This window comes from Camelimonas sp. FR25, assembly GCF_059740505.1.
This window is the reverse complement of sequence record NZ_JCAWFG010000073.1, coordinates 1-57,671: the sequence shown is the minus strand read 5'-3', so window position 1 is coordinate 57,671 and position 57,671 is coordinate 1. Positions and strand designations below refer to the sequence as shown.

At 66.1% G+C, this 57,671-nt stretch carries 42 protein-coding genes, 1 tRNA gene and 1 pseudogene (1 of these 44 running past the window's edge); 23 read left to right on the top strand and 21 right to left on the bottom strand.

Annotated elements, in window-relative coordinates:
- From AC6A67_RS08500 to pth, 3 genes are all read left to right on the top strand, one after another.
- Positions 1–799 carry the 3' portion of an enoyl-CoA hydratase-related protein gene (locus AC6A67_RS08500; protein ID WP_498036117.1) on the top strand. It extends 95 nt beyond the left edge of the window, so the window shows 799 of its 894 coding nt (coding positions 96–894); the start codon falls outside the window, past its left edge; it ends in the stop codon at positions 797–799.
- A 215-nt stretch (positions 800–1,014) separates the two neighbouring features.
- Positions 1,015–1,623 carry a 50S ribosomal protein L25/general stress protein Ctc gene (locus tag AC6A67_RS08495; protein ID WP_498036116.1) on the top strand — a complete coding sequence of 203 codons (609 nt, stop codon included), beginning with the start codon at positions 1,015–1,017 and terminating at the stop codon, positions 1,621–1,623.
- Between the two features lie 217 nt (positions 1,624–1,840).
- The gene (gene pth, locus AC6A67_RS08490; protein WP_498036115.1) at positions 1,841–2,416 is read left to right on the top strand and encodes an aminoacyl-tRNA hydrolase; all 576 of its coding nucleotides are present in this window, start codon (positions 1,841–1,843) and stop codon (positions 2,414–2,416) included.
- Positions 2,417–2,622: 206 nt separating this feature from the next.
- Here the strand turns inward: pth and AC6A67_RS08485 are convergent, their stop codons facing one another.
- From AC6A67_RS08485 to AC6A67_RS08445, 9 genes are all read right to left on the bottom strand, one after another.
- Complete coding sequence (locus tag AC6A67_RS08485; protein ID WP_498036114.1) at positions 2,623–3,861, bottom strand: ABC transporter substrate-binding protein; 1,239 nt, start codon at positions 3,859–3,861, stop codon at positions 2,623–2,625.
- Between the two features lie 378 nt (positions 3,862–4,239).
- A complete protein-coding gene (locus AC6A67_RS08480) occupies positions 4,240–5,532 on the bottom strand; it encodes an ABC transporter substrate-binding protein (protein ID WP_498036113.1) in 1,293 nt (430 codons plus the stop codon).
- A 381-nt stretch (positions 5,533–5,913) separates the two neighbouring features.
- A complete protein-coding gene (locus AC6A67_RS08475) occupies positions 5,914–7,176 on the bottom strand; it encodes an ABC transporter substrate-binding protein (protein WP_498036112.1) in 1,263 nt (420 codons plus the stop codon).
- 192 nt (positions 7,177–7,368) lie between these two features.
- Positions 7,369–8,388, bottom strand: coding sequence for a branched-chain amino acid ABC transporter permease (locus AC6A67_RS08470; protein ID WP_498036111.1), 1,020 nt, complete (start codon positions 8,386–8,388; stop codon positions 7,369–7,371).
- 2 nt (positions 8,389–8,390) lie between these two features.
- Positions 8,391–9,269: a branched-chain amino acid ABC transporter permease gene (locus AC6A67_RS08465; protein WP_498036110.1), complete on the bottom strand. Its 879-nt coding sequence runs from the start codon at positions 9,267–9,269 to the stop codon at positions 8,391–8,393.
- Between the two features lie 11 nt (positions 9,270–9,280).
- On the bottom strand, positions 9,281–9,994 hold the full coding sequence (locus AC6A67_RS08460; protein ID WP_498036109.1) for an ABC transporter ATP-binding protein: 714 nt from the start codon (positions 9,992–9,994) through the stop codon (positions 9,281–9,283).
- Positions 9,991–10,761 carry an ABC transporter ATP-binding protein gene (locus tag AC6A67_RS08455; protein ID WP_498036108.1) on the bottom strand — a complete coding sequence of 257 codons (771 nt, stop codon included), beginning with the start codon at positions 10,759–10,761 and terminating at the stop codon, positions 9,991–9,993. The genes AC6A67_RS08460 and AC6A67_RS08455 overlap by 4 nt, the downstream gene beginning before the upstream one ends.
- Before the next feature lie 558 nt (positions 10,762–11,319).
- On the bottom strand, positions 11,320–11,724 hold the full coding sequence (locus AC6A67_RS08450) for a response regulator (RefSeq protein ID WP_498036107.1): 405 nt from the start codon (positions 11,722–11,724) through the stop codon (positions 11,320–11,322).
- A gap of 244 nt (positions 11,725–11,968) precedes the next feature.
- Positions 11,969–14,038 (bottom strand): 3-hydroxyacyl-CoA dehydrogenase NAD-binding domain-containing protein, encoded by a 2,070-nt coding sequence (locus tag AC6A67_RS08445; RefSeq protein WP_498036158.1) that lies wholly within the window; start codon positions 14,036–14,038, stop codon positions 11,969–11,971.
- A 614-nt stretch (positions 14,039–14,652) separates the two neighbouring features.
- On the opposite strand from AC6A67_RS08445, the gene AC6A67_RS08440 reads away from it, so the two are divergent.
- On the top strand, positions 14,653–15,306 hold the full coding sequence (locus AC6A67_RS08440; protein WP_498036106.1) for a cold-shock protein: 654 nt from the start codon (positions 14,653–14,655) through the stop codon (positions 15,304–15,306).
- Positions 15,307–16,775: 1,469 nt separating this feature from the next.
- Here the strand turns inward: AC6A67_RS08440 and AC6A67_RS08435 are convergent.
- The 5 genes from AC6A67_RS08435 to AC6A67_RS08415 form a co-directional block, all read right to left on the bottom strand.
- Positions 16,776–17,582, bottom strand: a complete 807-nt coding sequence (locus AC6A67_RS08435; protein ID WP_498036105.1) for a hypothetical protein — start codon at positions 17,580–17,582, stop codon at positions 16,776–16,778.
- A gap of 1,364 nt (positions 17,583–18,946) precedes the next feature.
- A complete protein-coding gene (locus AC6A67_RS08430) occupies positions 18,947–21,064 on the bottom strand; it encodes a hypothetical protein (protein WP_498036104.1) in 2,118 nt (705 codons plus the stop codon).
- A gap of 25 nt (positions 21,065–21,089) precedes the next feature.
- Entirely contained in the window at positions 21,090–24,347 is a 3,258-nt protein-coding gene (locus AC6A67_RS08425) for a DUF4159 domain-containing protein (protein ID WP_498036103.1), read from the bottom strand.
- Positions 24,344–25,354, bottom strand: coding sequence for a DUF58 domain-containing protein (locus AC6A67_RS08420; RefSeq protein WP_498036102.1), 1,011 nt, complete (start codon positions 25,352–25,354; stop codon positions 24,344–24,346). Before AC6A67_RS08420 ends, AC6A67_RS08425 begins: the two co-directional genes overlap by 4 nt.
- 7 nt (positions 25,355–25,361) lie before the next feature.
- The gene (locus tag AC6A67_RS08415; protein WP_498036101.1) at positions 25,362–26,426 is read right to left on the bottom strand and encodes an AAA family ATPase; all 1,065 of its coding nucleotides are present in this window, start codon (positions 26,424–26,426) and stop codon (positions 25,362–25,364) included.
- A gap of 481 nt (positions 26,427–26,907) precedes the next feature.
- Here AC6A67_RS08415 and AC6A67_RS08410 point away from each other — a divergent pair, with 481 nt between their 5' ends.
- The 4 genes from AC6A67_RS08410 to AC6A67_RS08395 are packed head-to-tail and all read left to right on the top strand — an operon-like array spanning position 26,908 to position 29,800.
- Positions 26,908–27,522: a DUF1285 domain-containing protein gene (locus AC6A67_RS08410; RefSeq protein ID WP_498036100.1), complete on the top strand. Its 615-nt coding sequence runs from the start codon at positions 26,908–26,910 to the stop codon at positions 27,520–27,522.
- An 8-nt stretch (positions 27,523–27,530) separates the two neighbouring features.
- Positions 27,531–28,235 carry a CoA pyrophosphatase gene (locus tag AC6A67_RS08405; protein WP_498036157.1) on the top strand — a complete coding sequence of 235 codons (705 nt, stop codon included), beginning with the start codon at positions 27,531–27,533 and terminating at the stop codon, positions 28,233–28,235.
- Positions 28,232–28,489, top strand: coding sequence for a DUF6111 family protein (locus AC6A67_RS08400; protein WP_498036099.1), 258 nt, complete (start codon positions 28,232–28,234; stop codon positions 28,487–28,489). Before AC6A67_RS08405 ends, AC6A67_RS08400 begins: the two co-directional genes overlap by 4 nt.
- Positions 28,490–28,492: 3 nt before the next feature.
- Positions 28,493–29,800, top strand: coding sequence for a CCA tRNA nucleotidyltransferase (locus AC6A67_RS08395; protein WP_498036098.1), 1,308 nt, complete (start codon positions 28,493–28,495; stop codon positions 29,798–29,800).
- Positions 29,801–30,029: 229 nt separating this feature from the next.
- Here AC6A67_RS08395 and bioB read toward each other — a convergent pair whose 3' ends face one another.
- Complete coding sequence (gene bioB, locus AC6A67_RS08390; RefSeq protein WP_498036097.1) at positions 30,030–31,229, bottom strand: biotin synthase BioB; 1,200 nt, start codon at positions 31,227–31,229, stop codon at positions 30,030–30,032.
- 581 nt (positions 31,230–31,810) lie between these two features.
- Here bioB and AC6A67_RS08385 point away from each other — a divergent pair.
- Positions 31,811–32,239, top strand: a complete 429-nt coding sequence (locus AC6A67_RS08385) for a hypothetical protein (RefSeq protein WP_498036096.1) — start codon at positions 31,811–31,813, stop codon at positions 32,237–32,239.
- 27 nt (positions 32,240–32,266) lie between these two features.
- Here the strand turns inward: AC6A67_RS08385 and AC6A67_RS08380 are convergent, their stop codons facing one another.
- Both AC6A67_RS08380 and ychF read right to left on the bottom strand, forming a co-directional pair.
- Complete coding sequence (locus tag AC6A67_RS08380) at positions 32,267–32,974, bottom strand: endonuclease V (protein ID WP_498036095.1); 708 nt, start codon at positions 32,972–32,974, stop codon at positions 32,267–32,269.
- Between the two features lie 299 nt (positions 32,975–33,273).
- The gene (gene ychF / locus AC6A67_RS08375; RefSeq protein WP_498036094.1) at positions 33,274–34,371 is read right to left on the bottom strand and encodes a redox-regulated ATPase YchF; all 1,098 of its coding nucleotides are present in this window, start codon (positions 34,369–34,371) and stop codon (positions 33,274–33,276) included.
- A gap of 310 nt (positions 34,372–34,681) precedes the next feature.
- Between ychF and AC6A67_RS08370 the strand changes: the two genes are divergently transcribed.
- The 4 genes from AC6A67_RS08370 to AC6A67_RS08355 all read left to right on the top strand — a co-directional run bounded on the left by AC6A67_RS08370 (position 34,682) and on the right by AC6A67_RS08355 (position 37,988).
- Positions 34,682–35,353 carry an MBL fold metallo-hydrolase gene (locus AC6A67_RS08370; RefSeq protein ID WP_498036093.1) on the top strand — a complete coding sequence of 224 codons (672 nt, stop codon included), beginning with the start codon at positions 34,682–34,684 and terminating at the stop codon, positions 35,351–35,353.
- A gap of 252 nt (positions 35,354–35,605) precedes the next feature.
- Positions 35,606–35,863, top strand: coding sequence for a DUF3297 family protein (locus AC6A67_RS08365; protein WP_498036092.1), 258 nt, complete (start codon positions 35,606–35,608; stop codon positions 35,861–35,863).
- Positions 35,864–36,107: 244 nt separating this feature from the next.
- Positions 36,108–37,343 (top strand): YbfB/YjiJ family MFS transporter, encoded by a 1,236-nt coding sequence (locus tag AC6A67_RS08360; protein WP_498036091.1) that lies wholly within the window; start codon positions 36,108–36,110, stop codon positions 37,341–37,343.
- 111 nt (positions 37,344–37,454) lie between these two features.
- Positions 37,455–37,988, top strand: coding sequence for a hypothetical protein (locus AC6A67_RS08355; RefSeq protein ID WP_498036090.1), 534 nt, complete (start codon positions 37,455–37,457; stop codon positions 37,986–37,988).
- Positions 37,989–38,005: 17 nt separating this feature from the next.
- Here AC6A67_RS08355 and mutS read toward each other — a convergent pair whose 3' ends face one another.
- On the bottom strand, positions 38,006–40,804 hold the full coding sequence (gene mutS / locus AC6A67_RS08350) for a DNA mismatch repair protein MutS (protein ID WP_498036089.1): 2,799 nt from the start codon (positions 40,802–40,804) through the stop codon (positions 38,006–38,008).
- A 390-nt stretch (positions 40,805–41,194) separates the two neighbouring features.
- Between mutS and AC6A67_RS08345 the strand changes: the two genes are divergently transcribed.
- Together AC6A67_RS08345 and AC6A67_RS08340 are read left to right on the top strand one after the other, a co-directional pair.
- Positions 41,195–43,483 (top strand): NADP-dependent malic enzyme, encoded by a 2,289-nt coding sequence (locus AC6A67_RS08345; RefSeq protein WP_498036088.1) that lies wholly within the window; start codon positions 41,195–41,197, stop codon positions 43,481–43,483.
- 504 nt (positions 43,484–43,987) lie between these two features.
- Positions 43,988–44,845, top strand: a complete 858-nt coding sequence (locus tag AC6A67_RS08340) for a hypothetical protein (RefSeq protein ID WP_498036087.1) — start codon at positions 43,988–43,990, stop codon at positions 44,843–44,845.
- 220 nt (positions 44,846–45,065) lie between these two features.
- Here AC6A67_RS08340 and AC6A67_RS08335 read toward each other — a convergent pair whose 3' ends face one another.
- The gene (locus AC6A67_RS08335; protein WP_498036086.1) at positions 45,066–46,379 is read right to left on the bottom strand and encodes an MFS transporter; all 1,314 of its coding nucleotides are present in this window, start codon (positions 46,377–46,379) and stop codon (positions 45,066–45,068) included.
- A gap of 356 nt (positions 46,380–46,735) precedes the next feature.
- Between AC6A67_RS08335 and AC6A67_RS08330 the strand changes: the two genes are divergently transcribed.
- On the top strand, positions 46,736–47,512 hold the full coding sequence (locus AC6A67_RS08330; RefSeq protein ID WP_498036156.1) for a TetR/AcrR family transcriptional regulator: 777 nt from the start codon (positions 46,736–46,738) through the stop codon (positions 47,510–47,512).
- A gap of 188 nt (positions 47,513–47,700) precedes the next feature.
- On the opposite strand, the gene AC6A67_RS08325 is transcribed toward AC6A67_RS08330, so the two are convergent.
- Complete coding sequence (locus tag AC6A67_RS08325; protein ID WP_498036085.1) at positions 47,701–49,698, bottom strand: mechanosensitive ion channel domain-containing protein; 1,998 nt, start codon at positions 49,696–49,698, stop codon at positions 47,701–47,703.
- Between the two features lie 540 nt (positions 49,699–50,238).
- On the opposite strand from AC6A67_RS08325, the gene AC6A67_RS08320 reads away from it, so the two are divergent.
- The gene (locus AC6A67_RS08320) at positions 50,239–51,489 is read left to right on the top strand and encodes a mechanosensitive ion channel family protein (protein WP_498036084.1); all 1,251 of its coding nucleotides are present in this window, start codon (positions 50,239–50,241) and stop codon (positions 51,487–51,489) included.
- Here AC6A67_RS08320 and AC6A67_RS08315 read toward each other — a convergent pair whose 3' ends face one another.
- On the bottom strand, positions 51,490–51,804 hold the full coding sequence (locus AC6A67_RS08315; protein ID WP_498036083.1) for a hypothetical protein: 315 nt from the start codon (positions 51,802–51,804) through the stop codon (positions 51,490–51,492).
- A 277-nt stretch (positions 51,805–52,081) separates the two neighbouring features.
- On the opposite strand from AC6A67_RS08315, the gene AC6A67_RS08310 reads away from it, so the two are divergent.
- The 6 genes and pseudogenes from AC6A67_RS08310 to AC6A67_RS08285 form a co-directional block, all read left to right on the top strand.
- Positions 52,082–53,173, top strand: coding sequence for an ATP-dependent DNA helicase (locus AC6A67_RS08310; RefSeq protein ID WP_498036082.1), 1,092 nt, complete (start codon positions 52,082–52,084; stop codon positions 53,171–53,173).
- 684 nt (positions 53,174–53,857) lie between these two features.
- A tRNA-Ser gene (locus AC6A67_RS08305) sits at positions 53,858–53,947 on the top strand.
- Positions 53,948–54,103: 156 nt separating this feature from the next.
- The gene (locus AC6A67_RS08300; RefSeq protein WP_498036081.1) at positions 54,104–55,345 is read left to right on the top strand and encodes a tyrosine-type recombinase/integrase; all 1,242 of its coding nucleotides are present in this window, start codon (positions 54,104–54,106) and stop codon (positions 55,343–55,345) included.
- 32 nt (positions 55,346–55,377) lie between these two features.
- Positions 55,378–56,103, top strand: coding sequence for a hypothetical protein (locus AC6A67_RS08295; protein ID WP_498036080.1), 726 nt, complete (start codon positions 55,378–55,380; stop codon positions 56,101–56,103).
- Between the two features lie 132 nt (positions 56,104–56,235).
- Positions 56,236–56,436, top strand: coding sequence for a helix-turn-helix domain-containing protein (locus AC6A67_RS08290; protein ID WP_498036079.1), 201 nt, complete (start codon positions 56,236–56,238; stop codon positions 56,434–56,436).
- Positions 56,426–57,671 (top strand): annotated as a pseudogene (locus tag AC6A67_RS08285) (hypothetical protein); the annotation flags it as partial. The gene AC6A67_RS08290 and the pseudogene AC6A67_RS08285, both read left to right, overlap by 11 nt.

The window sequence follows — 57,671 nt, the reverse complement described above, 5'->3', positions numbered from 1 at the left end:
GACGCTGAACCGGCCGCACAAGCGCAACGCGCTGAGCAATGCGCTGCGCGCCGCCATCCTCGCAGCGCTGGAGGCGGCGGATCGCGACCCTGACGTTCATGTCAGCATTATCCAGGGCGCGGGCTCCTGCTTCAGCTCCGGCTACGATCTGTCCGGCGACAGCAGCCAGGGCCAGCCCTATCATTCGGCGTCGGGCCCGGGCCAATGGGCCCGCCACGTGGTCGATGGCTGGACGCGGATCTGGGACCTGCAGAAGCCGGTGATCGCCCAGGTGCATGGCTATTGCCTCGCTGGCGGCAGTGAGCTGGCCGCCTGCTGCGACCTGGTCTATGTGGCCGAGGACGCGCAGATCGGTTATCCGCCCACCCGGCTGATGAGCCCGCCTGACAACCAGTTTCACCCCTGGCTTGTGGGCATGCGCCGGGCCATGGAGATGTATCTGACTGGTGACTCCATCTCTGGCCTTGAGGCGGTCCAGGATGGCTTCGCCAATCGGGCTTTCCCGGCGGAGCAACTGGAGGCCCAGGTGCTGGCCATGGCGCAGCGGGTGGCGCTGACCCCGCCGGAGTTGCAGCAGATCAACAAGCGCGCCGTGCACCGCGCCATGGAGATCATGGGGCTGCGGGCTGGCATAAGGGCCGGCACGGAGTTGCAGGCGCTGGCCCTGTCGACGGAGGCGAGCAAGGCCTATTTCAGCCAGTTCCGCCGCGATGGCGCCAGCGTCTCGAAGCTGTTGAGCGAGCGTGACGCCGCCTTTGGCGATTATCGCACCCAGCAGAAGCCATCAGCCGGCGGCTGAGCGGCTGCGCGCCTGACCTCTGCGCACGCCTGTGACGTTGCAGACACGTCAGGGAGGCTGGCGTCAGTGAACCTCGCGCTGGCGGATCGATTGCCCGCAAGCGTGTTGCCTCAACGGCTTGAGGCGGTTATAAGCCCCCTGCCCGTCTGACACCCTTGGAGGCGCGGGCAGAGGCCGCCGCATGGCGGCTGTTTGCATTACAAAAGGAATTCACCATGACCGCCGTCAAGCAGATCATTGCCGAGGCGCGCACCCGGGTCGGCAAGGGGGCCGCTCGTGAACTGCGTCGTCAGGGCCGTTCGCCCGCAGTAATTTATGGCGCTGGCAAAGAGCCGCTGCCGATCTCCGTGGAATACGCTCCGCTGCGCCAGGCGATTTACGCCGGCGGCTTCATGACCACGATCTTCGAGATCAAGGTCGGCGACAGCGTTGAGCGCGTGATTCCGCGCGACTACCAGCTTGACCCGGTCCGTGACACCCCGCTGCACGTCGACTTCCTGCGCGTCACCCGCAACGCCACCATCGACGTGGACGTTCCGGTGCACTTCATCAACCAGGACGCTGCGCCTGGCCTGAAGGACGGCGGCACGCTGAACGTGGTGCGTCACACCGTGAACCTCACCGTGTCGGCCAACGCCATTCCGGACGCCATCGAGATCGACGTGGCTGGCCTGAACATCGGCGACACCATCCACATCTCGGCTGTCAAGCTGCCGGCCGGCGCTGAGCCGAGCATCACCGACCGCGACTTCACCATCGCCAGCATCGTCGCTCCGACCGTTGCGCCGGAAGCCGCCGAGGGCGAGGCTGCTCCGGAAGCGTGATATCCGGCATACCAGCAGCCGATGAGCATGACTCATCGGACGCTGGTCAGGCCTGTGCAGCGACTGGGCATGTCAGGTCGCGGATGCGTCAGCATCCTCGGGCCTTACGCCAGTGGGGCGCAGGACGAGCGTTTTGGCGGGAGCGGCGACGCCCCCGCCTTTTTCTTGAGCTGTGCACGGCGCAGGGCCATGCCGTTCATCGAGGAAGGGGCGCGACATGCTGCTGTTCGTTGGCCTTGGCAATCCAGGCGCCAAATACGCCGGCAACCGCCACAACATCGGGTTTATGGCGATCGACGAGATGGCGCGACGCCATCGCGCGACGCCGTTCCGCAGCAAGTTTCAGGCCCAGACCTCGGAAGCGACCATCGGCGACGACAAGGTCGTGCTGTTGAAGCCGCAGACCTATATGAACGAATCCGGCCGCTCGGTGGCCGAGGCCATGCGCTTCTACAAGATCGCGCTGAAGGACGTGGTGGTGTTCCACGATGAGCTCGATCTGGCCCCTGGCAAATTGCGGGTGAAGAGCGGCGGCGGCAACGCCGGCCATAATGGCCTGCGCTCAATCACCGGCCTGTGCGGCAATGACTATCGCCGGGTGCGGCTGGGCATTGGCCATCCGGGCCACAAGGACCGGGTGCACGCCTGGGTGCTCAATGATTTCGCCAAATCGGAGCGCGAATGGGTGTCGCAGCTGTGCGACGCCGTGGCCGAGGCCGCGCCGCTGCTGGTTACGGGCGATGACGCCAGCTTCGCCAGCAAGGTGCATCTGAGCTGCCAAAGCGCCGCCTGAAGACATCCATGCCTGGCGGCATACGATGCTAGCGGCATGCGACCCTGAGACCCCGGGGGCCCGAGAGCGCGATCGCCTCAGGCGCCGCCTCGCCTGCGCCCAAAAGCAGGCAAGGCGCACGGCTCCCCGCGCGCCCCGCCGGATCCAGCGGCGAACCTGGGCCGCCTTACGCGGCCCCTGGCGCCAGCTCATGACGCCATAGCAGCCTATTTCATCGCGCCGCTGATCACCGGGCCGAAGTTCACCCAGCGATCGCCTTCGAAGCGCATCATCCGCTCCTGCTCGATCGGATAATAATCGGTGGGGCTGGTGTTGATGGTGATGCCGTTCTGCAGCATGCCTGGATCGAAGTTCTTCAGATTGGCGGCCTCTTTCATGATGTTCTCACGCGTGAGGTTATCGCCGGCCTGCTTCAGCACCTGCACCAGGGTGCGGGCGACATTGTAGCCATAGACGTAGTTGGACTGGGTCTTGTCGACGCCTGGCATGTATTTGTCGATGAAGGCGTGCCACTCCTTGACCCCCGGGTCGTTTTGCAGGCCTGGATCAGTCGGGTCTTTCACATAATTGACGCTCATGATGCCCTGGCCATTCTCAAAGCCAGCCGGCTTCATCACCGCGCCCACCGATACCGAGACATTGACCAGCAGGTGCACCGGCTTCCAGCCCACCTCAGAGACCTTGCGGATGGTCTGGGCGGCGAATTTCGGCGTGGTGATATTGACGAAGACATCCGCCCCGCTTGAGCGCAGCTTGAGCAATTGGGCGTCAGCGGTCGGCGACGACAGCTCGTATGATTCCTCGGCGATGATCATCGATTTCGCCTTGTCGCCAAGGCCATCCTTGAGCCCCTGCAGATAGTCCTTGCCGAAGTCGTCATGCTGGTAGAGCACGGCGATCTTGCCCTTGGAGTGGTGGTCGAGGATGTATTTGGCGTAGATGCGCCCCTCACCCTGATAGGTTGGCTGCCAGCCCATGGTCCAGGGGTTATTCTTGTAATCCCCCCATTTGGTCGCGCCGGTGGCCAGGAACAGGTGCGGCACGCCCTTCTGGTTCAGATAGCGCTGCACGGCGGTGTTGGATGGGGTGCCGAGCGGGTTGAACACCACCAGCACATTGTCGTTCTCCACCAGCTTGCGCACCTGCTCCACCGCCTTGGGCGGGCTGTAGCTGTCGTCATAGGAGATGAAGGTGATCTTGCGGCCATTGATGCCGCCCTCTTCATTGACCTTGCGGAAATAGGCGGCCTCGGTGGTGCCAATGCTGCCATAGGCGGACGCGGGCCCGCTGTAAGGCATGACATTGCCGATGCGGATCTCTGTATCGCTGGCGCCGGGACCGTATTTTTTCTCGGCCATAGCGGCGGTGGACAGAACGCTGACCGCGGCCCACGCCGCCGTCGCCATCATCGCCGTCCGTGCGCCCGAACTCCCCAGTTTCATCATGGCTTGCCCCTTCAGATTGAAGATGGCGCGCTATCGTTGAGCCCTGCGCGCTTGCCTTCCATCTTGTTTCAGATGCAACCAATTGCAATGCGCAATCACGCCTGAGCGGCTTAACACATTGGCGATAATACTTTCTTCCAGGTTAGCCGAACGACGGTTGAATATACTGCGGCGTGCGCGCGGTTGCGGCGGGCGGCTTGGGGCTGGCAAGGAGGCGCCGGGCGCGGCGGGACGATGGCCTGAGCGTTCGGCCGACGGGTCGCGCAGACGGCCGCATCAGGCCTGGCCTGCCGGCGACGGACTGGACGCAATTCCCATACGCCCGCACAGGACGCGCCAGCCGGCCATGGAGCGCCGGCGCACGCCCTCCCCGCGCCCTTACATCCTGATGTCGCCGGCGATCACCGCCCCGAGCGGCCGCCAGCGGGCGCCGTCAAATTGCAACGGCTGCAGCTGCTTGAACGGGAAATAATCGTCGGAGCCTGTATTGATGGCGATGCCCGGCAACAGCATGTCGAGCCTGAGATCACGGATGCTGGACGCCTGTCGCAGCACATTGGCGCGGGTGAGATCATCGCCACAGGCGCGCAGCACATGGGTGAGCAATTGCGCCAGCACGTAACCATAGACATTGAGGATGTTGTCGCGATCCACATCCGGCAGATAACGGTCGAGAAAGGCGTTCATCGCCTTCATGCCGGCGTCGTCCGCCCAGGCCGGGTCGGCCGGATCCTTGAGGTAATAGGATGAGATCACGCCCTTGCCGTTCTCCAGCCCGGCGGGACGCATGGTCCCGGCCACGGTCTGCGACACGCTGACCAGATAGCGCTCCGGCGTCCAGCCCATTTCCGCCATGCGCCGGATAGCCTGGGCGGCGAATTTGGTGGTGGCGGCGATGAACACCACCGTCGCCCCGGCGGCGCGCAGGCGCACCAATTGGGCGTCCATGGTGGCGTCTGACAGCTCATAGGGCTCTGCGGCGACCAGCATGGCCTGGGCGCGATCGCCAAGCCCATCACGCAGCCCCTTGAGGTAATCCTTGCCGAAATCATCATTCTGGTAGAGCACGCCGATCCTGGCGTCGGGGGTGCGGTCCAGCATCATCCGGGCATAGACCAGGGCCTCGGCCTGATAGGGCGGCTGGCCGCTGATGGTCCATGGAAAACTGCGCCAGTCACCCCATTTGGTGGTGCCGGTGGCGACGAACAGCTGCGGGATCTTGCGCTCATTGAGATAACGCTGAATGGCGGTGTTGGAGGGATTGCCGAGCGGATTGAAGATCGCCAGCACCTCATCGCCTTCCACCAGCCGGCGCACCTGCTCCACGGCCTTGGCCGGGTTATAGGCGTCGTCATTGCTCAGGAAGGTGATCTTGCGGCCATTGACGCCGCCCTCGTCATTGACCTTGCGAAACCACGCGGCCTGCACCTTGCCGATCACGCCATAGGCCGAAGCCGGGCCGCTGTAGGGAAAGATCGAGCCGATGCGGATTTCCGTATCGGACGCGCCGGGGTCATAGCGCTTGCCGTCTTGGACCTGGGCCTGGGCCTGGACCTGTGCCTGGGCTTGCGGCTGCTGCGCCGCGGCGCGCGAGCCGAGGCTGGCATGGAACCAGGGCAACGCCGCCGCCAGCACCACGGACCGACGGGTCAGTGAGATGTTCTGCGCCATCCGCGCCCCCTCAATTATCTATTCTTCGCGATCGCATCTCCCTTGTGGTAGCGACGCCTCGCGTGGCTGCCAAGCCCCTCCGCGCGTGGCGTGAAAAAGCCATAGCCAGAAAGGGGTTTGCGGCACATCGGGACAGCCTCCGGGGTGGCGGCGCGTATTCCAGGCGGCTTTGCGGAAGCCAAGCCTAACGACGTCGGTGATTTTTATAGATTGTCCATCATGCGGCGCTATCAGCGCCTTTATCGGAGCGGTGCAGGCAGCACGACCTCGCCCGGCGGCGACGGCGACGCCGCTCATGGGACAGGGCTGCGAGATTTGCCGCTCACCCAGTTGAGGCCAGCGCCCAGTGGGCGGGCGCTGGCCAGGGCTCGCAGGCCGGCCTCAGTTCTTGACGTTGGAGGCGTCGATGAGGTCGCCGAAGGTCACCCAGCGCTTGCCGTCGAAGCGCGCCATGCGCATCTGCTCGATCACCAGATAATCATCCGGGCTGGTGTTCACTGTCATGCCAGGCAGCAGCAGGTCGAGCGGCACATTCTTCAGCCCGGCCGCCTGCTTCATAATGTTCTCGCGGGTGAGGTCATTGCCCGCCGCCCTGAGCACATGCTCCATCAGTTGCGCCGCGGTGTAAGCGTAGAGATAGGCAGCGTTGTCCTTGTCGGCGCCGGGCATATATTTGTCCATATACGCCGACCATTTCTTCATGCCGGCGTCATCCTGCCACTCCGGGTCCTTCCAGTCCTTGAGATAGCCGATGCTCAGGATGCCCGTGGCGTTCTCGACGCCCGCCGGGATCAGCACCTGGGTGATGGACACCGAGTTTACGGTCAGCAGATGTACCGGCTTCCACTGCAGCTCCGCCGCCTTGCGGATGGACTGGGCGGCGAACTTCGGCGTCGTGAGGTTGAGGAACACGGTCGCGCCGGAGTTCTTCAGCTTCACCATCTGCGAGTCGATGGTCGGATCGGTGACCTCGTAGGACACCTCAGAGACGATCTGCTTGCTGCCCTTCTCGCCCAGCCCCTGCTTGAAGCCAACAACCACTTCGCGGCCGAAATCATCGTTCTGGTAGAGGATGGCGATTTTGGCGTCCGGCTGATTGGCCAGCACATAGCGGCCATAGATCCGGCCCTCGGTGAGATAGGTCGGATTGAACCCCATGGTCCACGGGAACTCCTTCGGCTCCGAGAAGCGCGAGGCGCCAGTGGAGACGAACAGCTGCGGGACCTTCTTCTGGTTCATGTATTTCTGCACGGCGGCGTTGGATGGCGTGCCGAGCGTCTGGAAGGTGAACAGCACATTGTCCTGCTCGACCAGCTTGCGGATCTGCTCCACCGCCTTGGGCGGGCTGTAGCCATCGTCATAGCTGAGCATGCGCAACTTGCGGCCGTTGATGCCGCCGTTGTCGTTGACCATGCGGAAATAGGCTTCTTCCGCCTTGCCGATCACCCCATAGGCGGAGGCCGGCCCGCTATAGGGCATGGTCTGGCCGAACAATATTTCAGTGTCGGTGACGCCCGGACCATGTTTCTTGTCTGTGGCGCTGGCTGAGGCGCCCAGCGCCGTCAGCAAACCGAGCCCTGCGGCGGCCAGTTTCGCCATACGCCAGGCTGGCGCCGGGCGAAGCCGCTTACGATCAAAACGCATCGTTTACTCCCCATGATCGGGGCCCCGATTGCTGTTTCAATGCGGCGGGCCGTGAACCCGCGAGCTTATCCGCCGGGGTCCCCACACAACAAAAACGCGGCGGCCCAGAGGGCCGCCGCGCACACATACGCACTTGCGTATTCCTTTATCCCCCGCCCGGCGAACCGATTGTCAGGGGGGCCGTCCATGTCCTCACCTACCCAGCTTGGAGCGGATGAGGGCGAGGAAGCCAGCCACGCCAGATGGCATGACGAACACCAGGAACATCAGGATCAGGCCGTAGAAGGCGCCCGACAGACCCTTGGAGATGTGCTCGGCGATGTTCGGGACGAACAGGACGAACAGACCGCCGAAGAACGCGCCAGGAACCCAGCCCACGCCGCCAACCACGAGGCCGACGAGCAGGGCGATCGACAGCACCACGGTGAAGCTGTCCGGGGCCACGAACTGCACCACGATGGCGCCGAGAGCGCCGGCGATGCCGGTGAAGGTGGCGCTGATGCCGAAGGTGGTGGCCTTGTACAGCGAGTTGTTGACGCCCATCGACCGCGAGGCGATCGGGTTGTCACGGATAGCCATCATGGCGCGACCGGTGCGGCTGCGCAGCAGGTTGCGGGCCAGCCAGAACATCAGGGCGGTCACGGCGAGCGTGAAGAAGTACAGCCACTGGTCCTGATTGAGCGGCAAGCCAAACGGCGCGTCCGGCTTCATGATGACGATGCCCTGCACGCCGCCAGTCCAATGCTCAAGCGGCGACAGCTTGAGGATCTGGGGGGTGGCGACTGACAGCGCGAAGGTGGCGAGGGCGAGGTAAATACCCTCAAGACGCAGCGCTGGCAGACCGAACAGGAAGCCAAACACGAAGCAGATGATGCCCGCGACCGGAAGCGTCCAGAAATAGGCGATTTCGGCCTTGTCCATCAGGATCGCCGCCGTGTAGGCGCCGATCGCGTAGAAGGCGGCGTGGCCCAGCGAGAACTGGCCGTTGAAGCCAGTCAGCAGGTTCAGGCCGAGGATCGCGATGGCGTAAATCAGCACCATCGTGATCTGGAACACGAAGAAGCTCTTCGTGACGAAAGGCAGGGCCAGGAGGGCGATCAGCAGCGCGATGTTGAAGACAATGCGCAGGGTGCGGTCACGGCCCAGCGGATTGGTTTCGATCGCCGCTTCGACCGGCGGATGCGAGGCCGCTTCATCAATATTGACAGACATGATTACACCCGCTGGATCGCAACGCGGCCGAAGAGGCCACCTGGCTTCAGGACGAGCACCAGAACGATGATGCACAGGGCGATGGTCAGCTTCAGTTCGCCGCCGATGACGGGAATGAAGGTGCCGGCGAGGTTCTCAATAACGCCAACCAGGAAGCCGCCGAGCACGGCGCCGCCAGGGCTGGTGAGACCGCCAAGCACAGCGCCGGCGAAGCCATACACGAGGATGCCCAGCATCATGTTCGGCTCAAGGAACACCACCGGAGCGACCATCATGCCGGCGACAGCGCCGATGGCTGCCGCGAGGCCCCAGCCAAGGGCGATCATCCACGACACGCGGATGCCGACGAGGCGAGCCGACACCGGGTTGTCAGCCGAGGCGCGCAGCGCCAGACCAACGCGGGTGTACTTGAAAAAGAAGAACAGGGCGAGGAGCAGGATCAGGGTCACCGCCATCATGCCGGCCTGGTGTGCGCTGATCAGGCTTGAGCCAAACAGCGGAGCCGAACCGAACGGCGACGGGAAGGTCTTGATCGAGAAGTCCCAGATAAAGCCGGCCGCCGAGGTGATGATGGTCAGCAGCGCGATGAACATCACCACGTGGCTGAGCACCGGCGCATTATCCAGCGGCTTGAAGATGACGCGTTCGATCACCACGCCGCCGATGAAGGAGATGGCGATGGTGAGGAAGAACGTCGCCCAGTATGGGACGCCCCAGGCGAGAAGCTGCCAGGCGATAAAGGTCGAGAACATCGCCATTTCGCCCTGAGCAAAGTTCAGGTGGCCGATGGCGACATAGATCATGACGACGGCGAGCGCGACGCAGGCGTAAATTGAGCCAGTCGAGATGCCCGCGATGATTTGCTGAACAAGGAGTTCCATCAGTCGGCTCCTCAGTAGCCCAGATAGGCTTTGCGAAGGTTCTCGTCGTCGCGGATGTCATCCGAACGTCCAGAGAACACGATGCGCCCGGTTTCGAGCAGATATGCCTGATCAGCCAGCTCAAGGGCGATCTGGGCGTTCTGCTCCACAACGAGCATGCTGACCCCTTCCTTGGAGTTGAGCTCGCGGAAAATCTGGAAGATTTCACGCGTGATCATCGGCGCGAGGCCGAAGGACGGCTCATCAAGCAGCATCAGCTTGGGGCGCAGCATCAGCGCGCGGCCAACGGCCAACATCTGCTGCTCACCACCCGACAGCAGGCCTGCCTGCTGGGTGCGACGCTCTTTCAGGATAGGGAAGTAGCTGTAGACCAGCTCCAGGTCCTGGGCGATGCCAGGCTTGTCGGAGCGGGCCATCGAGCCCAGCTGCAGATTTTCTTCCACCGTCTGACGGGTGAAGGTGCCGCGACCATCCGGAACATGGGCCACGCCCACGCGCACGATGTCTTCGGTCTGCTTGCGGTTGATCTGCTCGCCATTGAGCAGGATGTCGCCGGAGCGCTTGATCATGCCGCACAGGGCGCGCAGCGTGGTGGTCTTGCCGGCGCCATTGGCGCCCAGCAGCGTGGTGACGCTGCCCTGCTCGATCGCGAAGTCCAGACCATGCAGAACCTTGGTCTGGCCGTAACTGGCGTGCAGCCCCTTGACTTCGAGAAGCTTTGTCATTGTTCGGTCCCGAGGTAAGCAGCGATAACGTCAGGGTTGTTCTGCACTTCTGCAGGGGTGCCTTCAGCAATCTTGCGGCCAAAGTTCAGGGCGACCACGCGGTCCGAAATCGACATCACCAGGCTCATGTGGTGCTCGACGAGCAACACGGTGAGCTTGCGGTCATCGCGGACATGCTTGATCAGGTCGCCAAGCTCTTCCACCTCACCGTGGTTCAGACCAGCGGCTGGCTCGTCGAGCAGCAGCAACTTCGGCTTCGAGGCCAGGGCGCGCGCCATCTCCACACGCTTCTGCGTGCCGAACGGCAAATCGCCCACACGACGGTGCATCACCGACTGCAGTTCCAGATATTTGATGATCTGGCGGGCGGTGTGGTCGATTTCCTTCTCCGTCGCACGGCTCCACGGCAGCGACAGCGCGTCGCTGATATAGTCGCCGCGCGTCTGGCAGTGGCTGCCAATACGGACGTTGTCGAGCACCGACAGGTTCTGGAACAGCGCCAGATTCTGGAAGGTGCGGCCGATGCCGATTTCGGCGATGCGATGCGCCGGCCGCGACAGCAGCGTCTGCCCTTCAAACAGGATGTCGCCGCTGGTGGGCGTGTACAGCCTGCTGAGGCAGTTAAAAAGCGTGGTCTTGCCGGCGCCGTTCGGCCCGATCAGCGCATTAATCTGCTGGGACGGAAGATCGAACGAGACGCCGCCGAGCGCGACGATGCCGCCGAAACGTACGGCGACATCCCGCACGGACAGTAGAGGTCCTGACATGCTGGGCTACCCGGCGCTAAATGTTGAGAAAATGACGGCCGGAGTCATCCGGGCCAGCTTGATTGCGGCGCAGTGCGAGCGCCGATTGCGTCCTGTCACGCATGAACTCCCTCCCTGAAAACCCGATCGTCGTTTTATTTTTTGGGTTCGACATTGTCGCCACAAGCAGTGGCATTTGCAACCGTTCGGACAGACTGTCGCCCGTTTATGCTCACAATTGTCAACATGGGGCCGACAAACGCAACCCTTGATCAAGCGTTAGATCGTTAATTTCGCTGGAAAACGCCATGAGGCAGGCTGCGCGCCCAGCGCCACAAGGCGCCCGCGCCACGGGTCCCGGCTACACCACAGTGTCTGGCAGGCAGGGATTTTGCGCCTTGCGCCAATTCGTGCGGCCTGCGCGGACCGAGGCGGGCCCGGCTGGCCGAACGGCCCTGGGCGGAGCGGTTTGGGCGGAGCGGCCTTGGGCGGAGCGGCGGCGGCAACGGGGAAATGTGGCGAAACCCGCGCACTCAGGCAAGGCGCGACTCCCGGGGACGCGCCTTGTGGTTATCGGACCTACCGCCTGGCGGTGATGACGCCCGCAGGCGCTGGCGCGGCGCGGTCGCCTGCAACGACCACCCGGGCCCAATCGATCGCCGAGGCGAAGACCCTTGACGTGAACGGCTTTGCCAGTGAACCCAGCACCCCATCCTGGCGCAGGTCGACGTGCCGCGCCTCGCTGGTGACATAGAGCACCGCAATGCCATTGTCGCGCCCGAGCGTCCGCCCGACGTGACCGCCCGTCATGCCGTCAAGCAGGTTGATATCGACGAGGGCGAGATCGGGGCGCAACTCCACCGCCAGGCGCAGGGCCGAGGAAGAATCCTGCGCCACGCCGACGGGCTCGCACCCCAGGTCTTCCAATAGCATCTCATACTCGAGCGCCAGGATGGCCTCATCTTCGATGATCAGCACGCGCACGGGAGCTCCGGGGAAAACGCGGATCCGCAGGTCGCCGCGCCTGCCTGCCTATTTCGACGCCACCCGACGGCAAAGGTCAAGCCTGTCGCGAGGACGCCTGACCCAGGCGCTATCCGCCCGCCAGCCGCCAGCCGCCGCCTGCCGCAGCGCCCCCATAGGCAAGGCGCGGCTTCGTCCGCAAGCCTGCCGCAAACAAAAACGGGTCCGGCCGTAGCCGGACCCGTCGTCACGCGCGATGAGGCTATCAGAGCTGGTGCAGCTTCTTGCCGTCAGCCGCCACCTTCTCCAGCAGCGCCGCCGGCTTGAAGTCGTCGCCATACTGCTGCTGGAACGCTTTCATGCGGGCCAGCACCTTGTCGGCGCCGATCAGGTCGCCATAGAACATCGGACCGCCCTGATACACCGGCCAGCCATAGCCGTTGATCCAGACGATATCGACGTCGGAGCCACGGATGGCCTTGCCCTCTTCGAGGATCTTCGCGCCCTCATTGATCATCGGATAGATGCAGCGCTCGAGGATCTCCTCATCGGAGATCTGGCGGCGGGTGATGCCCTGCTTCTTCGCGAAATCAAGGATGACCTGCTCAACCTCCGCCGACGGCGTGGCGTTGCGATTGGCGTCGTAATCGTAGAAGCCCTTGCCGTTCTTCTGGCCGCGACGATCCATCTCGCACAGCACCTCACGCAGCGTCGACGAGCTGGAGGTCTCCTTCTGCCAGCCAATGTCGAGGCCGGCGAGATCGGACATGGCGAACGGACCCATCGGGAAGCCGAAGTTGTAGAGCACGCGGTCGATGTCCCACGGCAGCGCGCCTTCGAGCACCAGCTTGTTGGCCTCACGCTGGCGCTGGGCCAGCATGCGGTTACCCACGAAGCCGTGGCAGACGCCGACCAGCACCGGCACCTTGCCGATCTTCTTCGACAACTTCATCACCGTGGCGATGACCTCCTTCGAGGTCTTGTCGCCACGCACGATCTCCAGCAGCTTCATGACATTGGCGGGTGAGAAGAAGTGGGTGCCGATCACCCACTCCGGCCGCTTCGTCGCCGAGGCGATCTCGTTGACGTCGAGGTAAGAGGTGTTTGACGCAAGGATGGCGCCCTGCTTGACGATGGCGTCGAGCTTGCTGAACACCTCTTTCTTGATGTCCATGTTCTCATAGACAGCCTCGATGACCATGTCGCAATCGGCGAGGTCATTGAGGTCGAGGCTCGGGGTCAGCAGCCCCATGCGCTTTTCGACGTCGTCCTGGGTCAGGCGACCCTTCTTCGCCGTGTTCTCATAGTTCTTGCGCATGATGGCGACGCCACGCTCGAGCGCCTCCTTCTGCATCTCGACGATGGTCACCGGAATGCCGGCGCTGAGGAAATTCATCGAAATGCCGCCGCCCATGGTGCCGGCGCCGATGACGCCGACCCTGGCGATCGGCAGCACAGGGGTTGCGTCCGGCACGTCCGGGATCTTGGCGGCGGTGCGCTCGGCGAAGAAAATGTAGCGCTGGGCGGCAGACTGCGAGCCATTGACCAGGCCTTCGAACAGCCGGCGCTCTTCCTTCATGCCCGCATCGAACGGCAAGTTCACCGCCGCTTCGATGCACTTGATATTGGCTTCCGGCGCCTCGAAGCCGCGGAACTTGCGGGCGTTGGCCTTGCGGAAATCGGCGAAGATCTCCGGCTTGCCACGCGCAGCCTCGACCTTGTCCTGCAGATCGCGCACTTTATTGAGCGGGCGGTTCTCGGCGACCAGCTTGCGGGCGAAGGCGACGGCGCCCTCGAGCAGCTTGCCCTCTTCCACCAGCTCATCAACGAGGCCGCTGGCCAGCGCCACCTTCGAGCCAATGAAATCGCCCGAGGTCATGTATTTCAGCGCGACTTCAGGGCCGACGAGGCGCGGCAGGCGCTGGGTGCCGCCAGCGCCCGGCAGCAGGCCGAGCTTGACCTCCGGCAGACCGACCTTGGCGGACGGCACGGCGACGCGATAATGGGCGGTGAGGGCGACCTCGAAACCGCCGCCAAGGGCGGTGCCATGGATGGCGGCGACCACCGGCTTCGGCGCGTTCTCCATCAGCGCCTGCACGTCGTGCAGCGAGGCGCCCTGCGGGCCCTTGCCAAATTCCGAGATATCCGCGCCAGCGATGAAGGTGCGGCCGGCGCAGATCAACACGATGGCCTTCGCCGCCGGATCATTGATGGCTGCCGTGAAGGCATTGAACAGGCCGTCGCGCACCGGCGCCGACAGGGCGTTGACCGGCGGCGAATTGAGCGTGATGACGGCGACGTCGCCATCCAGCGTCAGATCGGTAACTTGATTAATGGCAGCCATGCCAGATCTCCCTTGCGGCTCCGGTTCAGACGTCCGCCTGTGGCGGCCCCCCGGGCCCATTGTTCAGCGCGTGGATCAGATCGGATTTAAGCGGTTTAGGCAACGGCGCCGGACAAGTCGATACGCACGGCGAGAGCCGCACGCGCCTGCGCCAGCGGATAGCGCCAGATTGCGCTGAGGCGAGACGCGGCCAGGATCACATTGCAGCGATATAAAGACAGTGAATCAGCCCGACAGACCGCAGCGTACGCGCCGCTTTTTCGGGCAATCTGGCCTCGAATGAGACAAATGCGAACATCATCTGCAACCAGACGCCGCCCAGCTGCGATTATACCTGTGACAATTTGCAGAATTGGGCGCTACAGACCACAAGGGCCGGCCGGATCACTTTTGGCCTGGTCCTAAAAGATTATGCGTTCCGGGGCATTTACCCCCTTTCAACACGCAAAAAGTACGGTTACTAATATCCTGGCCGTTCAAGTAGCGATCGCGCCTTCGAACTTTTCAAGCTGAGTATCCGGATGAGCCGAGACAACGATTTCCGAGACCGCCGCCGTTCCCGTGACCACGCCCCTGATCCGTGGGCACACGAGATGGCGCCTCCCATGCCTTCCCGGCCGTCCTTCGCCTCGCGCCAGTCCGACTTCGGCGGTCCTGAGGTTGGCGCGACTGTGAAATGGTTTAACGCCCAGAAAGGCTTTGGCTTTGTGCAGCTGACCGATGGGTCGGGCGAAGCCTTCCTTCACATTCGTCCCGTTGAGGCCGCTGGCCACCAGACGCTTGAGCCTGGCACCACGCTGACCGTTCGCGTCGGCCAGGGCCAGAAGGGCGCACAGGTGACCCAGGTCATCGACGTCGACACCAGCACTGCTGAGGCTCCGCGCCCGCGCAGCGGCGGCTTCGGCGGCGGCGGCGGCTATGGCGACCGCGGCGGCTTCGGCGATCGTGGCCCGCGCAGCGGCGGCTTCGGCGGCGACCGTGGCGGCTTCGGCGACCGCGGCCCGCGTCGTCCTGGCGGCCGCTTCTTCGACCCGTCGGTGCTCGACGGCGTTCCGGAGGAAGCTGGCATCGTCAAGTGGTTCAACCCTGAGCGTGGCTTCGGCTTCATCGCTCTGGAGCGTGGCGGCAAGGACGTGTTCGTTCACCAGTCCGCCCTGTCGCGCTCCGGCATCGACGAGCTTCAGGAAGGCCAGCAGGTCATCGTGAAGCTGGTTGAAGGCCCCAAGGGTCCGGAAGCTGGTTCGATCCAGCTCGGCTAATTTAGTCCGGACCACGCGGTTCAGACGAGATTTTGGAAGGCGCGACGCAGGTCGCGCCTTTTTCGCGTTGCGCCGATGCAGGTTTTGCTCCTTGCCCTGCGTCAGGCAGAGGCCGCGTTGCGCCAGGTCCCGCATTGGGCCACGTGATCGTTGCGCCAGGTATTTTTGGGCCGGGTGCTTTGGGCCGAGTGTTTTGGGCCCAGCCGCGCTGGGCCGGGCGTGCTTTGGCAAGTGTTCTGGCCGGGAGCTCTGGGCCGGGCGATCATTGCCCAGGCGGTCGTTAGGCAAAGCACCCGCCGGCTGATGCGTCTCGACCTCGCGGGCGTGGCGGGGGGATGCTTCTGCAGCGCATCCCCCTCGATCGCACTTGTGCAAGGCCGCCGCTAGGCTCAGGCAGAGCGGCGTCTCATTCGACGGAGAAGTCGCCTGAGCCGGTGGCGGCGCCCCGCCCCCCCCACACGGCGCTCACTGGCGTGGGTAGCCGGCGCCGCATGCCTTGCGCCCCGACGCTCCTCTCCCGCCAACCAGATTCTTGCGACTATTCAGTTCTGCCGCCCGACCTGGGAGCAGCAGCGGAGACACGGGCCTGACTATGAGCGGCAGCAGGGGCTCTGTCGCCCCGGCGCCCTGATCGGGCGAGCATGTCGCTGCCGAGCGCCGACCTGCGGCGACAGTGGGACGACTGCCCCCCGGCGTATCCGATCACGGAAACCACAAGGCGTGGATCCCCGTGACGAGCACGGGGATGACGGTGGCGCGGGCTCTCAGCAAAGCGGAACCTTGGTGAGAATGACATACGCGTGCTGACGATCGTCGCGTCGCATCGCATCGCTTTCCGAGAGCGCCACGGCCCGGTACGGTGCGCCCCGGCGCCGTGACATCCACCAGTCTACCCTTTCGCCACTTGGCTTTCCGCGCTTTGTATGACTCCCCCCGCCGCAACGCCCGCCCCATGGCCTCCGGGCGCCTATGTACCTTCAGCTCAGCCCCACCGCTCCTGATCCTTCCCTCTCTGCACCCTTCCTCTTGCACCGTCCCACTTGCGCCGTCCCTCTTGTGCCTCGCCGCCTGCACCTTTCCCCTTGCGCCTTCCTCACCCCAGCGTCACCGAAAGTTCGCCACTCGGCCCGCCCACCCCTCCCCCGTCTGCCGCTCCGCCGCTTTGCCATATGCCCGTGACCTTACAGACTTTCCGCCACTCCGCCGTCATGCCCGTGCTCGTCACGGGCATCCACGTCTTACACGCGATGGGTTTGCGTCGACCTCTTCACTTCCGGGCTCGCCACCCACGCGCCGCCAGCTCGGCCTTGGCCGTGAGGGCGGCCAAATGCGCAGGGCACTGGCGAAAGCAGCCCCCACTCGAGGCGCTAGGGTCGCGACGCCAAGGTCGCGACGCCCATGGCGCAAGGTCTGTTTGAGGGCTGGCGCGTCACGCCTTGCAGCTATGGGCCAGCGTGGCGACGCCAGTTTCATGGTGAAAAGCTGCGCCAGACGCCGAGCACGACGGCCTTTTCGCGCCAGGCCCGATCCCCGGCATAGGTCGCCATCGCGCCAGCTTGCAGCGTCCAGGATTTGGACAGCCTGTAAGCCAGACTGAGCTGCGCCTTGTGACTGGACGCGCCTTCGGCGCCCGACTCCGCGAACACCGAGAAATTCTGAGCCAACAGCATCACCCGTGGAGTCAGGTGCAGACCCAATGCGGCGTCGAACAGGATCTCTCCAGTCGACGCCTGGCGCCGCCAGGCGTCGCCGCTGAGGAAGCGATGGCGATAACCACCCTGGAGATCGACAAACCAGTCGTGCTCCAGCAGGCGGAAGCTCCGCAACCACAACAGGCGTGCTTCGACCTCCACAGCCCGTTGCAGCGCTGGCGCTGAAACGTCCGTCATCAGCGCGCCGGCGCGCGCCGACGCTTCGACAGAGACCACACTGTTCGCATCACGCCACAACCGCACGCGAGCCCCAAGCCGGGCCGATGCGCCAAGGTCGAGCCGCCGCGCCAGTTGTGACGCTGTCACAGCATCGAAGCTGGCCCCGTGGAAGCCGCGCTCCGCCCAGGCGTTGACCCTTGGCGAGAACAACAGCGTCACCGCATCGGTCACGCCATATTCAGCCAACACCTCCAGTTCGTCCTTGAGCGCACTGCCCCCACCGGTGTGGCGGCGCCCTCCGGGCGGGGTGGCGCGCGCAAATGTGCCGGTGGCGATGATCTGCCAGGCGCCCTGTAACAGGGGCGGCGCTGCAGCCGCGGCGGGTTGCCCGATGATCGCCAGCATCAGCGCGCCACTGACTGACCATGCTGGAACTCGCCCCCACGAGCGCCCTGGTCGCCAACGCACGCCATCACCTGCCATCGCATCGCCAGACATGGTCGCGCCAGATATGGCCACGCCTGACTTGGCCACGCCAGATAAGGCCACGCCTGACATCGCGTAAGCTGACCTCCCATTGCGTGAGACCGCACAGCCGCCCACCTGCGCCTCCCGTTGCCCGCGCTCCCTCCCTCTGTGCCCCCTGGGTGAAGACAGCAGTCCGTACGGTCCGCCCTGCCAGGCAAGTCCTTCAAGGCGAGTCCTTCAAGGCGAGACCCTCAAGGCAAATCCTTCAAGGCCAGCCGGACCCAAGGAACAGCCCCCCGGCCCGTGCGAAGATGCCGCCCCCTGATCCGCATCTGCTGAAAGCCTCGGCTCGCCCCCTCCCATGCGGCCATCGACCCGCACACCTGCCACGCCTCTGCGCCGCCACGTCGAGCCGCCCCCCCCAATCATGACGATGCCCCTCAGGCGACAATCCAGAGGGCGCCATCAAGGGCGCGGCCAAACATGCTCACGCAGGCCGAACTGCTCACCAAACAATTCTCGCCAAACCATCTGCTCAGCCATTCGCCGTCGCCCGATCAGTCTCGCGAAACCAACAGGCCCCACACAAACTGCAAGCGCGTCATCTTTACGCAAGAAAGATGCTTCAGCAACCTGAATCCAGACACATCTCATCACGTTGTTTATTCTAAATCAATGTTACTTTTCTAATCTATTTCAAAAATGATCAGACATCGGCAGCTCTATACTTACATATACTATTTATGGCATGCGGTTGCAGCCCAGTCGTTCACGCTATGCCGATAAACAACAAGCCGTCGCCCCCCCTAACCCATCCTCAGCGACGAACGACCTGTACGGCCACCCATGGCGTGACCCGATGGCGCGGAACGCCGTCGCCCACCCACTGGCGCGGACGGCCAACAGCACAGCGTGGGCCCATGGCAATGGATTGATGGCGCTGCAGGCGCCGACAGGCAAAATCCCATGGGCTACCGCTGGCGCGCCATGGACATGACGCGCCAGTTCTCTGGCGTCAGCCGCATGCGGCGCCGACGCGCCGCCGGACCGGAGCGGCTGGCGCGTGGCTCTGCGGCGCCTGTCTCACGACGCCACGCCGCCAAGTCCCTTAAGCTTTGTCCACCTGAGCTAGCCCCAATTCATGCGAGGCCAGACAACGTCAGGCGCGCTTGGCCGCCTGCCGTCGTTACGCCAACCTGCTTGCGACAGTCCGACATCCTGTCGCGGATGGGCGGCGCTGGCGGTCAAACAACCCTACGCCCAGGGCGAGCCCTGGGCCGATGCGCCCCCCGCGTCAGGCGCTAACGCGCCCCGCGCCGGCGGCCCTCGCCCACCCATAGCAGCAGCACGCCGCCCAGCAGCAGGCCGAGCGCGCCGAGGCCGACGCCGAGCGGCGTGCTGGTGACGCCGCGCACCACATGGCCGTCGCGGGGGCGCAGGCCGATCCAGTCGGCGCCTGATAGCGGGCCATTGCGCACAAGGCGGATTTGCGGCGTCGCCAGCGCGCCATCGCCGGGCTGCAGGCGGCGCACGTCGCCGTTGCTCGCCGCCGCCAGCGGTCGCAGCCGCGCCGGATCACTGAACACATCGGCCAGCTCCAGCGGGTTCTGCGGGCCGACGGCGACAAAGGCCAGCAGATCGCCGGCGCGCAGCCGGTACAGCCCCTGGCCGCCGACCTTCATCACGCCGACAAACTCGCCGGGGCGCAGCAGGGTCAGCGGCACGCTGGTCTCGACGCCATCCGGCGCAATCACCACCACCGGCCCTGGCGCGTCGCCCATGGTCTGGCGGGTGATGTGGATGTCGCCCTGGCGCGCCTCGGCCCGCAGCGCCTCTTCCTCCAGCTGCGGCTCGCGCATCAGCCAGTGGCTGACCCGGCGCAGCAGCTCCAGATAGGGCCCGCCGCCCTGGAAGTTCCGCGCCCACAGCCAGGTGTGGTCTGAGAGCAGCAGCGCCACGCGCCCGTGCTGCTCGCGCTGCATCACCAGCAGCGGCTTGTGCTCCGGCCCTTCCAGCACCACGGCGCCGCGATCCACCTCGGCGCCGACCAGCCGCGTCCAGGCGCCCCATTGTTTGTCGGTCGCGTCCGCCCCCGGCAGCTCGCGGGTCACCGGGTGGCGCTTGCCGGGCTCGCTCAGGCCTGGCCGGAACGGCGTCTCCATCACGTTGCCGTCAGGCATGGCTGGCAGCACGGCGGCCAGGGGCGTGCGCGCCAGGCTGGCGGGTCCGGCGAATTCGGGACCCGCGGACACCAGCAAGGCCCCGCCATTGCGCACGTAATTGGCGATGTTCTGGTAATAGGCCGACGGCAAGACGCTCTGATTGGCGTAACGATCGAAGATGATCAGATCAAATTCGCGGATCTTCTGCTGAAACAGCTCGCGCGTCGGAAACGGGATCAGCGACAGCTCATTGATCGGCACGCCATCCTGCTTCTCTGGCGGCCGCAGAATGGTGAAATGCACCAGATCGACGCTGGCGTCGGACTTCAGCAAATTGCGCCAGGTGCGCTCGCCGGGGTGCGGCTCACCAGAGACCAGCAGCACCCGCAATTTCTCGCGCACGCCCTCCACGGTGAGCACGGCCCGGTTATTGGCAAGGGTGAGCTCGCCCGGCAGCGGCTCAACGTCGATCTCGATGACATTGGCCCCGGCATGGTCAACCCGCACCGGGATGTCCACCGGGCGATTGACGGCGAGGGTCGCCGCGCCCAGCACGAGGCCATCACGCCGCAGCGTCACCCGCGCCTGCCCGGGGCCGCCCCGCTCGACGATCTCGGCGCGGATCATCATGTCCTTGCCGACGATGCCGAAGCGCGGCGCCTCGGTGAGTTTCACCCGGCGATCCACCTCGTCCCGCCGCCCCGTCACCAGCCCATGAAATGGTGCGCCAGCAAACAGATTGGCGACCTCGGCTGCGGCGGCGGCATCCTTCGGCGCATCATGGGCCACGCCATCGCTGATGGCGATCACCCCCGCCACGCGGCCCGCCGGCGCGTCGGCCAGCAGTTCGCCCAGCGCGCCGATCAGCCGTGTGCCCTCGTCGCCAGCGGCGTCCTTCACCTCGACGACACGGATCTCCACGTCTGGCAGCGCCGCCAGTTGCTTCATCACGGCGGCAGCGGCCGCGTCGGTCTGGGCGCGGCGGTCGGCGAGGCTCTGCGAGGTCGAGCGGTCGACCACCACCGCCACCACATCCTTGAGCCTGTCGCGGTTCTCGCGCACCAGCGCCGGATTGGCGAGGCCAAGCAGGATCAACGCCAGAGCCAACAGGCGCAGCAGGCTGACCGCGCCCCGCGCCCGCCAGCCGGCGACAACCAGGCCGAGGCCGATCAGCCCGACGCCGATCACCGCGGCGACGCCCAGCAGCCACAGCGGCAGCAGCGGCGCAAAATCGATGGACGAGACGGCGGCGGTCATGGCGTCGCCCCCTGCATGGCGCAGCTCATTGACCCAGCCTCCGCAACAGCGCCGGCAGATGCACCTGGTCCGCCTTGTAATTGCCGGTCAGGGCATGGATCACCACATTCACGCCGACGCGCAGCGCCATTTCGCGCTGGCGCTCGGCGTTGTCAGGGCCGTCAGCGGTCAGCGGCAGCAGCGGCTGGCCGTCGGCGTCCACCGCCCAGGCGGCGGCCCAGTCGTTGGAGGTGATGATCAGCGGCGTCACCCCGTCGCCGCCACGTGCCGGCGCCCTTCCTGCCGCAGCGCCGCCGGGCAGCGCCTCAACCCAGGTCTGGCCACGGCTGTAGCGTCCGGGGAACTGATCAAGCAGGTAAAACGATTTGCCCAGCACATGGTCCTGGGGCGCGGGCTCCAGCGCCGGCACATCCAGCGCGCGCAGCATACGCTGCAATTGCGCGCCCTCGGGCGTCAGCGCGCCTGGCCGGGCGGTCAGGGCGTCGCGGGTGTCGAAGATCACCAGACCGCCGCCTTTCATATAGGAATCGAGCTTGCGAATGGCGGCGGCGTCCGGCAGCGGCCGCCCGGCCACCACCGGCCAGTACAGCACCGGATAGAACGCCAGCTCGTCGCTGGAGGGATTAACCCCCACGGGTTCGGCGGGTTCGAAGGAGGTGCGCAGGGCCAGCGCATCGCCAAGCCCGATCAGTCCAGCGCGACTGGTGGCGTCGACCTGGGCGTCGCCGGTGATCACATAGGCCAGCCGGGTCTCCGCCGCCGCATCGAGATCGCGGCCCGACAGGCCGCCCGCCGCGGCGCGCGGGACCGATGGCGTCTGACGTGCGGACGGCGCCGCCCGGGGGGCTGGAGCCTGGGCGCCGCCAGCGCCATAGCCACGGACGCCAGGCGGCGACCAGTGCTCGGGCATGTGCTGTTGCGGCGCGTTGAGCAGCCCCTGGGCCATGGCGGGCTGCGGCGAAAGCGACTGCAGCAGCGCCCCCGATAGCAGGCCCAGCGCCAGCATGGCGGCGCGTCCGGACGTAGCTGCTCCCGCCTGCCCTCCGGCGCTTGGGCCAACTGCGCCTTGCGGCCGGTGCGACGAACCGCGCCCCCTGAGCGCGCCCGCGCCGCCAGACAGCAGGGCCATGGCGAGGCAGTCGAGCAGGAACAGCGCCAGCGCCGCCGCCAGCAGCAGGCCGCGCAGATCGCGCACGCCGCCGTCCTGCATCGGCTGCGCGTCCAGCGGCGCCAGATCGGCGGCGACCAGCGCATCGCCGGCGACCAGCACATTGACAGCCTGCGTCGCGGCCACCGGCCCATAGAAGCCCGCCGGATGGGTCAGGCTGGCGCGGCTCACCACGTCAGCCGCGACGCCGCGCGCCTCGGCTGGCGGGTCGCGCCACAGGCCGAAGCCATCGAGGATACGGCGGGGCGCCAGAATGGCGTTGCGCGCAGGTTGGCCTGCAGGGGCGGCGCCGGTTGCGGCGTCCTGAGCATCAATGGCCCCGTCGCGCCTTGCTGCGTCTGGCGCAGCGCTCCCAGCGTCGTCGCCAGATTGGGCGCCGATAACCGGCGCCGCATCGGGGGCCATGGCGACGATGCGCTGCAGCATCTGCACGAAGGCGCCCGACATGGGCAGGCTCGACCAGGATGGGTCGGCGGTGACGTGGAACAGCACCAGCAGCCCCGCCCCGTCGCGGCGGGCGGTGACCACCGGCGTGCCATCGGTCAGCGACGCCCAGGTCCGCCCCGGCAGATCACCATCGGGCTCGGCCAGCAGCTGGCGGCGTACATTGATCTCCTGCGGCGTCTCAATGCCGGCGAACGGGCCGTCGCGGTTGAAGGGGGCGAGGTTCCTGGGCGTTTCCCATGACAGGGCGCCGCCAAGATTGCGACCATCGCCGCGCAACCGCACCGGGCTCAGATCGTCCGGCTCCCCGGACTGGTCGCGCCAGGCTGCGCCGTCTGGCATGCCTGCGGCGGGGTCGGCGCCGGCGAGGCGCGGCCCGGCGAAACGCAGCAGCACGCCGCCGGCCTGCACCCAGGCCACGAGACGGCGGCGCACCGCCGGCTCCAGCGCGCCGACATCGGCAAGCACGATCACCGAGGCCTGCTCGTCGATCAGCGCATTGACGGCGTCCGAGGCGCCCATGCGCGGCTCACGCAGCTCCGCCGTCGGGGCCAGCGCCCGGTCGACGTACCAGATCGGCGACAGCAGCGGCTGGGCCTGGTCGACGCTGACGCCGGTGACGAGACCGACGCGGCGGCGTTTGCCGCTGCGGTCGAGCAGCAGCACCGCCTGGGCGGTGTTCTGGCCGACGATATCCAGCCGCGCGGCGCGATTGCGCACCTCCACCGGCAGGTCGAGCCGGGCCAGCGCCTGTCGTGCGCCAGCCGCCATGACAAAGCCCACCTCGCCCAGCGGCAGGCCACGCCCGTCGACGGCGCGCAGCACGCCCCGCGCCTCAGGCGCCGCGTCGCCCACCCGTACCACCTGCGCCTCCAGCCCCTCAGCGCCATTGACCGCGCCCGCAAGCGCGAAGCCGGGGTGCGGCGCATCGCCAAACACCTTGAGCCGCCCGGGCGCAGCCTCAGCAAGCGCCGCGCCGAAACCGCGCGCATCCAGGCGCGGGGGCGTCGGGCTGCCCGTCGATGCAGGGGCCGGATTGGGCCTGGCCTCGCCATCCGGCTGCGGCGCAGCGGCGAGGTCCAGCGCATCGCTGATCCAGACGACATGCGCCGCCGGTTGGGCGGCGAGAAACGCCAGCACCGGCTCGCGCAGCGTGGCGCGGTCGGGGATGAAGGCCTGCGGCGCAAGAGCGCCGAGGCGGCGGCTGGCGGCGGCGGCGGTCTCCAGCGTCGCGGTTGCCGGCGGCGCGGCGCTGGCGAACACGGCGACTGGCGCCCCTGCTTCACCTGCGGCCGCCGCCAGTCGCTGCGCGAGGGCGAGCCGCTGCGGCCAGTCGCCGGCGGCGCCAGCGCCATTGTCGATGATCAGTGCGAGCGGCGCATCGTCAGCATGGGCGAGGGCGCGATCAGGCCGCGGGTTCCAGCTCGGCCCGGCCACCGCCAGAATCAGGCAGGCGGCCAGCGCCAGCCGCAGCAGCGTCAGCCACCAGGGCGTGCGCGCCGGGGTTTCGCGCCGGGCGGCGATGGCGGCGAACAGCTTCAGCGGCGGAAACACGATGTGGCGCGGCGTCGGCGGCGTCACCCGCAGCAACAGCCAGATCGCCGGCAGGGCGACGAGCGCGATCAGCGCCAAAGGTGCGGCGAAGCCGAGGCTGGCAAACAGGCCGCTCATGCCGCCCCTCCCCCGCCTGCCCCGGGGCGCGGGGCGGACAACAGGCTGATCAGCCGCAGCGCCGCCTCACTGGCCGGCCGGTCGGTGCGGTGCAGGCTCAGGGTCCAGCCCCAGCGCGCCACGATCTCCGCCACGGCGGCGCGATGGCGAGCCAGAGCCTCGCGATATTCCTCCCCCCAGCGCGCCGCATCGCCGATGCGCAGGATGAGCCCGCCATCGGGCGTCTCCAGCAGGGCCTGGCCGCTGAACGGAAAGCTCTCTTCCACCGGATCGGCGATCAACACCACATAGCCGCGCGCGCCCGCCCCGGCGAGCTGGCGCAGCCGCGCCGCCAGCGCCTCCGGCGGGTTGAGGCAATCGCTGAGCAGCAGCACCACGTCGGAGCGTGCGGGCGTCAGCTGTGGCGGCAAATCTGGCTGCTGCGCCGCGCGCAGATGCAGCGCGACGTCATGGGCGAGGCGCTCCAGCGCGCCCTGGCCGCTGGTCGCCGCGCCGCCGAGCAGGCCGATGCGCTCGCCGGCCCGCGCCAGCGCCCCGGCGAGGCCCAGCCCAAGGGTCAGCGCCCGCCCGGCCTTGGAATCCATGGCGAGCGACGAGCGGAAGCCCATGGACGGCGACAGATTGCACCACAGCCACAGGCGCTGCGCCGCCTCCCATTCGCGCTGGCGCACATAGAGCCGGTGATCGCGAGCCGAGCGGCGCCAGTCGATGGCGGCGGCGGCTTCGCCGGGCGCATAGGGGCGGAACTGCCAGAAATCCTCACCGACGCCAGCGCGGCGACGGCCATGCACGCCCTGCACCGAGGCCGCCACCTGCTGGGCCTGGATGACGATGCGCGGCAGTCGCGCCGCGAGATCGCGCGCCTGTTCCAGCGTTGCGCCAGCGGACGCAAGTTCAGCCGCCCCCTGACGGCCAGCGCCGTCCGGCTGCGTGGCGCCCGCATCCGGGCGACCTTGCGACCGCAGCAGGCCCTCTATGGCGACAGATTGCGCCCGGACGCGCGCCATCACCGCCTCAGCCCAGCCGCGCCACGAGGCGATCGATCAGGTCCGCCGTCGTCACGCCATCGGCACGGGCGGCGAAGCTCAACGCCATGCGGTGGCGCAGCACCGGCCCTGCCAGCGCCGCCACATCATCGAGGCCAGGCGCGAGGCGACCATCGAGCAGGGCTCGTGCGCGCGAGGCCAGCATCAACGCCTGGCCGGCGCGCGGCCCAGGGCCCCAGCTGAGATGGCCAGCGATATCGGGATCGCCGCCATCGGGGCGGGCGGCGCGCACCATGTCGAGAATGGCCTCAACCACCTGCTCGCCCACCGGCAGCCGCCGCGCCAGCCGCTGCGCCGCCTGCAACTCCCCGGCCGCCAGCACCGCCTCGGGGCGTTGCTCGTCATTGCCGGTGGTCTCCAGCAGAATGCGTCGCTCGGCGTCGCGGTCGGGATAGGCCACATCGATCTGCAGCAGAAAGCGGTCAAGCTGCGCCTCCGGCAGCGGATAGGCGCCTTCCTGCTCAATCGGGTTCTGGGTGGCCAGCACATGGAACGGCGCCGGCAGATCGTAGCGCTGGCCGGCGACAGTGACGTGCCGCTCCTGCATCGCCTGCAGCAGCGCCGACTGGGTGCGCGGGCTGGCGCGATTGATCTCGTCGGCCATCAGCAATTGCGTGAACACCGGCCCATGCACGAAGCGAAACGCCCTGCGGCCATGATCATCTTCTTCAAGAATCTCGCTGCCGAGAATGTCAGATGGCATCAAATCCGGCGTAAATTGCACGCGCTGGGCGTCGAGGCCGAGCACCACGCCCAGCGCCTCGACCAGCCGGGTCTTGGCGAGGCCGGGCAGGCCGACGAACAGGCCATGGCCTCCGGCGACAATGGTGGCCAGCGCCTGGTCGATCACCTGCGGCTGGCCGAAGATCACCGCGCCGATGGCGGCGCGCGCCCGGCCCAGCCCCTCAAGCACCTGTTCGACCTCAGCGTCCGCCAGCGCTTCGGCTTCCGGGACGGCGCGCCCGCCCTGGCCGCTGACGGCAGAAGCCTCATGTCGCCACGCCGGTGAACGTTCGGGGGACAGGATGGTCATCAGCGCGGAACTCCTGGGGTTAGTCATCTCGAACGGCGGGCGGCGCAGGACGCGCGGGACTGTCCTGCATACGATGCTTTGGCCGAAGACGCATCCTCTCGCGGGCAAGGCCGGTCAGGCGAGGCTTGTCGGCGACCTCATGCCAAAGCGGCGCATTGACCAAAGCGCCTGCCGCGAGGCCAATCCGCTAACGACAGCGGCCCGCATCGGGATACGGACGCAGCCGCAGGAAAGGATGGCTCCCCGCCACTTGGGCCACAGCACGAACCGGACTGCCCTTGCTGCACGCTTTGTTGATCTGGTCGGCCATGGTCTAATAGGACGCGACCGGCGGCGACACTGGCCGGCAAATTTGGTGGAAATGCGCTGGCCGCGTGGCGCAGCGGCTTTCGCCTGATGCGCATTCAGAAGCGCTGGCCCATCTGGCTGACGGCAGGTCGGTCAGCGGCCCGGCGACGCGCGCCGCCCCGGAGGAGACACAGTGAGCAACAGCACCGCGACATCCGCCCCTTCCGGACTTGAGAGCCTGTTTGCGGCCCTGGGGCCGATTGGCTCGGGCGACGGACCGGCCCCGGCCCGGCCGGTGGAGAAGTGGAACCCGGATTTCTGCGGCGACATCGACATGCGCATCGCCGCCGACGGCACGTGGTTCTATATGGGCACGCCCATCGGCCGTCCCGCGCTGGTCAAGCTGTTCGCCTCGATCCTGCGCAAGGACCCGGAGCGCTTCGTGCTGGTGACGCCGGTGGAGCGGGTCGGCATCAGCGTTGAGGACGCGCCCTTCATCGCCGTGGAGATGGCGGTGGGCGGCGATGGCGCCGGCGATGGCCAGACGCTCAGTTTCCGCACCAATGTCGATGATGTGGTGACCGTCGGTCCCGACCATCCCCTGCGCTTCGAGCGCGATGCGGAAGGCGGACTGAAGCCTTATGTGCGCGTGCGCGGCGAGCTGTGGGCGCTGGTCAAACGGGCGCTGATGTATGATCTGGTCGCGCTGGGCGAGGAGCGTCCGGCCGCCGATGGCGGCGAGGCGGAATTCGGCGTGCGCAGCAATGGCGCCTTCTTCCCGATGGCTCGCGTCGGAGAACTCGGCTGATGGCCCGCATGGACATGGCCGACAGGGCGGCGCCCACTGCGCCGCAGGCTAACGACGCGGCATCTGGCCAAAGCAATGCGCCGCCTTACAGCATCGACGGCTTTCTGGCCCGGTCGCGCCGCCAGCTTTATCCTGAGCCGCCGGCCATCGGCGGGCCATTGTCCAACCCCGGCGGCGATCACGCGCTCAATGGCGATGAGGCGCCCCCCTTTGACGAGGCCGCCGCCCGCGCCGCCGCCGTGCTGATCCCGGTGGTGCGTCGCTCAGATCCGACCGTGCTGCTGACCCAGCGACCCTCCGCCATGCGCAGCCACGCCGGCCAGGTGGCGTTTCCGGGCGGCAAGATAGATCCCGAAGACGGCACGCCGCTCAACGCCGCCCTGCGCGAGGCCGAAGAAGAGGTTGGGCTGTCGCGCCGGCTGGTGACGCCGCTGGGCTATCTCGACCCTTATCTCACCGGCACCGGCTTTCGCATTATCCCGGTGGTCAGCGTCGTCGAGCCGGATTTCCGCCTGACGCTGAACCCGGCGGAGGTGGAGGCGGCGTTTGAGGTGCCGCTGGCGTTTCTGATGAACCCGGCCAATCATGAATTGCGCGCCGCCGAATGGCAGGGGCGGCTGCGGCGCTATTACGCCATGCCCTATGGGGAGCGCTTCATCTGGGGGGCCACGGCGGGCATCATTCACAACATGTACCGGAAGTTTTACGGGTGAGCCGCGTCCTGTTTGAACAATTGGGGCTATTTCTCGCCCCGTTTATCGTGTTTGGGGTCTATCTGCTGTTGCGGCGGCGCAATCCGCTGACCCGCGCTCCATGGGATGGCAAGACCCTGTGGCTGGCCGTGGCCGGGCTTGGGCTGGTGGTGCTGGTGATGATCTTCACCGGGCTGACGCAGCAGCGCGAGGACGGCGGCTATCTGCCGCCGCGCTTCGAAGACGGACAGTTGAAACCCGGTCAATTCAGGTGATGCGTGACCGCTGACCAGCAAGAGGCCCTCGCCGCCCTGCTCCGCCGCCCCAGGGTCGCCCGGCTGTTCGCCGCTCTCGATGGCGACGGCGCCGAATTGCGCATTGTTGGCGGCGCGGTGCGCGACGCCCTGCTCGGCCTTAACGTCGACGAGATCGACCTCGCCATCTCTGTCGTGCCCCAGGAGACCGTGGCGCGGGCCAGCCGCGCCGGGCTGAAGAGCATCCCCACCGGCATCGACCACGGCACCGTCACCGTGCTGGTCGAGGGCGAGCCGTTCGAGATCACCAGCCTGCGTGAAGATGTGCTGACCGATGGCCGCCACGCCGTGGTGCGCTATGGCAAGGATTTTGACGCCGACGCCCGCCGGCGTGACTTCACCATCAACGCGCTGTCGCTCGACGGGCGCGGGCGGCTGCATGACCCGGTCGGCGGCTATGCCGATCTTGGCGCGCCTGCTGGAGCTGCTAGGGGAGCGGCTGGCGGCGCAGGAACCCGCATCCGCTTTATCGGCGACGCCCGGACCCGCATCCGCGAGGACTATCTGCGCAGCCTCAGGTTCTTCCGTTTTGTCGGGCGGTTTGGCGCTTCAGCCGCCGATGCGCAGGGGTTCGCCGCCACCATCGCCGGGCGCGATGGCCTCGCGCAGCTGTCAGCCGAGCGGGTGCGAGCTGAATTACTGAAGGTGCTGGCCAGCGATGGCGCGGAGCACGCCATCACTTTGATGGCCGGCGCCGGATTACTGCACGCCGTCAGCGGCATTGTCGCCGAGCCAGGCCGGCTCGCGCGGCTGATCGCGCGCCAGCGCGCGGCGGGCGACGGGCCCGATCCTGTGCTGCGCCTCGCCGCCGTGGCGGTGCGGGTGCGCGAGGACGCCGCATTGCTTGGCCGCCGTCTGCGCCTGTCGGGGGCCGAAACCGCCCGACTGACGGCGCTGGCCCGGGTGATGGAGGCGATGCGCAGCGCCCGCCGCGTCGATCTCCGCCAGCTGCGGGCGCTGGTCGCCACAGAGAGCGTCGCAGCCGTCGCCGACGCCTGCGCCCTGCTGGCGCCGGACGATGACGGCGCCGTGGCGCTGACGCCGGAAGCCCGCGCCGGGCTGGCTCAATTCGCATCCGGCGCCCAGCCACAGCCACAATTGCCGCTGCGCGGCGCCGATCTGCTGGAGATGGGGCTCGCCGCCGGCCCGCAGATGGGCGCCCTCACCCGGCGCCTGCGCCAGCAATGGCTGGCCGATGGCTGCCCCACCGGGCCAGACGCCCGCGCAGCCTTGCTAGATCAGGCGAGAACGCTCATCGCCGCGGAGGCATGACCCTCACCTGACCTGCGGCCTGGGTGAGCACTCCGAGCGCAGCTGCGCAAGCATTGAAGGCCGCGACGCTGAAAGGCGTCTGCGGCCTGTGTCGTTCAGGAGCGGCCCTGACCTGGGCGGACCCCGATGAGTCGTGCTCATTGGGTCCGGGCTTCAGAGGCGGGTTTGACGGTTGCCGACCGACGCTGCGCCCGCAAGACCGCCCGCCGGGTACAAATGGCTGATTGGCTCAGGCGGCGGCGCCGCAGCCACAGCCGCCGCAACCACAGCCGCCGTCCGCAGCCTCGTCGGCGACCGGCGCAGGCCCGCCCTGGCCAGCTTCTGCCCCTGCATGCTGATGGCCATGATCCGCCGCCGGCAGGTCGATTTTCGCCGCCCGTATGCCAAGGCGGGCGAACAGCGCCATGTCAGCATCTTCCTCGGGATTGGCGGCGGTGAGCAGCGTGTCGCCGGCGAAGATCGAATTGGCGCCGGCGAAGAAACACAGGGCCTGCATTTCGTCCGACATGGCGCTGCGCCCCGCCGACAGCCGCACCACCGATTTCGGCATCATGATCCGGGCCAGCGCCACGGTGCGCACGAAGGCGAGCGGATCGAGGGGGGGCGCGTCGGCCAGCGGCGTGCCCTTGATCGGGATCAGCATGTTGACCGGCACACTTTCAGGATGCTGGGGCAGATTGGCCAGCGTCACCAGCATGTCGACGCGGTCGTCAGTCTCCTCGCCCATGCCGACGATGCCGCCGCAACACACCTTGATGCCGGCGGCGCGGACGTGATCCAGCGTATCGAGCCGGTCGGCGAAGCTGCGGGTGGTGATGATGTTACCGTAGTTACGTTCGGAGGTGTCGATGTTGTGGTTGTAATAGTCGAGGCCAGCTTCGGCGAGCCGCTGGGCGTCATGCGGGGTCAGCATGCCGAGGGTCATGCAGGTCTCCATGCCGAGGCCGCGCACGCCCTCGATCATCGCCACCACCGCATCCATGTCGCGGGCCTTGGGATTGCGCCAGGCGGCGCCCATGCAATAGCGGGTCGCGCCAGCGTCGCGGGCCTTGCGCGCTTCCGTAATGACACGCTCGACCTCCATCAGCTTCGACGCCTTGAGGCCGGAATTGTGGCGCGCTGACTGGCTGCAATAGCCACAATCCTCAGGGCAGCCGCCGGTCTTGATCGACAGCAGCCGCGCCAGCTCGACCTGGTTGGGGTCGAAATGACGCCGGTGCACGGCATGAGCGGCGTGCAGCAGATCGTTGAACGGCGCCTCATACAGCGCCCGCGCCTCGGCCAGGGTCCAGTCATGTCGCAATGCCTGCGACGCCTGCTGCGCGTGGGACGCTTGCTGGTCGTCGTGCAAGCTTTGGCGCAGGCCCTCGACAGGGGCGATCGGCAGGCTAGGGCCCGGGTTGCTGCTATATTGCTCCTGTCGGGCCATGCGCCTCTCCTTTTATCTATATTTGAGTCAATCTCCTGTCATTAGCTTCCAGACCGGCGCCGTCCGCGCAACCCAGGCGGCGCCCTGAGCGCCACACCGGCCCCGCAACGTCCGACGAAAATCCAACATATTATTGAATTTATTGCTCTATTTGCATGAGCCGCCATACCAGCGCCTCAGCACAACATGCCCAGTTTTAATAGATTGAACCAGCGCATGGTCTGGCATCACTCGCATTGCCGCCTGAATTTTATCTATAATTAAATCGCTCGCTATATCGCCGCGCCGTCGCCTGCAATTGCGGCGCCGCGCGCCTGTATTCGCGGCGCCACGGGCTGGCGACCTCTCGCCATGGCGACCGGCACGGGTTAACCTGACGAAGCGTAGAGCACCTGCGCGCCAGACAACTTCCACAGCGGCAGCACGCCACACGGCGCATGCCGGAACGTCGGGCCGAGGCCCCTGTCCAGGCCTGCTGGCCAAATCACTTCGGCCATCTCAGACAGCGTTCAACAGCGTCACAAAGGTTGCGACACAAGACGGTAGCGTCACGCGAGGCCATCTCTCCCTGGGAGGCGATCATGACAGTCACCAGAACCAGTCCAGCAGCTATCGCCCGGCGAATCGCCCTGCGGCGTGACCGGACCGGCGCCACGCCGGCGGCCCCTGATCCCACGCCGCATAGCTCAGTGGCCGCCACAAGTGCGCCTGCAGGCACGGGGACGCCAACCTCCACCCTCCCCGCCTTCAGCCCGTCAGATGCCGAACTGCTGGCCGCGGGTCTGCTCGCCGACGATGACGCGGCGGGTCCGGTCAATCTCAGCAAGTGGCGTCGCAAGAGCTTCGTCGTCCCGGCCAGCGAGGCGCGGGCCATCGTCAGCGCCTGGCTCGACCGTTATCCGCAGGCGCGCTGGCGATCCGAAATCGAGAACTGGCGCATTGTCGGCGATGATCTGGTGCAGCTGACCATGCGGCGACTGCCGCAGGCTGACAGCAGCGCCCGCCTGTGACCTGACGATCTGTGCGCTCCGCAAACGTCACGCGCCTTCCGCGCGCTTACCGCCTAGCGCGGCGGCGTTGTGGGCGGCGCGTTGCGGCTCCGGCAGGCGAAACCGGCCCAGGCAGGCGCTGACCAGCGCGACAGAGCTGGCCTGGTCGATCAGATGGCCCGGCGAGACATAGACTGGCGCGACCTGGGCGCGGCTGCGCAGCACCGTGCCAATGCGCTGCGGCGTCGGATCTTCCGGCGTCGGTGGGCGCGCCAGCAGCGGGGCCATCGCGCCGCGCTCCGGTCCGGGCCCGGCGCTCCAGCCGGTGAGCCGGGTCTTGGCGCAGCCCACCGAAGGCTTCTGCAGCCACAGGCCCATATGGCTGGCGACGCCGATGCCGCGCGGATGGGCGCAACCTGCCCCGTCGAAGATAAAGGCGTCTGGCGTCACGCTGAGCTGGCCAAACGCTTGCTCCAGCACCGGCCCCTCGCGAAAGGTCAGCAGGCCCGGCACATAAGGGAATGGCGTCGCCGCCTCGGCCAGCGCCGTATCAACGATGACCAGCTCCGGAAAGCGCATCACCACCACCGCCGCGCGCGAGCGGCCGGCGCGCACGCTGACATCAACGCCCGCCACCAGCCGCACCTGCGTCAGATCAAGCGGCATATCGAGGACAAGATCGCTGACCAACTGCTTCTGCAGCGCGATGGCCTCGCGTGGCGTGACGTTCCAGGGATGGCGGGGGAATAGCTGCATGAGGGGCATATGGCGCTGGGGTGGGCTTTGCGCCAGGGGGCTGGTGGTGGGTGGACGCTCGGGTCGGTGCGGGTGATGGGTTCGGGAGGGGGCTTCGAGAGGCGGCTGCGGAGGTGGCCTGAAGACGTGGATGCCCGTGCTTGTCACGGGCATCCACGTCTTCTCGCCCCCGCCTCTTCCCCGCCCCCGAAAACGCCTGCCAGCCTCCGCCCTTCCCAAACGCAAAACGGGCAGGCGTCGAAGGACGCCCGCCCGGTCATGCATGCGTCAGCGGCCCGCGCCGGCCGCAGGCTCGCCGTTCAGTTGTTGAAGCGGAAGTGCAGCACGTCGCCGTCGGCGACGACATATTCCTTGCCTTCCAGCCGCAGTTTGCCGGCGTCGCGGGCGCCGGCCTCGCCCTTCAGCGTCACATAATCGTTGAAGGCGATGGTTTCGGCGCGAATGAAGCCCTTCTCGAAATCCGAGTGGATGACGCCGGCGGCCTTTGGAGCCTTGGTGCCGACGGTGATGGTCCAGGCGCGGGCTTCCTTGGGGCCAACGGTGAAATAGGTGATCAGGCCGAGCAGCTCATAGCCGGTGCGGATGACGCGGTTGAGGCCAGGCTCTTCAAGGCCGATGGCCTCGAGATATTCCGCCTGCTCTTCCTCGGGCAGCACGGCGATCTCGCTCTCGATCGCCGCCGACACCACCACGGCGCGCGCGCCTTCTTCCGCCGCGCGGGCGAACACGGCGGCGGAATGGGCGTTGCCGTCCTTGGCCGACGCTTCCTCGACATTGCAGACGTAGAGCACCGGCTTGGAGGTCAGCAGGCCGAGCTGCTGGAAGGCGAATTGCTCATCCGCCGAGACCTCGACGAGGCGGGCCGGCTTGCCGTCGCGCAACAGCGCCAGCGAGCGATTGACCAGCTCGATCTGCTCCTTGGCCTCCTTGTCGCCGCCACGGGCGCGCTTTTCGAGGCCGGTGACGCGCTTTTCGAGGCTTTCGAGGTCGGCGAGCATCAGCTCGGTCTCAATGGTCTCAATGTCGGCCACCGGGTCAACCTTGCCATCGACGTGGGTGACGTCGCCGTCCTCAAAGCAGCGCACCACATGGGCGATGGCGTCGCATTCGCGGATATTGCCGAGGAACTGGTTGCCAAGGCCTTCGCCCTTCGAGGCGCCGCGCACGAGGCCGGCGATGTCGACGAAGGTCAGGCGGGTCGGGATAATCTGCTGCGAACCGGCGATGGCCGACAGGGCGTCGAGGCGCGGATCCGGCACCGCCACGTCGCCGACATTCGGCTCGATAGTGCAGAACGGGTAATTGGCGGCCTGGGCCGCAGCCGTCTGCGTCAGCGCATTGAACAGGGTCGACTTGCCGACATTCGGCAGACCGACGATTCCGCATTTGAAACCCATGACCACTCCAGCGCAGCGCGCTCAACCGCTGGCGCACGCGGGCTGGCCACAGGCCGCCCCGCGCCGTCTCGCCAGGCGCATCCAGAAATCTGGCGCATCCATAGAGCATCAGCCCCGAAAGTGGAAACCGGATTTCGCCGCAAGCCACGCGCCAGACGCTCTGGCCTGAGCACGCAAATAAAGTTACCCATGAGCCAGACCGCCCTGTCTGCGCGCCGGCCGCGCTGCGCAGGGCCCACGCGCACATCCAGGGCCGGGCTCCCGGCGCCCAATTGCTGCGCCCGTCCGCCGCCCCGATCAGGAAACGTCCATGAGCGATGACAACAACAACCAGCCTCGCCCTGAATTCCCCCTGCGCGCCGCCATCGTGCCGGTGACGCCGTTCCAGCAGAACTGCACCATTATCTGGAACGAGGACACCATGGCCGGCGCGCTGGTCGACCCTGGCGGCGACCCGCACCTGATCCGCAAGGCGCTGGAGCAGACCAAGGTGAAGATCGAGAAGATCATCATCACCCATGGTCACATCGACCACGTCGGCTCCGCCGCCGAACTGGCCGAGGAGTTGGGCGTCAAGATCGAGGGTCCGCACCGGGCCGACGCCGAGATGATGCAGAATGTCGAGCAGCAGGCGGTGAAATGGGGCATCGGCGGCGTGCGCAATGTGCAGAGCGACCGCTGGCTCGAGGAAGGTGAGACCGTCAGCATCGGCGGCGCGAGCTTCGACGTCTATCACTGCCCGGGGCACTCGCCCGGTTCGGTGGTGCTGGTGAACAAGGACCAGCGCATCGCTCTGGTTGGCGACGTGGTGTTTCAGGGCTCGGTCGGCCGCACCGATCTGCCAGGCGGCGACCATGAGGCGCTGATCCGCTCGATCAAGACCAAATTGCTGCCGCTTGGCGACGATATCGCCTTCATCTGCGGCCACGGTCCGATGAGCACCTTCGGCCAGGAGCGCGAGTTCAATCCGTTCCTGAACTGAGCAAGGGCGCTGGCAGGCGGCGCTGGCAGGCGGCGCAGTTCGCAACCTTCGCTGCGCCAACATTCACTGGGGCAACGTTCACTGGACCAACGTGCACCTGGCCTTGCCAGGTCACAGGCGCAAAACGAGCCTCTGTCTGGCGCTCCCTTGTGCCGCCCCCACCGGGCGGGTTATCCAGCGGCCAATCTGCGGGCCGCCCCGCGACCATCACGGAGACGGCGCAACCTGTGCGCCGCGCCATCAGGATCTGACATGAGCGACAAGCAAGCGACCCCGCCCGATCACCTCAGCGTGGACCCCGCCAGCCCGTTTCACGACGAGGCCGTGCTGGCGCGCGGCGTCGGCGTCAAATTCAAGGGCGTCGAGAAGACCAATGTCGAGGAATATTGCGTCTCCGAGGGCTGGGTGCGCCTCGCCGTCGGCAATACGGTCGACCGCAAGGGCCGCCCGATGACCATCAAGCTCAAGGGCACGGTCGAGCCGTATTTCCAGGACGTGGCCGAAGGCTGAGGCATGGTGGCGCGCTGACGCCTTTGTAGGCGCATGATGCGGGCGGAGCGATGGCTCCGCCCTTTTTTGCGCCTTACGCAAGGCTGATGGCGGGCGCATGGCCCGCGACATTCCGCATGGCGCGGCATGGCGAACGCTGCCCTGAAACGCCGCCCTCAGCCATGCGCTTTTCGCCTGGGCGCGGCCCCTGCCACGCGTCTGGCCCTGGCGCCGCGACGCCCATCAGCGTGTGTAAGCTCCGGCCATGAACCAGACGTCGACCGCCGCCGCATCGCAGCACGCGCCCCAGATCCCTCCGCATATTCCACCGCCGTGGCGGCTGACATTTTCGGCCATGTGCGCGATGTTTATCGGCATTGGCCTTGCGCGCTTCGCCTATACGCCGCTGATGCCGGCGCTGGTGGAGCAGAACTGGTTCAACCAGTCGCAGGCAGCCTATATCGGCGCCGCCAATCTCGCCGGCTATTTCCTCGGCGCGCTGCTGTCGCGCCGGCTGTCCGCCGCCAATCCAAGGCTGGCGCTGCAGGTGGCGATGGTCGCCTGCGCCCTCAGCTTCTTCGCCTGCGCCTGGCCGTCGTCGTTCCTGTGGTTCTCTTTCTGGCGCTTTCTCGCCGGCTTTGCTGGCGCGGTGGCGCTGGTGACGGCGGCGCCATTCATCCTGCCGTTCATTCCGGAGAACCGTCGCGGCTTCGCTTCCGGCATGATCTTTGTCGGCCCCGCCATCGGCGTCACCCTTGGCGGACTGCTGATGCCGTGGCTGGCGGCGCAGGGGCTGACCTTCGCCTGGCTGTCGCTGGGCGTCAGTTGCCTCGTGGTCATGGCGCTCGGCTGGAGCGGCTGGCCGCCTGCCCCGGCGAAGCCGCAGCTTGGGGCGACGCCTGTGGCAGCGCCAGCCCCTGGCGGCCGCTCGCCCGCCGCTGTCGCCATGCTGCTCGCCGGCGTCTACGCCATCTACGCCCTGTCGGCCTTCGGCCTTGTGCCGCACATGATCTTCCTGGCCGACTATGTGGCGCGCGGCCTTGGCTGGGGCATCACCACCGGCTCGATGTTCTGGGCGCTGTTCGGGCTTGGGGCGATGATCGGCCCGCTGATCACCGGCGCCTGCGGCGACCGCTTCGGCTTCCGCGCCACCTTGCGGGTGGGGCTGCTCCTGCAAACCCTCGGCGTCGGCGCTTTGGTGGTCTCGGCCAATCCGTGGCTGCTGGCCGCATCCAGCATCCTCATCGGCGCCTTCGTGCCTGGGGTCGCCGTGCTCACCATGGGCCGGTTACGCGAGGTGGCCCCGCCCGACCGTATCCCTGACGGCTGGCGCATCGCCACCATCGGCTTCGCCGTCGGCCAGGCGCTGGCCGGCTATTTCTTCTCCTGGGTGTTCGCCCGCACCCATGATTATCCGCTGCTGTTCGGCATCGGCGCCGGCATCATCATTCTGGCGCTGGCGGTGGAGCTGAGCACGGCGGCGCTGGCGCAAAAGCGCTGAGAGGACATTTCCTTCCAGGTAAACGGTATGGGCAAATGCTAAGAAGGCCTGACACGTCAACCCTACTAAACTGGCTACATCTTTTTACTAAGTTTCATTGCAGGGGGCACAATGAACGACGAGAGGCCATATCGCCTTCTGCCTAATGCCGAGATCGATCGCCTCCGCGCGGATGCAAGATTATTAATGCTGGAGGGATCGCAAAACGATGCCAGAGATGGCAGTGCGGCCGCAGTGAGGGCCGGCGAGAACTTCCTAAAGTCAGTCATAATCGCCAATGGCGCTTCGATCGTCGCCCTTGTAGGGCTCGCAGACAAGCTAAAGACCATCAACCCGAGCCTGCATTTCACCGACCTGAAATACGCATTGGCATCATACGCCATAGGACTAGTGATCGCGATTATCAGCTTTGGCCTAGCCTACATCGCAAATCATTATATCAGCGAAGAACACCATACTGTCTATTCAATGATGTCGAGTGGATATGATGGAATGGATGAACTCTCTAAAAAATTTCAATCCGAGGTAAATCCCCTCGCCAAAAAAAGAAAAATCTGGGCATGGGCGATGGCCATCACTGCATCGATCGCCGCAAGTGCCTTTATGGTTGGCATATTTCTCTCATGGAAGGCACTTGCGCTATGATCGAGCTTCTCGTCGAATCATCGTAGCATTTTCAGCCGGTACAACTCATCCAGCGCGGCGCGCGGCGACAGATCGTCGACGTCGATGGCGTCGAGCGCTTCGCGCAGCGGATCGGGCGCCGCCGGCTGTGGCGCCGTTGCAGCAGTCGTCATGCGGCGTGGCGCGGCGGCGGCGAACAGCGGCAGATCATCGATCAGCGTCGACACCGGCTTTTCGCGATCGCCCTTCTCCAGCTCGGCGAGGATCGCCCGCGCCCGCTCCACCACCGACGGCGGCAGGCCGGCGAGGCGCGCCACCTGGATGCCGTAGCTGCGGTCGGCGGCGCCTGTGGTCACCTCATGCAGGAACACCACCTCGCCGTGGAATTCGGCGACGCGCATGGTGACATTGCCGACCCGGTCGAGGCGCTCCGACAGCGCCGTCAGCTCGTGATAATGGGTGGCGAACAGGGCGCGGCAGCGATTGACCTCGTGCAAATGCTCGATCGCCGCCCAGGCGATGGACAGGCCGTCGAAAGTGGCGGTGCCGCGGCCAATTTCGTCGAGAATCACCAGCGAACGCGGGCCAGCCTGGTTGAGGATGGCGGCGGTCTCGATCATCTCCACCATGAAAGTGGAGCGGCCGCGCGCCAGATCGTCGGCGGCGCCGACGCGGCTGAACAGCCGGTCGACCACGCCGATATGGGCGCGGCGGGCCGGGACAAACGCTCCCATCTGCGCCAGCACCACCGCCACGGCGTTCTGCCGCAGCCAAGTTGATTTACCGGCCATATTGGGACCGGTGACGATCACCAGGCGCCCGGCTTCCGCCTCCGGATCGGCCAGATCGCTGTCATTGCCGACAAAGGCCTGGCCCTGGCGCTTCAGCGCCGCCTCCACCACCGGATGGCGAGCGGCCTCCAGGGTGAAGGCCAGGCTGTCGTCCATCTGCGGCCGCACCCAGTCGCGCTCCATGGCCAGTTCGGCCAGCGCCGCCGTCACATCCAGCACCGCCAGCGCATCGGCGGCGGCGCGGATGGCGTCAGCGCAGTCGATCAGCATGGCGCGCAGGCGCTCGAACACGGCCAGCTCGATGCCGCGCGCCCTGTCCGCCGCCGAGGCGATCTTCGCCTCAAGCTCGCCGAGCTCCACCGTGGAGAAGCGCATGGCGCCGGCCATGGTCTGGCGATGCACGAACAGGCTGTTGTGCGGCGGCTGCAGGAACGTCTCGCCCGCCGCTTGCGGCGTCTCGACGTAATAGCCGATCATGTTGTTGTGCTTGATCTTCAGCGTCCTGACGCCGGTTTCGGCGGCATAACGGGCCTGAAGCGCGGCGATATAGCGGCGGCTGTCGGCCTGCAGCAGCCGCGCCTCATCCAGCGCCGCGTCATGGCCGGGGCGGACGAAGCCGCCGTCGCGCTTGAGCAGCGGCAGCTCATCGTCGAGCGCTGCGGCCAGCGCCGCGGACACCGCAGGATCGAGCTGGCGCAGCGAAGCCCCTGCGTCGGCCAGCTCCTCGGGCAGGTTTGGGATATCGCCCAGCACCGTTCCGAGGCTGAGCGCCGCATGCATGCCGGCGCCGAGCGCCGCCAGATCGCGCGGGCCGCCCCGGTCCAGCGTCAGCCGCGACAGGGCGCGGGCCATGTCTGGCGCCGCCTTCAGCCGCTCGCGCACCACGCCGCGCAGCAGGCTGTCATTGGCCAGCGCCGCCACTGCGTCATGACGCGCCCGGATGCGCGCCAGGTCAGTGAGCGGCCCGGCCAGGCGCTCGGCCAGCAGGCGGCCGCCGCCGGGCGTCAGCGTCATGTCGATGGTCGCCAGCAGGCTGCCAGCCCGCTCGCCGCCAAGCGTGCGCGCCAGCTCCAGATTGGCGCGGGTGGCGGCGTCGACCGCCATGATGGCGCCGGAGCTGGCCCGCGACGGCGGCGCCAGCGATGGCCGCGCGCCATATTGCGTGCGTTCGACATAGGCCAGGGCAGCAGCGGCGGCGGCGGTTTCGGCGCGGCTGAAATTGCCGAACGCCTCCAGCGAGGCGACGCCGTAATAGTCCTGCAAACGCCGTGCGGCGGTGGCCGGGTCCAGCCCCTCGCGCGGGATCGGCGTCACCAGAACGCGGCTGTCGCGCCACATCGGATGCAGGTCCGGATCGTCATAAATGACATCGGGCACAACGATCTCGCGCGGGTCGAGCCGCGCCAGTTCGGCGGCGAGCGCGCTGGCCTCGACCTCGCCGACAGTGAAGCGGCCGGTGGTGATGTCGGTGGCGGCCACCGCATAGCTGTAACCATGCTCGGCGCGCTGGCGCGACACGGCGACGAACAGGCTGGAGCGCGAAGGATCGAGCAGCCGCTCCTCGGTGACCGTGCCCGGGGTGACCAGTCGCACCACATCGCGCTTCACCACCGATTTGCCGCCGCGCTTGCGCGCTTCGGCGGGGTCTTCGGTCTGCTCGCACACCGCCACCTTGTGGCCGGCGGCGATCAGCCGTTCGAGATATTCGTCGGAGCGCTCGACCGGCACGCCGCACATGGGAATGTCGTCGCCCTGGTGCTTGCCGCGCTTGGTCAGCACGATGCCGAGGGTGCGGGAGGCCTCCTCCGCGTCGCCGAAGAACAGCTCGTAAAAATCGCCCATCCGGTAGAACAGCAGCGCATCGGGGTGCGCCGCCTTGATCTCCAGATATTGCGCCATCATCGGCGTGACGCGGCTGGCCTCGGCGGGCGTGGCGGCGCCATGGGCCGCACGCTTGCTGGCGCGCTCCGTCGCCGGCGCCGTCAGCGCGGGGTCAGATGCCCCCCCATCGGTCTCGTCGATCCGGGCGTCAGCCATGAGCGTCATCGGGCCTTTCTGTCGGCTGGGTCGGCGGGCCGGCGGCCAGCGCCGTCTTCCAGCGGAGTGCGGAAGGTGCATCACAGCCGCGCCGCGTGGCAAGCGCCATCCCATTCTGGCGGCGCGCCCGGCGAGTTATGCCCAGGCCGTGGCGCTGGACGCCGACGACTGTCGGTTTTTACCGCCGAAGCGCCTCTTAACCGAAAGAGATTTTGCCCTTTGCGTCGCAATAGGCCAATAGACAGACAGAACGTGCGAAATTGTCGTTCGCATCGCTTGAGGAAACCGGATTGCCTGCGTACTCTCCGGCGCCTTGCCTTTGCGCAAGGCGGGGAGCCGCACGGCCGTCAAATAACGTCGCCACGCGCTGACATCAGAACAAGAGCACAGAATTCCGCCATGACCGACCAGCCCTCACGCCGTAAGGCGCGCCCGACCTTCACCGATCAGGAAGCGCTCGATTTCCACTCGCAGGGCCGTCCCGGCAAGCTTGAGATCGTACCGACCAAGCCGATGGCGACGCAGCGCGATTTGTCGCTGGCCTATTCGCCGGGCGTCGCGGTGCCAGTGCTGGCGATCGCGGATGAGCCGTCCCGCGCCTTCGACTATACGGCGCGCGGCAATGTGGTGGCGGTGATCACCAACGGCACCGCCATTCTCGGCCTCGGCAATCTCGGCGCGCTGGCCGCCAAGCCGGTGATGGAAGGCAAGTCGGTGCTGTTCAAGCGCTTCGCCGACGTCGATTCCATCGACCTTGAGGTCGACACCGAAGACACCGACGCTTTCATCAACGCCGTGCGTTATCTCGGCCCGTCGTTTGGCGGCATCAACCTGGAAGACATCAAGGCGCCGGAGTGCTTCGTCATCGAAGACCGCCTGCGCGAGCTGATGGACATTCCGGTGTTCCATGACGACCAGCACGGCACGGCGATCATCGCCGCCGCCGGCATGCTCAACGCCATGCAGATGACCGGTCGCGACCCCAAGACGACGAAGCTGATCGTCAATGGCGCCGGCGCCGCCGGCATCGCCTGCGTCGAGCTGCTCAAGGCCATGGGCTTTGAGTCCGACAACGTCATCCTCTGCGACACCAAGGGCGTGATTTACCAGGGTCGCCAGGAAGGCATGAACCAGTGGAAGTCGGCGCATGCGGCGAAGACTGACGCGCGTTCGCTGGAAGACGCCTTCAAGGGCGCCGACGCCGTCATGGGCCTGTCGGCCAAGGGCGCCTTCACCGAAGAGATGATCCGGTCGATGGCGCCGAACCCGATCATTTTCGCCATGGCCAACCCCGATCCGGAAGTGACGCCGGAAGAGGTGCACGCCATCCGCGATGACGCCATCGTCGCCACGGGCCGCTCGGACTATCCGAACCAGGTCAATAACGTGCTTGGCTTCCCCTACATCTTCCGTGGCGCGCTCGACGTTCGGGCGACGCAGATCAACATGGAGATGAAGATCGCCGCCGTGGAGGCCCTCGCCGCCCTCGCCCGCGAGGACGTGCCGGATGAGGTCGCCGCCGCCTACCAGGGCTCGCGTCCGAAGTTCGGCCCCGAATACATCATTCCGGTGCCGTTCGATCCGCGTCTGATCCACACCGTGCCGCCGGCGGTGGCCAAGGCCGCCATGGACACCGGCGTCGCCCGCCGGCCGATCGTCGACATGGACCGCTACCGCGCCGAGCTGTCGGCCCGCCGCGACCCGGTTGTCGGCGCGCTGCAGCGCGTGTTCGAGCGCGTCAAGCGCTATCCGAAGCGCGTCGTCTTCGCCGAGGGTGAAGAGGAGCAGGTGATCCGCGCCGCCGTGTCCTACGTCAACCAGGGTCTCGGCAGCGCCGTGCTGGTTGGTCGTGAGGAGCTGGTGCTGGCCACCGCCGCCAACGCCGGCATCGAGCTGGAAGGCCGCGAGGGCATCACCATCCAGAACGCCCGCTTGTCGGAGCGTAACCCGGCCTACGCCCAGATGCTGTACAACAAGCTGCAGCGGAAGGGTTATCTGCTGCGCGACTGCCAGCGCCTGGTCAACAATGACCGCAACTACTTCGCCGCCGCCATGGTCGCCATGGGCGACGCCGATGCGGTGGTCACCGGCGTCACCCGCAATTATGCGACGGCGCTGGGCGAAGTGCGCCATGTCATCGACACCAAGCCGGGCCATCGCGTCATCGGCGTGTCGCTGGTGATCTCGCGCGGCCGCACCGTGCTGATCGCCGACACCGCCATCTCCGAGATGCCGGACGCGGAAGAGCTGGCCGACATCGCCGTGCAGGCCGCCAACGCCGCCCGTCGTCTCGGCTATGAGCCGCGCGTCGCCATGCTGTCGTTCTCGACCTTCGGTCAGCCGGAGGGCGAGCGCTCGGCGCAGATGCGCGAGGCGATCAAGATCCTCGACCAGCGCCATGTCGACTTCGAGTATGAAGGCGAAATGGCCGCCGACGTGGCGCTTGATCCGGAGCTGATGAAGCAGTTCCCGTTCTCGCGCCTCAAGGGTCCGGCCAATGTGCTGGTGATGCCGGCGATCCATTCGGCCGCCATCTCCACCAAGCTGCTGGAAGAGCTCGGCGGCTCGACGGTGATCGGCCCGCTGATCGTTGGCCTCGACCGCCCGGTGCAGATCGTCTCGCTCGGCGCCCGCGACAGCGAGATCGTCAATATGTCGGCGCTGGCCGCCTACAACGTCGGCGGCTGACCGGCCTCACGGCGCCGCCGCCAAAGGCTGCGCCTGACGCTGTTTTCACGTCAGATCAATTGCGGCCCGGAGCACATGCTCCGGGCCGCAATTGCGTCTGGGCCATGGCGGGCGACGCATGCCCGCCGGCCAGGCGCCTTACGAAGGTAGTCCTGCATCGATCGCGGACGGCTCGCCATGAGGTCCACGGCGCGCCTGGCGCCTTGGGAGCTTTCGCGCCGCCTGTGATGTGGGAGACGCCCCTGGAATGAGATAGGCCCTGGACAGTAATCGCGTAGCTATTTCAGGCGCTTGCTCCAGTAATCCGCTGTCCTCGCTCCGGCCGGCGCGTCAGAATCCAGCTTTGTCGTTACCGGCTGGGTTCCAAAAATGAACGTCGTCTTACGCCTATTGCTCGCCGTAACAATCGTGTCGGCGCCATTGATCGTCAGTCCCCCTGCACAAGCCGCAACACGCCCACTGCAGGGAACCAAGGTCACCACGCAAGCCGCTTGGGGAGACTACATGGAAAGTCTCGCCAATATTCTGTATCGCGCCCACCTCTCCAATGAGGGACCAAAGCCGAATTATGATAGCGCCGGCGTGTTTCTCACCGCATTTGAGTACGACAATGACTACTGGATGCATCCTGTCCCCGAGAACAGGCTCTCACTGACATACAGCCACATCACAATCGCCACACGGCCATTCGGCTTTGCTGGATTGGTTTTCTGGCCGGGGAGTTATGCACCACGCCAAGCCTTCCCACTCGCAATGCACTGCGCCTACCCCGTGGACGGCATGACGATCGCGCGGTCGGACTCGGGCTGCGGCGTATCGCAAGGAGAGCCGAAAAGCATGCCCTGCCAGGACCAGGGCATCTATACTGCCCCGCAGTGGATCAAAGTGTACAACCCAACGACCGATGTCGATTTTTTTGGAATCTGTGGCTTCAAGCTCACGGGCTCAGACCCTGCCAACACACTGGCGGCGAAATCAGTAATCGACATTATCCTTACCACCGATCTGCGTTCCGGTGGGCTGCCCTGGAATGAATTTGTCATCCACGCCTGGCCAGAAGATGACCCATCCAGGGTTCCCGTGCTGGGGTTCTTTTATGTTCGTGATGTCCAGCCACTAGTAACAGCGTCAGCGGCGGTCGCCGCACTGCCGGATAACAGGCGCAAGCGCTCAGTGGTTATGGAAGGGGCCGAGGCGCTGGCGAGCGCCCAAGCGCAGCAACTGGCCTTTTACAACAAGACAAAGTTGTTTGCCCCCGTCCTCAGCATTGAGGGGATCTTTCCAGCTGTGACGTATCGCTTCCATCCCGAGGATCAGAACCCCACCATACTCAGCCAGGTCACGGTGCTGCAGCCGATGTAATCGCGTCTTCGGCGCCACGCCATTGTCGGCCGCGCCGAACCGCTGGGCTGCGCCGTTGGTCTCGCCCGGACGCCGCTCATTGCGACAAGCGCCGCGCTGGCTGCGCGGCGTAATGGCGTTAGAGCCTATGCTCGCCCTGGGTCTTGCGGGAGCGCTGCCGCGCGCCAGCCGTGTTGAAGTGGAGGCGCCGCCGGCAAGGCTGGCGGCGCCTGATCCGGCGTCAGGCCGCCGCCTCGCGCAGCGCGGGTTGCGACCTGTCACGTAACAGGAACACCGACGCGGCGGCGACCAGGCACAATATGCCGGCGATGTAGAAGGCCGGCAGATAGCTCTGCAGCAAGGTGCGCGACAGGCCGCCGCCCCAGGCCGCCGCAGCGGAGCCGATCTGGTGGCCGGCGAACGCCCAGCCGAAGATCAGCGGCGCCTTTTCGGCCCCGAAATACTGGCCCGCCAGCTTCACGGTCGGCGGCACGGTGGCGACCCAGTCGAGGCCATAGAACACCGCAAACAGCGACAGCCCGTAGAAGGTGAAGGTGCTCTGCGGCAGCCACAGCAAGGACAGGCCGCGCAGGCCGTAATACCAGAATAGCAGGCTACGGTTATTGTAACGATCCGACAGATAGCCCGACAGGATGGTGCCGACGAAGTCGAAGGCGCCCATCATGGCCAGCGTCGAGGCGGCGTCGACCCGCGACATGCCAAAATCGCTGCACAATGAGATGAAATGCGTCTGCACGAGACCCGCCGTGCTCAGGCCGCAAATGAAAAACGTGCCGAACAGCACCCAGAACGGCAGGCTGGTCAGCCCCTCGCGCAGAATGGAGAAGGCGCGCATCACCGCCGTGAGCACATTGCCGGTGCGGGCTGGCGGCGGCGTCAGCTGCTCGCCGGGGGCGAGGCGTGGCGCGCCGAACGGCCGCTGGCCGACGTCAAACGGGCGATCCTGCATGAACAGCAGCACAAGCACGGCCGCCACACCCAGCGAGACCATGGTCGGGGCCAGAGCGATGCGCCAGCCATAGGCCTCGACCAGCCAGGCGGCGAGCGGCAGGAAGCAGAGCTGGCCGGTGGCCACCGCCGCCGTCAGCAGGCCGAGCACAAGGCCGCGCCGCTCATCAAACCAGCGGCTCGCCACGGTTGCGCCCAGCACCATGGCCGTCAGCCCGGTGCCGAAGCCGACGACGAAGCCCCACAGCAGCACGAATTCCCAGAGCTGGGTGGCGTAAACGCCCAGCGCCATGCCGCCGATGACCAGCGCCAGCGCCGTGACGATGATGTTGCGGACGCCATAGCGCTCCATGAAAGCCGCGGCGAAGGGCGCCATCAGGCCAAACAGCAGCAGGCGGATGGCGAACACGGCCGACATATCCGCCGTGTTCCAGCCGAACTCTTCAATGATTGGGCCAATGAACACCCCGCCAAGCCCTACCGTGCCGGCGATGCTCAAGGAGGCGAAGAAGGTGATGGCGACCACGACCCAGCCATAGTGCACGCCGCGTCGGTCCAGGGTCGCCGCCAGGGATTTGGCCAGCATGCTATGCTCCATTCTGCGGCCGGCCATGGCTGCGCCGCCTTCGCAGATAATGTCGGCTGCCTTCGCCTCACCCGCTCTGGCCCCGATTGCGCCAGGCGGCGGCCGCCCTCGACATGGCCATCATCACGCTTTATGATGACAGCCATCATCAATTAATGATGACAAGCGTCATTAAACGTCAAGGGGCGCAGCGCGATTTTTGCGCCGCTTGCCGTAGCGCTCGCCTTGGCGCTTGTGCACCACGCCGCAGATTATGTGTATCCCGGCTGGACGTTGGCGCACGCGAAATCTCAGGCAATTGCCTGGCCAAAGACCAGGCGCCGGTCATCGCCACGCAATCGGAGGAGAAGCCTTTGGTGCGCATAAGCAAGGAAAAGGTCGAGGCCAACAGGGCCGAGGTGGTGGCGCAGGCCTCGCGGCTGTTTCGCCAGCGCGGCCTCGATGGCCCCAGCGTCGCCGAACTGATGCGCGCCGCGGGCCTCACCCATGGCGGCTTTTACAATCACTTCGCCTCCAAGGCCGATTTGCAGGCCAGCGCGCTGATCCACAATTTCGACGTGGCCACCGCCCGCCTCGCGCCTATCGCCGCTGAGGCAGGTGCGACGGCGCGGGCGGACGCCCTCAGGGCCTACATCCAGCGCTATCTTTCGCCGACCTCACGCGACGCCGACGCCGCCGGCTGCCCGATGGTCGCCTTTGGCGCCGACGTCTCACGCGAAGAGGCGGAGGTGCGGGCCGCCTATGCGGCGGGGCTGGAGCGCTATCTGACGATGTTGGCGCAAATCGTCGCTGGCGACGCCCCCGCCGCAACGCCTTGTTCAGAAACGCCTGGCTCAGAATTTCCTGGCCTGCAAGCCGCTGGCCTGGAAACTCCTGGTTTGGAAATTTGGGCGCCCGCGTCGGCGCCGACAGGTGAAGGCGGGCGTGACGCCGAGGCTGCGGCGCAGGGAACGCGCGCCCGGGCCATCGCCTTGCTGGCGACGCTGGTCGGCGGTCTGTCGCTGGCCCGCAGCATCGCCGGCATTAACCCGCAATTGTCGGATGAATTGCTGGCGACGACCCGGGCGCAGGCCCTGGCGCTCACCACCGCGCTGACTGGGACGGAGGCAGGCGAGCTGTCACCGTCGACCTGACGGATTGAGGGTTTCGTGAGCACAGACAGCGCGGTGATCACGCAGCCCTCCTGCCCCGCGCCTTCCGTATACCGCCCACGCCGCTCATACCAGGCCGTGACGATGCTGACGCATTCGCGACCTGCAGGGTGCATGCGCCGCCCAAGGCCTGACCAGCGCCCGGAGCGCATGCGCATCGGGCGCCGGCATCAGACGCCGGTGGCCGGCGATGCAGGCGTCGCAGCCTCTGTGGCGGTGGGCGCCGGCGCAGCGGCAGGCGTGGCTACAGGCGCAGTTGCGGCCTGGGCGGTGGGCGCCTGGGCAGCCGGCGCCGGGGGCGCCCCCCTCGCCTCGCCGCCGACGCCGGGCGGACCAGCCACCATCATCGGCTTCGGCACGGCGACGATGCCATTTTCGCGGAAGGCCTTCTGTACTTCCAGATAGACGCGCTTGCGGATGCCGAACTGCTTGCCGGCCCGCGCCATATATTTGCCGCGCACCAGCAAGGTGCCGTCCTCGACGTTGAAAATGCCCTGGCTCTTGAACGTCTGCAGCAGATCGTCCTTAAAGCCTGGATCCTCGGCCAGTGCAGCGCCAATCTGCTTGAACAGCTTGCGCACCTTCTCGACGTCGGTGTCGAACGCCACGCGGAACACCAATTTGTCGATCACCCAGTCGCGGCTGTAGTTCTGGATTTTGCCGATCTGGCCATAGGGAATGGTGGCCACGGCGCCGCGCGGATGGCGCAGGGACACCGAGCGGATCGAGATGCGCTCGACCGTGCCTTTCGCCCCTGAGGTTTCGATGTATTCGCCCATGCGGAAGGCATCGTCGATCAGGAAGAACAGGCCCGAGACGATGTCCTTGACCAGGGTCTGCGAGCCAAAGCTGATGGCGAGGCCGAAGACGCTGAGGCCGGTGATGATCGGCCAGACATTCATGCCCAGCAGCAGCAGGATGGTCAGCAAGGCGATGAGCAGGATCACCGTGCGCGCCGTGCCCGCCAGCAGCGGGAATAGCGTCTCCAGCCGCGAGTGCGGCTTGTGCACGATCTCATCGTCATGCGGGACGGCGCCACGGGCCTTGCGCTGCGACAGGCGCTCAAAGCCGATATCGGTGAGGTTCCACGCCCAGGCGGAGACCAGCGCCACCAGCGCCAGCGACAGGGTGCGCCATTCGCTGTCATCGCTGCGCACGCCCAGCGCCGACAGCGCCGGATAGGCCCATTGCGATCCCAGCGCCAGCAGCGTCACAAGGATGAACGCCGGACGACTGGTGCGATAGATCGCGGCGCGCGGGATACTGGCGCAGGCCTCCTCGCGCGCCCGCGACCAGGCCGACAGCGTGGAATCGATATGCGGCGCCAAAAGCAACAGCAGCAGCGTCAGCATCATCGGCAGCCCAGGCAGCGGCTGGTTGATGGTGATGGCGATCTGCAGCGCCGCAAAGGTGCCAAGGGCGGCGACGATGGCCAGATAGGGCCAGGATGCGGCGAAGCGCAGCCGCCGCACGGTGCGCGGCGGCGGGCCAGCCACCGCCGCCGTCACCGGCTGGCGGTAGATCAGATAAGCGGCGACGAAGAGCGCAGTGACCGGCGCGCTGATCACCAGGGTCGAGAACAGATCCACCAGGCCGCGGCTCGCGCCCAGTTCGCGAATGGTCGAGATGATGGCGAGGCCAGCGATCGCCCACATGAACGACAGGCTGATCATCTCGCGGAACACCCGCAACTGGCTGCGCGCCCGGGCTGGCGCCCAACCCGCCGTCAAGATCTGCCCGAGGATATGGCGGCAGCTGAAGGCGATGATGGAGGCGCACCCCCACAGGATCACCAGACGCCGGGTCGGCACGTCACTGGTGACAATGCGGCTGGCGATGACCACCAGCACGCCCGCAAGCAGGATGGCCAGCGCTCCACGCAGCACAGGTCCAAGGGGGATGCCGCGATGCGCCATAAACCGCCGCATGGCGACGAGCGCCAGCGCCCCGCCAATCACCGCCGCCAGCGCATAAAGCATGATCACCCCCGCGCTGCGGCCCTGGGCCTCCATGCCGCCGACAAAGGCGGCCCAGTCGGCGGGCGCAGCGCCGATATTGGCGATGCGTCGCGCCAGGCCCTCATGAAACACCTGCGCGAACTGGTTGATCCAGTGCGACAGCGCGCTAACGCCGCCCTCCAACTCCCCGGATGCTTGATGCTGGGCCAAACTGTGTGCTCCTGGCGGTGACGGCGACATGGCGCTTTTTGCGGCGCAGTCCCAGTATTTGCAGGATGCGGTGGGGCGTATGCAAGAACCACAGAGAGCGGCTGCGAATAGACCCGCCGCGTCAGCGTTCGCGGCGCAGCCCACGGCGCGGTTCAAGCACTATTTCACAAGTGAATTTGAGCGCTCGTATCAGACTGTTACCAGCGAGGCGCCTGCGCGCGCCCCCGCCTGCACCCCGCGCAGGGCGTCGCCGAGGGTGCAGCCAGTCCGGCGTCACGGGCGCCGTTCCAATGGAAAAATCGGCCTGCTGGCCGGCGCGCGCCTTGATTCGCCGCCATGCATGGGCCGCGCAGGCTCGGGCCGGCCTCTCGCCGCAAGTCGCCAACTGGGAACAGGGTTGCCGGTTGACCACATGCCATGCTCATCCTTCAGGAGCCGATTCGGCTTTTGCCTGACCATGCTGAAGCGGCAGGAGCCCGCTCGGGGCGCCCCCTGGGCCTGCGCCCCGTCTCCCTGCGAACAGAAAGGACCCTGGCTGGCATGGCGATCAATGAGGCGTTGCGCGAGCTCGTGCAGTTCAGAACCCAATGGCCGTGGCTGGACGCGGCGCTGTTCGTAAGCGGGCTCGTGCTGCTGGCGCTGATCATCAATTTCATCGTCAAACGCCTGCTGCTGCGGGGCTTCGACAGGCTGATCGACCGCACGCCATGGGGGCGCGACCCTGAACTGCGCCGCCATGGCGTGGTGGAGCGGCTGGCCATGGCGGCGCCGGCCATCGTCATCGCCTCGGGCATCGGCCTGACGCCGCACGTGCCGGAAGCCTTCGTCACCGTGGTGCGCAACGTCGCCAATGCGGTGATCATTCTGGCCGTGGCCATCGCCATTTCGTCGGCGCTCAACGCGCTCGACGTCTTGTATCACCGACGCCCCGAGGCGCGACTGAAGCCGCTGAAGGGCTATTTCCAGATCTTCAAGATCGCGATCTATGTCATCGCGGCGCTGCTGATGATCGCCACGGTGATCGACCGCTCGCCAGTCATCCTGCTGTCCGGCCTTAGCGCCATGGCCGCCGTCCTGATCCTGGTGTTTCAGGACACCTTGCTGTCGCTGGTCGCCGGCATCCAGATTTCCTCCACCGACATGGTGCGGGTCGGCGACTGGATCGAGGTGCCAGGCGAGGGCGCCGACGGCGACGTGACCGAGATCGCGCTGCACACCGTCAAGGTGCAGAATTTCGACCGCACCATCACCACGGTGCCGATCCGCAAGCTGGTCTCCGGCGCCTTCCGCAATTATCGCGGCATGCGCGAGGCCGGCGGCCGGCGCATCAAGCGATCCATCTTCATTGACCAGACCAGCATCGGCTTTCTCTCCGACGAGGAGGTGGCGCGACTGGCGGGCTTCGCCCTGCTGTCCGACTATCTGGCGCGCAAACGTCAGGATATCGATGCGTGGAACGCCAGCCTCGGAGATGGCGGCAAAATGCCGGCCAACCGACGGCGTATGACCAATATCGGCGCCTTCCGCGCCTATGTGGAAGCCTACATGCGGGCTAATGGGCGCGTGCGGCAGGACATGGCCCTGATGGCGCGCCAGATGCCGCCGGGACCGGAAGGGTTGCCGCTGGAGGTGTATTGCTTCGCCAACACCGTGGTGTGGACGGAATATGAGGCGGTGCAGTCGGACCTGTTCGACCATCTGCTGGCGATCGTGCCGGAATTTGGCCTGCGGGTGTTCCAGAACCCATCCGGCGGCGATGTGCGCGCGCTGGCACGGCGCGCCGCCGCCTGATCAGATGGCGTCAGCAGGCCGGCGACGACACAGCAGCATGAGCAGAAACCCGAGGCCGATGCCGGCCGCAGAGGCTGGCGCAGCGAGCGCCCTCGACACCAGCGACGCGACCGCGCCGCCGCCCCACGCGCTGCTCCATTCCCCCACCAGCCGGACCAGCTGGGCCGAAGCGCCTGGGGCGATGCCGTCCAGCACGCCTGAGAGCGGCACGAGCCGCCACTGGTCATTGGCCAGATAAAACGTCATGTCGACGACGAGCGCGACGAAGCCGCCGACCACCGCAACAAAGCCCAGAAATCGCAGTATCGCCCGCATCCGTCCGCCTGCTCCTGTCGCGCGCAATCACAGGGCCTGAGCTTTTCGGGATCGCGGATGCGTCAGCATCCTTGCGACCCGTTAGGGCTGGTCGCGCGCGACCAGCCCGCCGCCATGGCTGCGCGGCGACAGGATGGCGTTTTGCCGCCAGCATGGCTACATCCTCCCCTGGACAGGGTAAACGCCATGGCGCGGGGCGCTGATGGCTGGCGGCTGCAGCGCGCCCCCGCCTTGAGCGGCTGGCGCGGCGGCGACGCCTGATGGAGAAACGGGAAGCATGGCCTGGTCGCCGCAGCAGGAAGACGCGCTGAACGCCGTGGCGCGCTGGCTGAAGAAGGGTTCGCCACAGGTGTTCCGGCTGTTTGGCTATGCCGGCACCGGCAAGACCACGCTGGCGCGCCATATCGCCGAGGGCGTAGATGGCGACGTGATGTTCGGCGCCTTCACCGGCAAGGCGGCGCTGGTGATGCGCTCCAAGGGTTGCGTCGACGCCACCACCATTCACAGCATGATTTACCGGGCGCGCGCGGTGGATGAAGAGGCGCCGACCTTCGTCATCAATCCCAATGGCGCGGCGTCCAAGGCCAGCCTGATCATCATCGATGAGTGCTCGATGGTGGATGACGAGCTGGGGCGCGATCTTGAATCCTTCGACGCGCCGATCCTGGTCCTGGGTGATCCGGCGCAATTGCCGCCGGTGAAGGGCGGCGGTTATTTCACCGCCGACGAGCCTGATGTGATGCTCACCGAGGTGCATCGCCAGGCCACCGACGATCCCATCGTGCGCCTGTCGATGATCGCCCGCGAAGGCGGCCGCATCGCGCCCGGCGATTATGGCGCAACCCGCGTGATCTCGCGCCGCGAGATCGACGCCGACGCCATCCTCGCCGCCGACCAGGTGCTGGTGGGCATGAACCGGACGCGCAAGCTGTACAACGGCCGCATCCGCGAATTGCTGGGGTTTCGCGACCCGATGCCGGGGGTCGGCGAGAAGCTGGTGTGCCTGCGCAACGACCGCGTCAAGGGCCTGCTCAATGGCGGCGTGTTCCGCGTGCGCAGCGCCCGCGGCCTGTCGAAGGGCCAGGTGAAACTGACGGTGCAGCCTGATGAAGATGTCGGCGGCCGCGCAGCGAAAGTTAGCGTGCTGAAGGAGTTCTTCGAGGGCGGTGAAGAGGCCCTGCCCTGGGAAATCCGCCGCCGCTCCGACGAATTTGACTATGGCTATGCGCTGACCGTGCACAAATCCCAGGGCTCGCAATGGGATAATGTGGTGCTGTTCGATGAGAGCTTCGCCTTCCGCGAACACCGCCACCGCTGGCTCTACACCGGCATCACCCGCGCCGCGAAACAGCTGACGCTGGTGGTGTAACCGCGCGCGCCGGGCCGCCCGCTTCGGCGGTCTTGCAGGCGCGGACAGGGCTGCAGCCAACGCGGCCCCTCCCACATCCAGGGGGCGCGCCGGGCAGTCCTCACCAGCCGCCTTGAAGGCGAAGATAGAACGTTGCCCGACGCCGCCCTCTTGCCGCCTAGGCCATCCTCGCGCAGCGAATGACCGCAGCGTCAATTGGGGCGGCGCACCGGCCTGACGCCGTCAAGCGACGCTGGCGGCTGACGGATGACGGCTGGCGGCTGGCAGCTGGCAGCTGGCAGCTGGCAGCTGGCAGCTGGCGGCGAGAGAAGCGTATCAAGATGCTTGTGGCGAGAGCCTTGTCCCAGCATAGCTTTTCCTGAGATCACTGGTTCTTCGACCGCTCGTTCCGGAAAAGCTTTTCCAGCCCACTTTGGGCAGGTACGCTCGTCCTTCCGCAGCGACAAGATCACCACAGACGGCCTGCCCGCAGATGGGAAAAGTCCCGGCGAGCGCCAGGCGCCACGTTCAGGCGCCCCTCGGTGGTGGACAGCCCGCCGTTCTGCCAGACGCCCCCTTGCACTGTGACCCACATCGGCTATACATCGCGCCCAGAACCCGGGTCGCCGCCCGTGCGCGCTATATCAGCGCCACCCTCCCACCGGAGCCGCAGCGCCCAGTTCTCGACTGGCCCATGCCAGTTGCGGAGGGGTGGCCGAGTGGTTGAAGGCGCACGCCTGGAAAGTGTGTATAGGGGCAACCCTATCGCGGGTTCGAATCCCGCTCCCTCCGCCATATGACCTTCCCAAGACATTCCTGACCGTCTCAGATCGACCCAAGAATCGTTGCAGTGCAACGAGTTGTATTCCCTCTGCGTCTCAGGCCGTCTAGCATCATCCCACCAGAACGCATGTTCGGCACTAGGGCCGAAACTGGGACCGGGAGAGAGGCATGGCGCGGGCCCTAAATAAGCTCACCGCACGCACCGTCGCGACGTTGAAAACGCCGGGCCGCCATAGTGATGGCGGCGGGCTCTATCTTTCCATCAGCCGTGACGGATCCAGACGGCGATGGGTCTTCCTGTTCAAGTTCGAGGGCCATCAGAAAGAGCTTGGCCTTGGTTCTGCAGCCGAAGTTTCGCTGGCCGAGGCAAGGGAGAGGCGGCGTCAAGCCCGGGCTTTGGTTGAGCAAGGGATCAACCCAATTAGGGCCCGTCAGGAAGAAACTAGGGCCGCAGCCCCATCGGGCCCCAGCTTTGGCGAGTACGCCACTGCCTATGTCGACCGGCACAGCTCTTCGTGGCGCAACGCCAAGCATATCGATCAATGGCGCAGCACACTGAGCATTCGCAAGGATGACCAAGGCGCGTGGATCGACGGCGGTTATTGCGAGGCGATACGTGACAAGCAACTCGCGGACATCACGCGCGAAGACATCGTGGCAATCCTCCAGCCGCATTGGCTGGAGAAGCATGAAACGATGAGCCGGCTGCGAGGTCGTATCGAAACCATTCTCGCTGCCGCTACCGCCGACCGGCACAGGTCGGGCGAAAACCCTGCTCACTTGCCGGGCCTGAAGCACTTGCTGCCTAAACCGCAGAAGATCGCAGCCGCCCGGCACTTCGCCGCCATGCCTTATGCTGACGTGCCGGCCTTCATCAAGCGCCTACGTCTGGTGAGGGGCATGGGCGCGTTGGCGCTGGAGTTCCTGATCCTGACGGCTGCAAGGTCCGGGGAAGTGCGCGGCGCGACATGGAGCGAGATCAGCCTCGCACACAAACTTTGGACCATCCCTGCTGCACGCATGAAAGCCGGCGCGGAGCACCAGGTGCCCCTGACCGATCGCGCCGTTGAGATCCTACGGTTGGTCAGCCAGCATCAGCCTGCAGGCGATGTCGAGGAGGCCCTTGTCTTCCCGGGCCAGAACAAGGGACGCCCCCTGAGCGATATGTCGCTCACGGCGGTGATGCGTCGGCACATTGATGGGGAGTTCACCGTCCACGGCTTCCGCAGCAGCTTCCGCGACTGGGCCGGTGACTGCACCCCCTTCCCGCGTGAGATCTGTGAAGCTGCCCTGGCCCACACAATCGGCAATGCCGTCGAACGCGCCTACCGACGCGGCTCTGCCCTCGAAAAACGTAGAGAGCTCATGGAAGCTTGGTCAAAGCATTGCGAGCTCTCCGAACCTGCTTGAGACTGGCCGCCCGACAACCTGGACAAACGTTGATGAAGAAGCTGCCGCGCGATCATTATGTTAATGAAAATCTAATCAAAGTATTGAAGAAGCACTTGGATGGATCGCCAGTCCTGTCGCCGCCACTTCGCTCTGCCCTGCTCAAAGAGCTAGCGAAGTGGCCGGACGAACTGCCATTCGTCAATCAGCACACTACCCGCCCAGACAAAGGCCGCCCCAAATCGTCGAAGCTCGTCCATTTCTTTGCCGTCGGACAATTTCGCTTGGCAGCGGCAGAGTATCTGCGATCACTTGAGGCAGAGTCAGAGCGTGGGACTTTTGACGCAAACGTATTATCGACGATCGAATGGGCAAAGAAAAAATTTCCCGATGTAACTATTAGTCGAGCCGAGTTAATTAAAGAATACAGTAGGCTAAAAAATGGAAAATACCCTGTAAAGCCGATGGAATTGCACGAATGCGATAATGATGAATTATCGGAACAATACGAGCAAAAAATAGATAACATGCTTATTAAATCTGAGAGCGATGAAGATAGGGCGTTCCGGAAACAGCAAACTAGACGAATGATGGCAAAGGCAAGAGCGACATCCGAAGCTGGCTGCCTAGCTAACATTATAGCTTCGCAGATCCATGCCACCTATTCAGGGCCTTCGAAGTCGACCTCGGACTATCAGCAGCAGGATCGTGAAATTTACGAAGAGTTTGCGCACGCCCTTCTGAGCCATCTCGCGCGCCTCCTGCTGACGGGTAGCTGATACAAGCGTCAAGCGAATTCCGGTCTCAGAAACATACCAACACCGTACTATTTTCAAGACCGTCGTTTTGATGACGCGGCCAGCGCTGTGCATAGTGTGTCCAACCATCTCAACACAGTTGGAGATGGTTTCATGTCCGCCTCAAACAATATCGCTACACCCTTTCGCGCCCTCCGCATCGGCGACGCTGTGCGCCTCACTGGCCTTGGCCGGTCCACGCTTTATCGAGCGATCGCCTCTCGCCGGCTTCGCTCGCTCAAGGTTGGTAAGTCCCGCCTGATCCTGCTCGCTGATCTGGAAGCATTCCTCGAGGAGGGTCGCGATGTCCGCTGACCCTACGCGCCCTAACAAAGCATCCACTGGTTACGGGATGGCCCTAGGCGAGGGCGCAGCCCATGCCGACCGGCCTCCGGCGTTCGACGGGGTCCGACGGATTGAAGAGAATCGCGACCTCCCCGCAATCGCAGAGCTGCGCGCCTACCGGCAGTGGGTGGCGTGGCGCTACAAGGAGGTCGAAACTCCCAAGGGCAAGAAGTTCACCAAACCGCCGGTCTGCCCGCTCAACGGGCGCGGCGCATCGCACAGCAACCCGGAAACGTGGGGCTCTTACGATCAGGCCCGCAACTATGCCGCGACCCGCAAGTTGCCGGGCGTGGGCTTTGTGCTGTCTGACGACGACGACTTCACCGGCATCGATCTGGACAACTGCCGCAACCCGGAAACCGGCGAGCTGGAGCCGTGGGTTCAGGAGATCATTGACTTCGGCGAGACGTATACGGAGGTCAGCCCGTCGGGCGCTGGCCTGCGCCTGATCGCGCGTGGCAAGGTCGAGGCTGCGATCAAGAGCGATCCGGCTGGCGTTGAGATTTACGGCAAGCAGCGGTATCTGACGATCACCGCCGACCACCTGCCGGGCTCGCCTACTGAGATCAACCCGGCTCCGAAGACGCTTGAAGCCCTGCGCGCCCGTGTCACCGAGGTGATGACGAAGATCGAGGCCGAGAAGCCTGTCAGCGACGTCCCGCCGATCAAGACCGCGCCGCCGGTGGCGGACATTTTCGGCCATATGGACAGGCCAAAGCTGGAGATGCCGCGCATCAGCCAGCGGACCCACATTGCCACCAACCAGACGAGCTATTTCCGAAACGTCAATGACCAAGCGCTCGAAAATCTCGACGCATGGTTCCCAGCCCTGTTTCCTACGGCTAAGCCGCAGCCGGGCACAGGCGGTTATCGCGTATCGTCAAGGGAGCTTGGTCGCAACCTTGAGGAAGACCTGTCGGCCATCCCTGGCAAACACGGCGGCATCAAGGACTTCGGCGTCCATGATCTGGGCGACCCAAGGCAAGGAAAGCGTACACCCATCGATCTGGTTATGGAGTGGGGGGACGCGCCGAATTCAGCGCAGGCGGCACTCTGGCTGTGCAACCAAATTGGTCTCGACCCCGGTGACCTGGGCTGGAGTGACGGCAATTCGGAGCACGCGAAGGAAGAGTTCAATCCTTCTTCTCCAGACGGCGACGCCCCCCAAGACATGGGCGGCTCAACTTCCAGCAGCGAACGCCATC

What these genes read in the sequence shown, in the direction of transcription:
- AC6A67_RS08385 (WP_498036096.1), top strand. Translation starts at nt 31,811, where the DNA reads ATGACAGTCACCAGAACCAGTCCAGCAGCTATCGCCCGGCGAATCGCC.
- AC6A67_RS08420 (WP_498036102.1), bottom strand. Translation starts at nt 25,354, where the DNA reads ATGGCGCGCGTCCGGGCGCAATCTGTCGCCATAGAGGGCCTGCTGCGG.
- bioB (WP_498036097.1), bottom strand. Translation starts at nt 31,229, where the DNA reads ATGGCCCGACAGGAGCAATATAGCAGCAACCCGGGCCCTAGCCTGCCG.
- AC6A67_RS08480 (WP_498036113.1), bottom strand. Translation starts at nt 5,532, where the DNA reads ATGGCGCAGAACATCTCACTGACCCGTCGGTCCGTGGTGCTGGCGGCG.
- AC6A67_RS08405 (WP_498036157.1), top strand. Translation starts at nt 27,531, where the DNA reads ATGGACATGGCCGACAGGGCGGCGCCCACTGCGCCGCAGGCTAACGAC.
- AC6A67_RS08430 (WP_498036104.1), bottom strand. Translation starts at nt 21,064, where the DNA reads ATGACCGCCGCCGTCTCGTCCATCGATTTTGCGCCGCTGCTGCCGCTG.
- ychF (WP_498036094.1), bottom strand. Translation starts at nt 34,371, where the DNA reads ATGGGTTTCAAATGCGGAATCGTCGGTCTGCCGAATGTCGGCAAGTCG.
- AC6A67_RS08340 (WP_498036087.1), top strand. Translation starts at nt 43,988, where the DNA reads ATGGAAAGTCTCGCCAATATTCTGTATCGCGCCCACCTCTCCAATGAG.
- AC6A67_RS08315 (WP_498036083.1), bottom strand. Translation starts at nt 51,804, where the DNA reads ATGCGGGCGATACTGCGATTTCTGGGCTTTGTTGCGGTGGTCGGCGGC.
- AC6A67_RS08355 (WP_498036090.1), top strand. Translation starts at nt 37,455, where the DNA reads ATGAACGACGAGAGGCCATATCGCCTTCTGCCTAATGCCGAGATCGAT.
- AC6A67_RS08365 (WP_498036092.1), top strand. Translation starts at nt 35,606, where the DNA reads ATGAGCGACAAGCAAGCGACCCCGCCCGATCACCTCAGCGTGGACCCC.
- AC6A67_RS08475 (WP_498036112.1), bottom strand. Translation starts at nt 7,176, where the DNA reads ATGCGTTTTGATCGTAAGCGGCTTCGCCCGGCGCCAGCCTGGCGTATG.
- AC6A67_RS08460 (WP_498036109.1), bottom strand. Translation starts at nt 9,994, where the DNA reads ATGACAAAGCTTCTCGAAGTCAAGGGGCTGCACGCCAGTTACGGCCAG.
- AC6A67_RS08295 (WP_498036080.1), top strand. Translation starts at nt 55,378, where the DNA reads ATGAAGAAGCTGCCGCGCGATCATTATGTTAATGAAAATCTAATCAAA.
- AC6A67_RS08415 (WP_498036101.1), bottom strand. Translation starts at nt 26,426, where the DNA reads ATGACCATCCTGTCCCCCGAACGTTCACCGGCGTGGCGACATGAGGCT.
- AC6A67_RS08370 (WP_498036093.1), top strand. Translation starts at nt 34,682, where the DNA reads ATGAGCGATGACAACAACAACCAGCCTCGCCCTGAATTCCCCCTGCGC.
- AC6A67_RS08495 (WP_498036116.1), top strand. Translation starts at nt 1,015, where the DNA reads ATGACCGCCGTCAAGCAGATCATTGCCGAGGCGCGCACCCGGGTCGGC.
- AC6A67_RS08435 (WP_498036105.1), bottom strand. Translation starts at nt 17,582, where the DNA reads ATGCTGGCGATCATCGGGCAACCCGCCGCGGCTGCAGCGCCGCCCCTG.
- AC6A67_RS08300 (WP_498036081.1), top strand. Translation starts at nt 54,104, where the DNA reads ATGGCGCGGGCCCTAAATAAGCTCACCGCACGCACCGTCGCGACGTTG.
- AC6A67_RS08345 (WP_498036088.1), top strand. Translation starts at nt 41,195, where the DNA reads ATGACCGACCAGCCCTCACGCCGTAAGGCGCGCCCGACCTTCACCGAT.
- pth (WP_498036115.1), top strand. Translation starts at nt 1,841, where the DNA reads ATGCTGCTGTTCGTTGGCCTTGGCAATCCAGGCGCCAAATACGCCGGC.
- AC6A67_RS08360 (WP_498036091.1), top strand. Translation starts at nt 36,108, where the DNA reads ATGAACCAGACGTCGACCGCCGCCGCATCGCAGCACGCGCCCCAGATC.
- AC6A67_RS08320 (WP_498036084.1), top strand. Translation starts at nt 50,239, where the DNA reads ATGGCGATCAATGAGGCGTTGCGCGAGCTCGTGCAGTTCAGAACCCAA.
- AC6A67_RS08425 (WP_498036103.1), bottom strand. Translation starts at nt 24,347, where the DNA reads ATGAGCGGCCTGTTTGCCAGCCTCGGCTTCGCCGCACCTTTGGCGCTG.
- AC6A67_RS08455 (WP_498036108.1), bottom strand. Translation starts at nt 10,761, where the DNA reads ATGTCAGGACCTCTACTGTCCGTGCGGGATGTCGCCGTACGTTTCGGC.
- AC6A67_RS08470 (WP_498036111.1), bottom strand. Translation starts at nt 8,388, where the DNA reads ATGTCTGTCAATATTGATGAAGCGGCCTCGCATCCGCCGGTCGAAGCG.
- AC6A67_RS08485 (WP_498036114.1), bottom strand. Translation starts at nt 3,861, where the DNA reads ATGATGAAACTGGGGAGTTCGGGCGCACGGACGGCGATGATGGCGACG.
- mutS (WP_498036089.1), bottom strand. Translation starts at nt 40,804, where the DNA reads ATGACGCTCATGGCTGACGCCCGGATCGACGAGACCGATGGGGGGGCA.
- AC6A67_RS08335 (WP_498036086.1), bottom strand. Translation starts at nt 46,379, where the DNA reads ATGCTGGCCAAATCCCTGGCGGCGACCCTGGACCGACGCGGCGTGCAC.
- AC6A67_RS08440 (WP_498036106.1), top strand. Translation starts at nt 14,653, where the DNA reads ATGCCTTCCCGGCCGTCCTTCGCCTCGCGCCAGTCCGACTTCGGCGGT.
- AC6A67_RS08380 (WP_498036095.1), bottom strand. Translation starts at nt 32,974, where the DNA reads ATGCAGCTATTCCCCCGCCATCCCTGGAACGTCACGCCACGCGAGGCC.
- AC6A67_RS08290 (WP_498036079.1), top strand. Translation starts at nt 56,236, where the DNA reads ATGTCCGCCTCAAACAATATCGCTACACCCTTTCGCGCCCTCCGCATC.
- AC6A67_RS08465 (WP_498036110.1), bottom strand. Translation starts at nt 9,269, where the DNA reads ATGGAACTCCTTGTTCAGCAAATCATCGCGGGCATCTCGACTGGCTCA.
- AC6A67_RS08310 (WP_498036082.1), top strand. Translation starts at nt 52,082, where the DNA reads ATGGCCTGGTCGCCGCAGCAGGAAGACGCGCTGAACGCCGTGGCGCGC.